The sequence below is a fragment of the Gordonia sp. DT101 genome (assembly GCF_049844895.1).
GTDB lineage: Bacteria > Actinomycetota > Actinomycetes > Mycobacteriales > Mycobacteriaceae > Gordonia.
In genome coordinates this window covers 1-56,803 of sequence record NZ_JBNCLX010000008.1, presented here as the reverse complement: position 1 = coordinate 56,803, position 56,803 = coordinate 1, and the positions used below count along the sequence as shown (strand labels likewise).

Sequence of the window (56,803 nt, the reverse complement as noted above, 5' to 3'; positions counted from 1 at the left end):
CTCGCCGCGTGTGCCGGGGTGCTGCCGCTCGAGGCCGTGCTCGAGGTCGTGTTCCAGCGCGGCGAGGCCATGCACCACCTGGTTCCGCGAGATGACCTGGGCCGCAGTGACTACCGGATGGCGGCGATCCGCCCGAGCCAGTTCGGTCTGGCCGATGCCGACGTCACCGAGTTCGTGGCGGAGGTCGGACGCTCGTGCACTGAGTTCTTGGAGGTGGTCAACCTCAACCTGCTCGGCTCGCAGTACGCGATCGCCGGCACGGTCCGTGGCCTCGAACACCTCGAGGACGAGATCGAGCGACGTCGTATCGACTTCGGCGGCAAGAAGTCCTTCATCCTGGTGCCCGGCATCGACGTGCCGTTCCACTCAACGGTGTTGCGTGAAGGGGTGCCGGAGTTCCGGTCCAAGCTCGAGGGGCTGCTGCCCGAGCACATCGATCCGGAGATCCTGGTCGGTCACTACATCCCGAATCTCGTGCCCCGGCTGTTCACCCTCGATCGCTCCTTCATCGAGGAGATCGCCGCGCTGGTACCGTCCGATCCGCTCGATGCCGTTCTGGCGGAGTGGGATTCCTGGGCGGACAAGCCGGGACAGCTGGTCCGTGTCGTCCTCATCGAGCTGCTGGCCTGGCAGTTCGCCAGCCCGGTCCGCTGGATCGAGACCCAGGAACTGTTGTTCGCCGGACCGTCGCGCGACGGCCTCGGGGTGCAGCGCTTCGTCGAGATCGGCCTGAAGGGCGCCCCGACGCTCGCCGGCCTCGCCACCAACACCCTCAAGCTGGACGACTACGCCGCGGCGACCACCGAGGTGGCCAACGTCGAGCGTGACTCCGATGTGATCCTGGCCAACGACTCGGGTCCCGAACCCGAGGACGACGCCGACGAGAGCTCTGACGCACCGGCCGCCGATGCCTCGGCAGCCGCGGCCGCACCGACGGCTGCGCCGGCCGCCGCACCGGCACCGGCGCCGGCCGCATCAGGGCCCCGACCGGACGACGTCTCGTTCGGGCCGGCCGACGCGGTCAAGTCCGTGATCGCGCTGTGGACCAAGATGCGCACCGATCAGATCGGCTCCGCCGACACCATCGAGGCGCTGTGCGACGGTGTCTCGTCACGTCGTAACCAGCTCCTGCTCGACATCGGTGGCGAGCTCGGACTCGGTGCCATCGACGGCGCGGCCGAGGCCGACATGAACGCATTGTCGTCCACGGTGGAGACGTTGGCACGCGGCTACCGCCCGCTGGGCCCGGTGCTCACCGACGCCGTCGGCGACCAGGTCCGTAAGGTACTCGGACCCCTGGGCAAGCGGCAGTCCTACATCACGGATCGCGTGTCCAATGTGTGGCAGCTCGGACCCGGCTGGGGCCTGCACGCCACGGTGGCGGTCGCCCTCGGTACCCGCGACGGAGCCAGTGTGCGTGGCGAGGACCTCGGCAACCTGCTCGACGGTGCGCTCGCCAACGCCGACGCGCTCGACGCCCTGATCGATCGTGCGGTCACGTCGGTCGGGGCGGCACGTGGTGTCGCGGTGGCCAAGCCGGCCGCCGAGAGTGGTGCCGGTGCAACGGTCGACGCGGCCGCGCTGGGCGAGTTCACCGAGCAGATCACCGGTCGCTCGGGCGCGCTGGCCTCGGCCGCCTACACCGTGCTGGAGAAGCTGGGCCTGGCCGAGATCAACGAGGCGGGCGAGCTGGTCGAGGACCCGAACGTCGCCATCGTCGAGCGTGTCAGCGCCGAACTCGGCTCGGACTGGGCTCGGACCGTCGCGCCGGCCTTCGACACCGCCAAGGTGGTGTTGGTCGACGACCGCTGGGCCACCAGCCGCGAGGACCTCGTACGGATCTGGCTGACCGACGAGCACGACCTCGACACCGACTTCGAGGGTGTGGTCGGTCGGTTCAACGGTGCGGGCCACACGGTCGCGACGCACGCCACGTGGTGGCAGGGCAAGGCGCTGGCATCCGGAAACGCCGTGCACGCACGCACGTTCGCCGCCATCGCCAGCGCCGCGGAGCAGCCGGGTGTCGGGCAGTGGTCGAAGGAGATCGCCGTCGTCACCGGTGCCGGCAAGGGCTCGATCGCCTCCGGCGTGATCGCCGGGCTGCTGGCCGGCGGCGCGACGGTGATCGCCACGACGTCGCGCCTGGATTCCGGCAAGCTCGCGTTCTACAAGAAGCTCTACCGTGAGAACGCCCGTTACGACGCGGCACTGTGGGTGGCGCCCGCCAACATGGCGTCCTACACCGACGTCGACGATCTGGTCGAGTGGATCGGCGCCGAGCAGACCGAGAACCTCGGTGGCACGACGTCGGTGATCAAGCCGGCGATGAAGCCGACGCTGCTCTTCCCGTTCGCCGCGCCCCGGGTGGCCGGTGATCTCACCGATGCAGGCGGTCGCGCGGAACTGGAGATGAAGGTTCTGCTCTGGTCGGTGGAGCGGATGATCGGCGGACTGGGAGAACTGCACGCCGATCACGACATCGCCGCTCGCGTCCACGTGGTGCTGCCCGGTTCGCCGAACCGCGGAATGTTCGGCGGCGACGGCGCTTACGGCGAGGCCAAGGCGTCGCTGGACGCGCTGGTCACCCGCTGGGCGGCCGAGGACTCGTGGAATCAGAAGACCACCATCGCGCACGCCCTCATCGGATGGGTGCGCGGAACCGGTCTGATGGGTCACAACGACGGAATGGTCGACGCCGTCGAGGCGGCCGGGGTGCGCACCTGGAGCACGGTGGAGATGGCCGCGAACCTGCTCGGCCTGTGCACCACGGAGCACCGGGAGCATGCCCGGGCCGAAGCGATCGTCGCCGACTTCACCGGCGGCCTCGATCCCTCGATCGATCTCAAGGCACTGGCCGGTGCAGCGGCCGACGCGGCGACCGACGAAGCCGAGGAGTCCGACGACGAGGTGACCACCGTGGCGGCGCTGCCCGCCCCGGCCCGTGCACCCAAGGCGATGACCCCGCAGTGGCCGTCGATCGACGCCCGTCCGGAGGACCTCGTCGTCATCGTCGGCGCGGGCGAACTCGGCCCGTACGGCTCCTCGCGCACCCGGCTCGAGATGGAGGTCGACGAGAAGCTCTCCGCCGCAGGCGTTGCTGAACTCGCCTGGAACACCGGACTGATCCAGTGGGATACCGCACCCAAGCCGGGCTGGTACGACACCGAATCCGGTGACCCGGTACCGGAGAGCGAGATCGCCGAGCGCTACCACGACGAGGTCGTGTCGCGCTGCGGTATCCGTCGCTACGCCGACGAGGGAGCGATGGTGGACAACACATCGCCGTTGCTCACCTCGGTCTTCCTCGACGACGACCTCACCTTCACGGTGAGTTCCGAGGCGGAGGCACGCGCATTCGCCTCGGCGGCCCCGGAGAAGACGCGGATCGCGGAGAACGCGGAGACCGGCGACTGGCAGGTGACCAGACTCTCGGGCACCGAGATCCGGGTGCCGCGGCAGTTCACACTGTCGCGCACCGTCGGCGGTCAGATCCCGACCGGTTTCGACCCGACCCGCTGGGGTGTCACCCCGGACATGGCCGAGTCCATCGACCGTGTCGCACTGTGGAACCTGGTGGCGACCGTCGATGCGTTCCTGTCGTCGGGCTTCACCCCGTCGGAGCTGATGCGGTGGGTGCACCCCGGCCTGGTGGCCAACACCCAGGGCACCGGCATGGGCGGCATGACGTCGATGCGCGAGCTCTACATCAACACCCTGCTCGGCGAATCCAAGGCCAACGACATCCTGCAGGAAGCTCTGCCGAACATCGTTGCCGCACACGTCGTCCAGTCCTATGTGGGTAGCTACGGCGCGATGATCCATCCGGTGGCCGCATGTGCCACGGCGGCCGTCTCGGTCGAGGAGGGCGTCGACAAGATCCGCCTCGGCAAGGCGATGTTCGCGGTGGCCGGCGGGTTCGACGATCTCGGTATCGAGGGCATAGTGGGCTTCGGCGACATGTCTGCAACCGCAGAGTCGGCCGCGATGTCGGCACGCGGGATCGACGAGCGCCGGTTCTCCCGGGCCAACGATCGTCGTCGCGGCGGGTTCGTCGAGTCCGCAGGCGGCGGAACGATTCTGCTGGCCCGCGGTGACGTAGCGGCACAGATGGGTCTGCCGGTGCTGGGCGTGGTCGCCTGGGCGCAGAGCTTCGGTGACGGTGTGCACACCTCGATCCCGGCCCCCGGCCTGGGTGCGCTGGGCGCCGCACGTGGCAACGACGCCTCGCCGCTGGCCTGCGCGCTCAGTGCGCTCGGCGTCAGCGCCGACGACGTCGCGGTGATCTCCAAGCACGACACCTCCACGCGGGCAAACGATCCCAACGAGTCCGAGCTGCATGAGCGGCTCGCCTCCGCGATCGGTCGCGGTGACGGTGCTCCACTGTTCGTCGTGTCGCAGAAGTCGCTGACCGGCCATGCCAAGGGCGGTGCCGCGGCCTTCCAGCTGATCGGGCTGTGCCAGCTGCTGCGCGACGGGGTGATCCCGCCGAACCGCAGTCTGGACTGTGTCGACGAACAGATGCGCGAGTATCCGCATCTGGTGTGGCCGCGCGAGACCCTGAACCTCGGCGAGCGGTTCCCGCTCAAGGCCGGTCTGCTGACCAGCCTCGGGTTCGGTCACGTCTCCGGTCTGATCGCCGTGGTCCACCCGGAAGCCTTTGTGGCGACACTGGATTCGGAGCAGGCCGAGGTCTACCGACAGCAGGCCGCGGAGCGCGCCCGCAAGGGCAATCACCGTCTGCTGGAGGCGATGTGTGGCGTTGAGCCGGCCTACCAGCGCCCGCCGAACCGCCGGTTCGACAGCGCGGCGGATGAGCACGATGCCGAGGCCGAGCTCCTGCTCGACCCGTCGTTGCGGCTCGCGGCAGGTGGCAGCTATGGCCGCGCCGGCGGGGCGGAGTGAAACCCGAGTCGGATGCGGCGATGAGCGTTCTCGGAGTGGGCATCGACATAGTGTCGATCCCGGAGTTCGGTGAGCAGTTGAAGCAGCCCGGCACGACGTTCGCGGACCGATTCACGGTTCGCGAACGCCGTGACGCGGCCGCGGGCACCGGCGACGAGGCACGCCATCTCGCCGCACGGTGGGCGGCCAAGGAGGCCGTGGTGAAAGCATGGTCGGTGAGCCGGTTCTCGCGGTCGCCGCTGCTGCCGCTCATCCGCCACAGCGACATCGAAGTGGTCACCGACAACTGGGGCCGCCCGGCGATCCGCCTGGGCGGAGAGATCGGCGATCTGCTCAAGGACACCCGCCTGCACATCTCGCTCACCCACGACGGCGACACCGCCGCCGCGGTCGCGATCCTGGAAGGCGTCTGACGGCTTTCGCCGATAGGGGTCGGCTCCGGTGACCTCGATACGCGAGCTCGCTGCGCTCGCCGGCTACTCGATCGGCGGTGGGGATGGTCGCGCCGATCCGCGGTAGGACGGCTACTCGATCGGCGGTGGGGACGGTTGCGTCGATCGGCGGTTGGGGTGACGTATGCGTCGATCGTGCGCGGCTCAGTCCTCCGCGGTGGTCTCCTCGAGCAGTAGGTAACCGGCGAGCATCCGCTTGAGCTCGGCGACCGTCTCGTCGTGGTCGTGACCGTCCTGGACGGAGAAACTCAGCACCGAGTACGCGGTGTGCACCAGCACCTGCGACATCATTTCGCGCCGACCGCGTTGGGTCGGTGTGAGCGGCGCGAGGATGTGTGCGACCTGGTCGGCGAGTACGCGTTCATTCCGTGAGGCGGTGGCCCTGGTGGCGGGGGTGGACTGCACGGCCAGCCAGACCGCACGGCGTGACGGGTCGTCGCGCCAGAGCGCGGCGAGGTGATCGAGGAACCTCTCGAGCAGGTGGGGCCATTCCAGCGAAGGGATCTCCGACGAGAAGGCCGCCAGCTCCTCCCGGACGTCGACGGTGTCCTGTCGGTCGAGTTCACAGACGATGACGTACTTGTTGGCGAAGTACTGGTAGAGGGTGCCGATCGGGACCTCGGCGCGTGACGCGATCTCTTCGCAGGTCAACGACTCGAAACCGACCTCGATGAGCAGGTCGCGGGCGGCGCCGAGCATTGCGGAGAACTTCTTCTTGCTACGTTCCTGCGTCGGCCGCTTGCGAGGGACCAGCGGCTCGGCGAGTGATGCGGACATCGTCGTCGCTCCTCGAGGCCGGTCTCACACGGCAATATCGCGCCGGAGCTTGGCGACGTGCCCCGTGGCGCGGACGTTGTACTGCGCCACTTCGATCTTTCCGTCCTCGTCGACGAGAAAGGTCGAGCGGATCACTCCGGTCACGGTCTTGCCGTACATCTTCTTCTCGCCGAACGCACCCCAGGCGGTGAGGACCTCCTTGTCCGGGTCGGACAACAGCGGGAAGGTCAGGCCCTGCGCCTCGGTGAACTTCGCCAGCTTGGCCGGCTTGTCGGGCGAGATCCCGAGCACCGCGATCCCCGCGTCATCGAGATCCTTCAGGTTGTCGCGGAAATCACATGCCTGCTTGGTGCAGCCAGGGGTGGACGCCGCCGGGTAGAAGTAGACGATCACCTTGTGCCCGGCGTAGTCGGACAGGGACACCGGCGTGTCCTGCGAGTCGTGAAGGGTGAAAGCGGGGGCTGGGTCTCCGACGGACAACCTCGGTGTCGCTGGCATACCGCCAGGTTAGTCGATGCGCACATCGGCCGGATGCCGCGTGGGGGAGCGGAATGTCGGTATCGCTCGATTTCGTGTGGGTGCTCCGGCGCCGCGCAGGGCGGCGCGCATGCCTGGTGGGGCCGCCGATGCCGTAGTCTCGAAAGGTCGCAACCCAGGCGTCGGGCGGGCGGCCGGAACGCTGTCGCACACCGATCCGATGACGCCGTCAATCACGTATGGGAGGAACCACGTGGCCGGGGATACCGAACGTATCGAGCAGGAGATCGCGCAGGCGCGCGAGGACCTGGCCAAGACCCTCGATTCGCTGGCCGATCGCGCGAATCCGCAGCGGCTCGCAGAGGACGTCAAGAAGAAGGTGATGGCCACCCTCTCCACGCCTGCGGTGAAGTACGCGCTGGCGGGGGTCGGGACAGTGGTCGTCGTCGTGATCGTACGAAAGATCGTGAAGTGACCGATGTTCGTCTGCCCGGCACCCGCCGGGCTCGTCGCCGTGGCGCCGGAGTGGCCCTGGTGGCCGCACTCTCCGTCGCCGCGCTCGCGGGTTGCTCCGAGTCGTCGAGCTATCCCGACGTCATCACCGACGCCCAGAGTCTCGATTCCGTGGCGCAGCCGACCATCTCGGTGACCGGCTGGCATGACCAGCCGATGAACGACAAGGCCGTCGGTGTGATGCCCGGCGCGCCGATCACCGTCACCTCCCACGACGGCAATCTGTCGTCGGTGGTGGTGTCGGGGCCCGACGGTCCGGTTCCGGGGAAGACATCGTCGGACGGGTCTCACTGGGTCTCCACGGGTGCCCTCGACTTCGGTGCCGACTACTCCCTGACGGCGGCCGCCCGCGGCGTCGACGGCGCCGGGGCACGCAAGATCGGCTTCACCACCGCCTCGGCCGACTCGCTGGCCGACGCGTCCACCGTGACCGGCGACGGCGAGACCGTCGGCGTGGGCCAGCCCGTGGTGATCAACTTCGACACCCCGGTCGCCGACAAGCACAACGCGGAGAACGCCATCAAGGTCACCACCGACCCGCCGGTCGAGGGCGCCTTCTACTGGCTGAACGACAGCATGGTGCGCTGGCGTCCGGAACATTTCTGGAAGCCCGGCACCAAGGTGCACGTCGCGGCGAACATCAAGGGAATCGACCTCGGCGACGGCGTGTTCGGCGAGAACAATCTGGATTCCGGCTTCAAGGTCGGCCGAAGTTTCGTCGCCGTCGCCGACGACAAGACCAAACAGCTGACGGTCTCGGTGAACGGCAAGGTGGTCAAGACCATGCCGACCTCGCTGGGCAAGGACTCCACGCCCACCAACAACGGGACCTACATCGTGGCCGAGCGAGAGCCGAGCGTGGTGATGGACTCATCGACCTACGGTGTCCCGGTGAACTCGCCCGAGGGTTACAAGGAGACGGTCTACGACGCGACCCGAATCTCGTTCAGCGGCATCTACGTCCACTCCGCGCCGTGGTCACTCGGCGACCAGGGCGTCGACGACGTCAGCAACGGATGCCTGAACGTGAGCCCGGAGAACGCGGAATGGTTCCTCAACCATGCGTTGCGTGGCGACATCGTGATCGCGAAAAACACTGTCGGTCCAACGCTTCCCGGCGACGACGGGCTCGGGGACTGGAACGTCCCCTGGTCGGTCTGGAAGAAGGGCAATGCCTGATCGGCACGGTGCGTAGGAGCCGTCGCGGGGGCGATTTCACTTCTGTCGCCACGACATGTAAGGTTCCTTTTCGCACCGGCAAGCGCCATTAGCTCAATTGGCAGAGCAGCTGACTCTTAATCAGCGGGTTCGGGGTTCGAGTCCCTGATGGCGCACCACACACACAGATGAACGCAACGCCCCGCCCAGCGCGGGGCGTTTTTCTGTCAGGTGGAACACGCTGTGCGGGCCCCGATTCATCCGGAGGACCGACTCGGACAAACCGGTCGCACGTTGTCTCGTACACTTGTCTCCAACCGTGGGTCAGGGGCGCGTCGTCGTCGACGTGAGCGGTGAGATCGTCGTGGTGGTTACAAGGTTGGAGGATCATGGGGATCAGTCGTACCCGGATGGGGCGTCGCTCACCGCTCACGCTCATCGGCGTTCTCATCGCGGTCGTCGCAGGGGTCTCGTCGTGCACTGAGGACCCGAAGTATTCGTCGGATGTCGGTAGTTCCAAGCTGATCGACGACATGCTGAAGCCAGGGGTGGAGATCTCCGAATGGGGCAATCGCCCGCTGGCAGACCAGGCGGTCGGAATCCAGCCGGGTGCGCCGATCACCGTTGCCGCTCGCGAAGGCGCCATCACGGGGGTCGTGATCGCCAAAGCCGACGGCTCACCGGTCAAGGGTGAGCTCTCCGAGGACGGCACCACGTGGACCAGTGCCGAGCCGCTCGGCTACAACCGCACTTACACACTGCAGGCCGACGCTGTCGGGATCGGCGGCAAGAGCACCAAGCGCGTCTCGTTCACCACCCGTGCGCCGAACAACCTCACGCAGGCATACCTGACACCGTCGCCGCGTGAGACGGTCGGCGTCGGTCAGCCGGTCGCGATCAAGTTCGACGAGCCGATCCCGGACCGGAAGGCCGCCCAGGACGCCATCAAGGTCACCACCGATCCGCCGACCGCCGGCGCGTTCTACTGGATCAGTGACTCCGAGGTCCGGTGGCGTCCACAACACTGGTGGAAGACCGGCACCACGGTGAACGTGGCGGTCAACACCTACGGCATCGACCTCGGCGACGGATTGTTCGGCCAGGAGAACGTGCGCACCGACTTCCAGGTGGGGCGGTCGATGATCATCACCGCGGACGACAACAGCAAGCAGGTCAGCTTCGCCCGGGACGGCAAGGTGCTCCGCAGTATGCCCACCTCGATGGGAAAGCCGGGTGCGGAGACCGACAACGGGGTGTATCTGGTGTCGGACAAGCACGACCACATCATCATGGACTCGTCGACCTACGGCGTGCCGGTGACGTCCGCCGACGGTTACCGCACGCCCGTGGACTATGCGACGCGGATGTCCTACAGCGGCATATTCTTCCATTCCGCACCGTGGTCGGTCTGGGCCCAGGGCAACACCAACACCAGCCACGGCTGCCTGAACCTCAGCCCGGACGATGCGCTCTGGGTCATGCGCAACACCCTTCGTGGAGATCCGGTGGTGGTGAAGAACACCGGGGGAGCTGTCCTGTCGGGTACCGACGGACTGGGGGACTGGAACATCCCGTGGGCCGTCTGGTCGAAGGGCAACGCCTGACCGACGGTCGGTGGTCTGTCGACAGTCGCCATGCTCGATGATCCGCTTCGGGTGTCTTCGATCCGACGTTACCAACGCGCACTGTTACGATCACCGATGACAGTAACGTCCGACGACAAAGGGTGTGCCCGACATGGCCGAACGCTCCTCCTGGGAAACCGACGATCTCACCGCACTGCGCGACCTCGCTCGCAGCTTCTGCGAGAAAGAGATCAAGCCGAACATCGAGAAGTTCATCGAGCAGCATCATGTCGACCGTGACCTGTGGAACAAGGCCGGTGAGCTGGGGCTCCTCTGCATGTCGATCCCGGAGGAGTACGGCGGCGGTGGTGGCACCTTCGCCCATGAGGCGGTGCTCATCGAAGAGCAGGCTCGCATTGCCGATTCGTCCTGGGGGGCGAGCCTGCACAACGGGATCGTCGCGCACTACCTGCTCGCCTACGGTTCCGAGGAGCAGAAGAAGACCTGGCTGCCCAAGATGGCCGCCGGGGAAGTGGTGGGCGCCATCGCCATGACCGAACCGGGGACGGGTTCGGATCTGCAGAACGTGAAGACGAAGGCGATTCAGCTGGGCGACGAGTACGTGATCGACGGGTCCAAGACCTTCATCACCAACGGTAGCCAGGCTGATCTGATCATCGTGGTGGCCAAGACCGACACCGGCGAGGGCGCCAAGGGGATCTCGCTGGTCCTCGTCGAAGCCGATCGTGAGGGGTTCCGCCGTGGCCGGGTACTGGACAAGGTCGGTCAGCGTGGCCAGGACACATCGGAGCTCTTCTTCGACGGCGTCCGCGTGCCGACGTCGAATCTGCTGGGGCAGGATGAAGGTCAGGGCTTCATCCAGCTGATGCAGCAGCTACCGCAGGAGCGGCTCATCATTGCGGTCGCGTCCGTGGCAGGCATGGAGAGCGCGGTCGCACAGACCATCGAATACACCAAGGACCGCACCGCCTTCGGCCGGCCGATCTTCGGGTTCCAGAACACCAAGTTCAAGCTCGCCGAGGCCGCGACGGAGACGCGGATCGCGCGAGTCTTCGTGGACGACTGCATCACCAAGCATCTCGACGGCAAGCTGGACATCCCGACCGTGGCGATGGCGAAGTGGTGGACCAGTGATCGTGCCATGGTCGTGGCCGACGAATGCCTGCAACTCTTCGGTGGGTACGGCTACATGAACGAGTACCCGATAGCGCGGATGTGGGCCGACAACCGCGTCCAGAAGATCTACGCCGGGACCAACGAGATCATGAAGGAGATCATCGCGCGATCCCTCTGAGCCGCCGAGAGATCGTCGATCAGGTGACCGTGAATTCCGTCGAGGTGCCGCTGAACGACCGCGTGGACCCGTTGTCGGCGCGGCTGTCCCCGTGATACCGAATGCGGAACCGGCCGGACGTGCTCGACGGGATCGTCCACACGATCCGGACAACCGAGGCCTGGGTCTCACCGGCCGGACGCCGCCAGTGGAACTCGGTCTCCCAGTCGTTGTCGGTGGCAACGGTGGTCCAGGACATCCCGTCTCGTCGTTGTACCTCGAGGTACGTCCCGCCGGTGCGCAGCCGATTGTTCGGGTGCGCACCGACGAACTCGACCACCGCCGTCCGACCAGGGCGGTACCGACCCGCGGGGCGGGTCAGCAGGTCTCCGTATGCGCGACCCGCCACCGGACGGTCGGGCGGGACCGGTGGCAGCAGGTCGGGCTGGAATCCCGACTTGTTCAGCGGGGCGGGGCCCCGGCCGAGCGGGCTGCCCGAGGCCATCGCGGCGGCCAGCGCATGGAACTCCTGCATGTACGCCGACAGCGTCCATCGCCCGAACTGGGTCTCGCCGCCCTCGTACTGCTGGGCGTCGTACTCTTCGGGGGTGGTGACGTACTGCGTGTAGGAATTCGAATAGCCTTGCACCAGAACGTTGTCGGGGTCGGTCCGCAGCGCATCGGCGACGACGGTCCGTAGTCGGAGGCCCGCGATGATGGTCACCTCGGCGGGCACCGCGACCAGGACGAGCTCTCCGATGCGGAGGATCTGCAGCGGGACGACCTGAGGTATCCACGGTGCCGGTGGCATGATCCCGAGCGGGAACAGGATCAGCTTGGGGGCCTGCATGTCGCGAATCCACGGGGAGACAGGCGGTCGCCGGTCGCCGCCGAACGCGGAGACCAGCGGGTTGGTCGTGCCCTCCTTCAGGAACGGGAGCTGGGATTTCCAGTTGTCCTCGGTACTGGTCGCCGCCGCCGCGGCGCCCATCATCGCCGGCGTCGTGGCGGCCGGTTTGCCTTCGGGCGTGTAGGCACCATCGATCTTCACCGCGGACATGTCGACGTAGCGCACGATGGAATCGACACCGCCGCGGGTCATCGGGCGCGCGTTGTCGAATGCGGTTCGGCCGGCGAGATATTGGCGTTCACCGATCATCTCACAGTTCGTCTTGTTGTCGGAGGTCGGACCGCCCGGATGCATCTTCACCAGGTTGAGATTCGGTGTCATGTCACCGCTGTTGGTCTGCGGGAAGGCCGCGACGAAGCCGGGATGCGTGCGCTCCCAACGGTAGCTGGCGTAGCCCTTGTTGTCGCCGGCGATGAGTCGATTGCGGTCGGTCAGCGACGTGCCGTGGGTGGAGAACCAGGTGATGGCGCCGACGTCGGTCCCGCCCTGCCGGAATCGTAGGACGGTGACCTTGGGGTCGATCGCCCCGGGGAAGTGCTTGCGCTCGGAGCCGGGGTTGAGGTCGAACGCGACCTTCGACCGGTTGCGGCTTGCGTTGTGCAGTTCGCCGTGGCCGATGGAGAGCGTTCCGGGTGCGAGATCCTCGTGCGCGCGCACGATGGCTGTGTAGATCCCGTTCAGCTCGGCCTCGTAGGAGTTCTTCTTGAAGCCGTACGCCGCAAGAGAATACGCGAAGTCCCAGGCTGTACCCCCGCACGACGCGTGGGAGTGCGTGGCATTGAGATTGACGTTGCGCTCGGTGTAGAGGGAGCCGAACTTCTGGCGGAGCCGGGGCATCAGCCCCATGTGGTGTGACTCGAAGAGGCAGGCGATGTCCGAGGTCACGAACACCACTCGCTCACCGGTGGCGCGGTCGACGATGATGTAGGCGCGCGCCCAGCACCGCTGGAGGAGGCCGGCTGCGACCTGGTCGGCATCGGAGTAACCCATCATGCCCTGACCGGCGATGGCGCCGGTGATGTCGGCGATACCGCAACCGACGAGAAGATCGGTGCTGCCTGTGCGAGCCGCCGAACCGTTCGCGTTCGGTGCCGCCTCGGCCACCGGCAGGCCCGCGGCGAGTGCGGCACCACCCCCGACGGCGGTCGCCGCGACCCCGGTGAGAAGTTGTCTGCGTGTCACGTCCATGATCTGTCCCCCTGTCGATGTCGCGTCATCGTCGACGCGGAAGTGTTGATCAACTCGAGCGTGTGTCGGTCACGTGGCCGAGCAACAACGTCACGGTTGCCTCGGCGATGCGTTCGCAGACGGCGCGGTCGCGCGTGTTGAGATAGGCCAGGGTGATCCCGTCCGTGGCCGCGACCACGAGCGGGGCCATTTCGTCGGCGGGACGGTTCCATTCGACTCCGGCCTGCTCGGCTCCGATGCGGAGGCCGTATGCGATGGCCTCGTAATAGCGGCGGTACATGTCGGCGCCGAGCCGGTCGAGCCCGGCGGTCTGTCGCGCGTACTGGTTGAGGGAGATCATCGCCTGCTCACGGTCCGGATCCTCGATCAGGCCGTCGAGGTAGCCGAACAAGCTCGCCCGCAGAATGATTCGGATGCCATCGACACCACCGACGTCATCTGCCGACGCCGCGAGGAGTGCCTCGGCGATCACCGCCAGCTCCATGTCGGTACCGCGCTGCACCAGCGCGGCCAGCAGGTCGTCGCGCGAGGAGAACACATAGTGGAATGTCGAGAGCGTCATCCCCGCCTCGGCACAGATGGCCCGCGTGGTGGCGCCGTCGACGCCGGCGCGGGCGATCACCCGGAACGCCGCGTCGAGCAGCAGCTCGCGACGCTTCTCGACGGGCATCCTGGCCATGATGTGTCCCGGATCAGCGGAGGTCGTCGAGGACTTCGCGTGCAGCGCGTCGGCCCGATCGGACCGCGCCGTCCATGTACCCGGTCCAGTAGTCGGCGGTCTCGGTGCCTGCCCAGTGGATGGGGCCGACCGGATCACGCAGTGCCGGCCCGTATCTGGTCAGGGTCCCCGGTGAGCTGACCGCAACCGGACCACCCCGTGACCACTCCTCGAGATCCCACTTGAAGACGCCGTAGTCGATGAGATCGCGCGCCTCCGGACCGAAGTAGTCGACGAAGTTGCCGACACATTCACGGACGATCTGGCTCTCCGGCGCATGATCGAGCCTGCGCATGGCGTCGGCGGAGATGAACCCGATGAGAATGTGACGATCTTCGGCATGACTCTCGAAGGTCACATCGATCGGGCGTCCGTTGCCGATCACCTGACCGGAGAAACCCTTGTCTCGCCAGAACGGTCGTCGGTAGAGGGCAGAGAACTTGCTGACCGCCCCCATGTGGAAACCGCGACTGAGCGCGACGCGTGCGGCAGGCAGTCCGGGTCGGAACCTGATTTGACCGCTGATCGCGGGCGACATCGCGACGATGACCTTGCGCGCGCGAAATGTCCCGGCATCGCTGCTGACCGAGGCGATTCCGCCCGTGTGGTCGATGGAGCGGACCGGAGCGTTGTACACGACACGTGGCCCGAGAGCGTTCGCCATGCGCAACGGGATCAGTGCGGCGCCGCCCTCGAAGAGACTCTCCTGCGCGCCGCCGTCGGTGCTCAGCAGGCGGATGAGCGTTCCGGGATTGTTCTCGTCGCCGGACGCCGCGATGTAGTTGATGTAGTAGAGGGCGGAGACCTCGTCGGGGCGCACCGAGAGCGCGGCCGACATCGCGATACTGGTCAGCATCCGTGCGGTCGGGTCGGTGGTGACTGAGTCGGTGTACTGCTGCCAGGTGATCGAATCCAGATAGCGGGCGTTCGGATGCTTCCAGGCTTCGCCGACGGGGAAGGGGAGCAGGGCCTCTGCCTGGGCGCGGGCCAGTGCCGGCAGCGCCTCGAGTGTCGAGAACTCCGCCGGCAGTGGTAGCGCTGCGGGCATCCGGGTGCCGTTGTCCGTGTTCCAGAAGACGCTGTCGCCCTGGTTGTAGGTGCGGATCGAACGCACGTCGTATTCACGGGCGAGGCCGGCGATGTGATTCTGCGTCGGTCCGATGAACTTGGCTCCGGCATCGAGGATGGCGCCTCTCCGTGGCGTGGTGATGTTGTGGACCCGTCCACCCGCCCGGTTGCGTGCCTCCAGCACGACGACCGACGCTCCGGACTCGCTCAGGGTCTTGGCCGCCGACAACCCGGACAGTCCGCCACCGACCACGATCGCGTCGACCGTGTCGCCGGGAGCGGCGGCCGCACGACCGGGACCCAACGTGGCCGCGCCGGCGACCGTGCCCGCGCCCGCGAGTGCCCCGCCGAGAAAGAGGCGACGTGAGATGTGTTGGCTCATGAAGGTTTCCGATCCGGCCAGGGACTGCTGGAGTCCGCCACGGGGTACGACGAAACGTTAGGGTCCAGATGTTTAGGTCATTTGACCTGAAGTAACGGCAGAGTAACAGGTGCCTGTGTCATATGTCTCGAAGGTCCGGTGTTTCGTGTCGGGTCACCGCCGGCGGGCACCACGAAAACACCCCGCCGCCGACGATTCACCTCGCGGTGACAGGGGATCGTCGGAGACGGGGTGGAGTGGCCGGCGAACCACGACGGCGTGATCCGCTGCGTCGCGCTACTTGTACTTCTTGATGATCTTGGCCGCCTCGTCGGCGTCGACGTTCTTCGCCACGAGCTTGGCGTTCTTGGTCTTCCGGATGGAGTACTTGCCATCCTTCTTCGCTGCGGCAACGTGCAGACCGACCTTCTTGGCCGCCTTGTTCAGATCCTCGAGCATGCGCGGGATGCTACGGGATGGAGATGAACAATCGGCGTTGCGGAGGCCGGTGGCTCGCGATGGCGGTCGGCTACGGGGCGTCGACCGCTTGCCGGATCGCCGTCACGAGCGCATCGACCGCGTCGGGTGTGGTCGCATGCGATGTGACCAGACGGGCGACACCGGGTTCAGGGTGACCGTGGTGAAAAACGAAGCCGTCGTGGACGAGTGCCTCGACGACGGCATCGGGTAGCCGGCAGAACACGATGTTCGCCCCGCCGGTTCCCTGGAGGTGTACCTGCGGCGTCGCGCGGAGGCCGTCGACGAGGCGTTCGGCCATCGCGTTGGCGTGGCGAGCGTTGCGCAACCAGAGGTCGTCGGTCAGGTACGCGGCGAGCTGAGCAGACTGAAATCGCATCTTCGAGGTGAGCTGGCCCGCCCGCTTGACCCGATAGGCGAGTTCGGTCCCGAGTGTCGTGTCGAAGCCGACCACGGCATCGGTGGTGAGTCCGCCGTTCTTCGTCACGCCGAAGGAGAGGATGTCGACGCCCGCGCGCCACGTCATCTCGGCCGCAGTGATGTCCAGTGCGACAAGAGCGTTCGTGAACCGTGCCCCGTCCATGTGTACCCGCAGGCCCGCGTCGTGGGCGATCGTCGACAATACGCGGATCTCGTCGAGGGTGTAGACCGATCCGCCCTCGGTGGCCTGCGTGATGCTGACGACCTGGGGCTGGGCGCTGTGGATGCTGCCGACGCCTGCGCGCACGGCGCGGCCGAGTTCGTCGGGATCGATCTTGCCGTCCGGCCCGTCGAGGGGGAGCAGTTTGCCGCCGGAGGTGAAGAACTCCGGCGCGCCGCACTCGTCGTAGAAGATGTGACTCCCGCGATGGCAGAGGACCGAACCCCAGGGATCGAGAAGGGTCGCCAGGGCAAGCCCGTTGGCCGCGGATCCCGTCGACACGCAGTGCACGATCGCCTCGTGGTCGAAGATCTCGGCGACCTTGCGCCGGGCTTCTGCGGTGACGGTGTCCTCGCCGTAAGCGAGGTGCCCACCGGCCGACGCCCGCGCGACCGCCTCGACGATCTCTGTCGAAGCACCGACCCCGTTGTCGCTGGCGAACATCCGATCGGCCGGGTGGCCGGCGAGCGCGGCGTCCGATTCAGGCATGAGTACAAGTGTAGGTGGACCGAACAGCCGTCCCCAGGGCCGTCGAACAACAATGCCCCACCTGCGAAGCCGCAGGTGGGGCATTGTTTCTCTCGGGGTGGATGACGGGACTCGAACCCGCGACAGCCAGGATCACAACCTGGTGCTCTACCAACTGAACTACATCCACCATCGGCGTCCGTCACCCAGGATCGCTCACCGGGTCCCAGAGCCAAGGTCATACTCTAGCGGGTCGGGCCACCCGAACTCCAATCGGCCGACGCTCCGCGTGTTCACGCAGGCCCGAGGTCCTTGACGATGGCGGCGAGGTGATCGACGTCGGGGCCGGGTGCCGCGACGAAGGCGGCCGTCCGGTAGTACTTCAGCTCGCGAATGGACTCCCGGATGTCGGCGAGTGCGCGGTGGGCGAGTCCCTTCTCGGGCTGCCCGTAGTAGATCTTCGGGTACCAGCGGCGGCACAGCTCCTTGATCGAGCTCACGTCAACCATCCGATAGTGCAGGTAGGCGTCGAGTTCGGGCATGTCCCGGGCGATGAAGCCGCGGTCGGTGGCGATCGAATTGCCCGCGAGCGGCACGGCGCCTGCCGTGGTGACCTGAGTACGGATGTAGTCGAGGACCTGCCTCTCGGCTTCGGCGACGGTCACCGTCGAGGCGCGCACCTCGTCGGTCAGGCCGGATGCGGCGTGCATCTTGGTGACCACGTCGGGCATTGTCGCGAGGTCGTCGTCGGAAGCGTGGATCACGATGTCCACGCCGTCACCGAGGACGTTGAGTTCGCTGTCGGTGACGAGCGCGGCGATCTCGATCAACTTGTCCGATTCGAGACGCAGACCGGTCATCTCGCAATCGATCCACACCAGTTTGTCCTGCATCCGGTCAACCTTAGTCGTCGGTGCGGTTCGCGACGGGCAGTGACCGGACTTGTTTGCTGTGGTGCACTCGCAGTCGGGCCGATTCCATGGTCGATGATCCGCGGAATGCGCGTGTCGGGACTACGGGTTGGCGGGGCCGTCGCCGCCGAGTCTGCGGTAGAAGCTGCCGACGATCGGGGCGACCACCGCGCGCGGGCTGTAACCACCTGCCACCGACATCGCCTTGGACAGGGTGCCAGGAACCACGCGCATCTTGTTGTTCTCCAACGCATCCAGGCTCAACTCGGCGACCTTGACACTCGAGTGCCAGAGGAAATCGGGGACCACGCGATCGACGATCGAGGCATCTTCGGGAGCGGGTGTCGAGGTGCGTACCGGGCCGGGCGCGAGCAGCGTCACGTGGACGCCCCGGGGGCCGACCTCACCACGCAGCGACTCGCTGAAGGAGTTCACGAAGGCCTTGGTGGCCGCATAGGTGGCGTTGTTGGGGATGGGCATGTTCCCGGCGGCCGAACCCACCATGAGGATGCCACCGGAACCCCGGCGCACCATCTGTGGCAGGACCGCCAGGGTCAGGTCATGGACGGCGTTCACATTCAGGCGGACCTGTGCGCGCTCGTAGTCGGGGTCGAGCTCGCTGAGGGCGCCGAACGTCGAGATGCCAGCGTTGTTGCAGAGGACGGAGACCTCGCGGTCGGCGAGCTCGGCGCAGAACACCTCGACGGCGGACGGATCCGACAGATCCACCGCTCGGACCTCGGCCTGGACATCGTGCTGTGCGCGGATCCGGGCGGAGAGATCTTCGAGGATGTCGCCGCGCCGGGCGACCAGGACGAGCGAGTGCCCGCGCGCGGCCAAGTCCCAGGCGAGGGCCATCCCGATGCCCGATGAGGCGCCGGTCACCACGGCGCGGGCGGACTCGTTCGGCGCAGGTATACCCATGACAGAAATCCTAGTCGGGCGCCGACCATCGGCCGGCGCCCGAGGGATCGTGCATCGGTCGCACCGTCAGGCGATGCCGGCGGCCACCTCGGTGCCCTGGCGGATGGCCCGCTTGGCGTCGAGTTCGGCAGCCAGGTCGGCACCGCCGATGACGTGGGTGGTCACGCCTGCCACGGTCAGCGGATCGACGAGCTCGCGCACCGATTCCTGACCCGCGCACACGACGACGTTGTCGACCTCGAGCACACGCGTCTCGGTCACCGAGCCGTCCTCACCACGGAAGCTCAGGTGCAGGCCCTGATCGTCGATCTTGTCGTAGGTCGCTCCGCTGATCTGCTCGACGCCCTTCATCTTGACCGTGGCGCGGTGCACCCAGCCGGTGGTCTTGCCGAGCGACTTGCCCTGTCGGCCGGATTTGCGCTGCACCAGGAACACCTCGCGCACCGCGGGGAGCGGGCGGGGCTTGGTGACGAAGCCGGGCTTGGAGAGGTCTTCGCTCACACCCCATTCCTGCTCCCACTCCTTGAGATTCAGGGTCGGCGACTCGTCGACGGTCAGGAACTCGGTGATGTCGAATCCGATTCCACCCGCCCCCATCACGGCGACCCGCTTGCCGATCTCCCGATGACCGAGCACGGCATCGGCATAAGACATCACCATCGGATGATCGATGCCGGGGATCTCCGGCATCCGTGGGGTGACGCCGGTCGCCACGATCACCTCGTCGAACTTCGCCTCGATGATCTCGTCGGCCGTGATCCGGGTGTCGAGGTGCACCGTGACATTGTTGATCTCGAGTTGGCGGGTGTAGTAGCGGATGGTCTCGTTGAACTCTTCCTTGCCGGGAATCCTTGCGGCGATGGAGAACTGGCCACCGATGTGTTCGCCTGCCTCGTACAGGTGCACCTTGTGACCGCGCTGGGCGGCCGACACCGCCGCCGACAGGCCGGCCGGTCCGGCACCGATCACTGCGACCCGCTTCGCGCTGCGGGTGGCGCCGAGGGTGAGGGTGGTCTCGCGTCCCGCGCGCGGGTTGAGCAGACACGACACCTTCTTGCCGACGAACGCGTGATCGAGGCAGGCCTGGTTGCACCCGATGCAGGTGTTGATCTCGTCCGCGCGACCGGTCTCGGCTTTCGCGGCGAAGTCGGGGTCGGAGAGCAGCGGACGCGCCATCGAGATCGCGTCGACCTTGCCGCGCTCGAGGATCTCCTCGGCGATCTCGGGGGTGTTGATGCGGTTGCTGGCGATCAGTGGGATGGACACCTCGTCGCGGAGCCGTTCGGTGAACTTCACGAAGGCGGCCCGCGGCACCGACGTCACGATGGTCGGCACACCGGCCTCATGCCAACCGATGTCGCTGTTGATCGCGTCCACACCGTATTCCTCGGCCTTGCGGGCCATGAGCGCGATCTCGTCCCAGGTCTGACCTTTGCGGACGAAATCGGCGATCGACTGACGAAGGATGACCGGGAAGTCGCGCGGCACCTGACGGCGGATCTCCTTGATGATTTCGACCAGGAAGCGTTGCCGGTTCTCGGTGGAGCCGCCCCACTTGTCGGTGCGGTCGTTGGTGTGCGGGCAGAGGAATTGGTTGATCAGATAACCCTCGCCGCCCATGATCTCGATGGCGTCGTATCCCGCCTTACGGGCGAGTTTCGCGGAGCGTCCGAAGGAGCGGATGACATGCCAGATGATCTGTTCGGTCATCTTCAGATGCTTGAACGGATGAATGGGGGAGGGCTCCGAGCCCGCGGCGACCTTCAGCGGTGTGTAACCGTACCGGCCCGCATGGATGAGCTGCATCGCGATCTTGCCGTCCTCGCGGTGAACGGCGCGTGTGATCCGTTGGTGCCGCTTCACATCCGCGACATTGGTCATCTTCCCGGCAAAGGGCAGCAGGAGCCCGGTACGTGACGAGCTGAAGCCGCCGGTGATGATCAAACCGACCCCTCCGCGAGCGCGCTCGGCGTAGTAGGCGGCGAGCTTGTCGGTGTCCCAGACGCGATCCTCGAGGCCGGTGTGCATCGAACCCATGATCAGACGATTCTTCAGGGTCGTCCCGCCGAGCTGCATGGGCTCGAAGAGTCTCGGGTAGTGCGGATTCGGTGCGGTCGTGTGGGCTGACATGGCGACCTTTCGGATCGAAGGGATGACCGGATGAGGCCGGTCAGGCGGACAGCTCTCGTTCGAGTGCGGCGATGACCTCGTCGCACCATTCGATGAAGCCTGCTTCTTGGCGGATACCGCCGCGCAGCACCAGATACTGATGCAGTTTGCGGCCGTTCAGCGTGTCCGGATCGGGGTAGTAGCTCTCCTCGAATCCGGTGAAGATCTTGAGCTGGGCGACGTGCTCATCGCGGTGCACCTTCAGTTCGCCGATGATGGCGGCGAGGTCACCGAACTCGGCCGCCCGCAGCTTGACCCCCAGGTCACTCCGCAGAGGCTGCATCGGCGTGGGACTCGTCGCCCACGCCGACAGGACCTCGCGTCCGCCGTCGGAGATGGTGTAGACCTTCTTGTCCGGCCGGCCGTCCTGGGTGATCGACTCGAAACTGACCAGCCCATCGGAGTGGAGCTTCTTGAGTGTGCGATAGATCTGCTGATGCGTCGCCGACCAGAAGTAACCGATCGACCTGTCGAACTGCCGACCGATCTCGTAACCCGTGCCGGGTCGTTCGGCCAGCGACACGAGAATCGCATGCTCGAGTGCCATGGGATCACGCTAACAGTGCACCCATGCACTATGCAACTAGGTTCATATGCCAGTCGATGTGAACGCGGTCGTCAGTCCTGTCCGTCCGTGCCGGAATCGGCCGGCTGCCCGCCCATCATCGACAGCATCGGCGAGCCTCCCTGCCGTAGGAATCGGACGACAAGTGACGTGGCCAGGGCCAGGGCTGCGATGTTGAGCCAGGTCGTGTAGTTCCAGGAGATCCCTCCCTCGGGTAGGTGTGCCGAGGACGGATCCGGTATGAGGTTCAGGAGGTGGAACACGATCTCGATGATGTAGCCGGTGGTCACCATCGCCACGTAGAAGACCAGTGTGATCCGCACGGTCATCGCCATCCCGTAGTACTTCCGATAGATGTTGAGGATCGGCAGGATGAGCAGATCGGCGAAGATGAATGCCATCACACCGCCGAAGCTGATCCCGCCGGTCCACAGCACGACGGCCAGAGGCACGTTGCCAACAGAGCAGACGAAGCTGAAAGCCGCGACAATGGGGCCGATCAGCGGTCCCCAGATGGCGGCGACCACGTCATTGTCCTGGAGGAACAGTCCCTGCCAGAATGCGTCGGGCACCCAGGCGCCGATGGCGCCGGCGATCACCAGCCCGGCGGCGAGGTCTCTCCAGATGGCCGCCCATTCCATGACGAAGACATTCGATACCGCCGTGAGACCTTTGCCGGAGAACAATCGCGTCAAGAAGCCTCCGTCACCGTCGACGGACATGTTCATCGCCGCGTGACCTTCCATCGATCCGGCAAACCCCTTGTCTGCCTGTTCGTGTGCCGCGTCGAGAATCTTGGTGCGCAGTACCACCCGGAACAGCATTGCGACGATGACGACGATGAGCGGTCCCGCGATGAACTCGGCCAGGGTGAACTGCCAGCCCATCAGGATCGCAAGGATGACACCGAGTTCGATGACGAGGTTGGTCGAGGCGATTTCGAAAGCCATCGCAGCGGTGAAGTCGGCACCGCGACGAAACAGCGAACGGGCCAGGGCGACCGACGCGTACGAACACGATGACGAGGCCATTCCGAATCCTGTTGCCACCGCCAGCGTCCGTGGCCGGTGGTCGCCGAGCGCACGCACGATCGTCGATCGACGAACGACCGCCTGGATCATCGCCGAAAGGGCGAACCCGAATACCAGTGCCCACAGGATGTTCCACGCCATCGTGCCGGCGAGGCCGAGAGCGTGAACGATCGCATGCAACGACGTCCTCCGATCTGTCTCCGATCAGCCCATCGTCGGCCTGTTGGGCACCAGTGTGCCCGATCGGCCGTTCACAGAGGCCGATGTCACACGGATGCGAACGTGTGCCGGAGTGTGTACAGACATCCGTTGCGGAGCTCGAGGACGTCGTCGGCGATCTCCGTCACCCGGGCATCGTGCGTGATGAGCAGGGTGGACCGTCCATGCGCGAGGCGGCGCAGCGGTTCGAGGATGCGTTGTGCGGTGGCGTCGTCGAGGCCTGAGGTGGGTTCGTCCAGAATCAGGACCGGGCTGTCGCGGAGAAATGCACGGGCCATGGCGATCCGTTGCCGCTGACCGCCGGACAGCGTCAGTCCGTCCTCGCCGAGGGGCGCGTCATAACCGAGCGGGAGATCCGAGATGAATCCATCGGCATCCGCCGCGATGGCGGCGCTGATGATCTCGGCACGGGATGCCTCGGGGCGACCGTAGGCGATGTTGTCGGCGACTGTGGCCGCCTTGATGATCGGCTGCTGGGGGAGGAGAGTGACGTGATCGCGGATGGAACGGCCGGTCAAGGTGGTGAAGTCGTTGCCGCCGAGCATGATCCGACCGTCATCGGGATTCTCGAAGCGGCACAGCAGTGACGCCAGGGTCGACTTCCCGGCACCGCTGCCCCCGACGAGGGCGGTGATCTCGCCGGGACGCAGGTCCAGCGAGACGTCGTCGAGGATGGTGGCCCCGCCGCGGCGGAGCGTCACGCCGCGGACCGCGACGTCGTGACCGGGCCCGGTGTGTACCACCGCATCCTCGCGATCCGAGTCGGTGGGGACGAGGTCGAGGAGTTCGGAGATCCGTTCCGCGCTCACCGCGGCGGAGGCAAGCGACAAGCGGAGCTCCGCGAGCTCCTGCATCTTCGGATACAGCATGCCGAGGTAGCCGGTGAGCGCGAGCAGCTGTCCGACGCTCAGGGCGCCGTGGCGCACCTGCCAGACGCCCGCGACGGCGATGGCGAGGGTGACCACCACCTGTCCGAAACCCATGACGGCACCGAATCCGGCCTCGATCCGGGTCTGTGACATCCGTGCGCCCAGCCAGGTGACACCGTGACGGTGCAGTCGCGCGTGTTCGCGGTCCTGCTGGTTGTAGGCGACTGCGGTCTCGTGCCCGCTGAGGGCGGTCTGGACCGCGATGGCGATGTCGGCGTTGGCGGTTCGTTCGTCGCGGGTGACGACCGTCTGGCGGCGACCGTAGTAGGCCGAGATCGCCCACAGGATCGGCACCGCCGCGATGGCGACCAGCGCGACCTGCCAACTCATGATGAACGCCGCGACGACGAGACCGACGGTGTTGGCCACCGCGATGACGAACTGCATGACACCGGACCCGACGAGGTACTCGACGGCCTCGAGGTCGCCGGAGTGCCGGGTCACGAGGTCGCCGAGGCCGAACCGCCGATGGATGACCGGATTGAGCCGCTGCACATGGGCGAACAGCGAATCGCGCAGGCGGAGGACCACCCGTTCGGAGATGCCGATGGCGGTGACCTGGCCGTAGTAGTCCGCGGCGGTGGAAACCGCGGTGATGAGCAGCCACAGGACCGCCAATCTGGCGAAGCCGACGGCGTTGTCGGCGGTGAGGGCTCCGTCGATCACATCGGAGAGCACGAAGATCGCGACGATCTCGCAACCGGTGGCGACGAGCAGAAGCGTTGCGGCCAGCGCGAACCGGGCACCTTCGCCCTTGAGGGTCGGGAAGAAGCGGCGGAATGCGTCGCGTGCGGTCATCCTGTGATCCGATCGATGACGTGCGACGTTCCGGGACCATACGTGCGGCCATATGGCCCCGGAACGCTGCGTGGGGTGGTCAGAACCGTGGAGTGCTCAGAACCACACCCAGTCCCACCGGTGCAGACGCCGGTTCCAGACGCGGCGACGGCGACGCTTGCGCGGCGGTGCGGGGTGGTGCTGCTGCGGGCGAGGGCCGTTTCCGGGCTTGGGTCCTGGCTGAGGCATGAGTGCTTCTCCTTGTGTTCGGGCCGGCAACTCTGCCGACGTGGAGAAAGCTATGGGTGTCACCTTCGGATGGCCTTGGTCGTAGCTGCGAGAATGCTGTCAGCCCAGGACTACGCCGGCGCCGACAACAGGGCGACGCCGAGCCAGACGAGCGCGACCACCTTGATGATCTCGAGCACCACGTAGACGAGATGTGCATGACTGCGTGGGCCCTCGTGGCCGGCGAGGACCGCATCAGAGCGGCGCGTGAGCCGCGGGCGGACCGCTATCAGTTGGATGGCCAGCATCGCCATGGCCACGCCGGCAGTGACCGTGATCGTGCTGCCCGAGAAAGTGCCTGCGATGAGGGCCACGACGATGACGACCGACCACAGGGTCTCAGCGGTATTGAGCGCGCGGAACACCAGCCGTCCGATACCCAGGCCGATGGGCAGAGTCACCCCGGGAGCCCGGAACTTGAGCGGCGCCTCGAGGAACGAGATCGCCAGCACCATACCGAGCCAGATGAACGTGACCGCGACGACGACCGCTGAAGCCGTGTTCATCGGGCACCGGACCGCAACAACTCTGGTCCGAAGGCCTCGTAGTGAATGCGGCTCTCGGCGACATCATGAAGGAGGAAGGCTTCGCGCATCGACGAAAGGAATCCGGTCGGTCCGCAGAGCAGTACCAGAGAATGCTCGCTGATGTCGATGTCCTGCAACGACATCAGACCGACCCGGATGGTGTCCGACAGGATGTGCGGTGAGGCATTCTCGTACCACTGGAACAACCGGCCGTCGGGCAGCGACTCCACCAGGGCGGCGAGTTGCCCGCGATGGGGCTGCCGGTCTCGGGAGCGATCCGCATGTAACACCGTCACGCGACGACGGTCGCCCTGCTCGGCCATCGCGGTGAGTAGGCCGATGACAGGTGTGCAGCCGATGCCGGCTGATGCCAGCATGATCGGCGCGTCGTCCTCTGGCAGTACCAGATCGCCGAAGGGACTGCTGACCCGCAACAGATCGCCCTCGAAGACATGCTCGTGCAGGTGCGCCGAGACCTCGCCCGCGAGTTTCACGCTGAATCGCCACTCCGGGATGCCGGGTGCGCCGGTGAGGCTGTACTGCCGGATCTGCTGGGCACCGTCGGTGAGCGGAACCTGGACCGAGATGTACTGTCCTGGACGGAAACACGGTAATCGACCGGTGTCGGCGCGGGCTGTGAGGGTCAGCGAGATGGTGTCCGGGGAGATCTGCGCGCGCTCGGTCACCATGGCGTCGCGCCACACGTCGCCCGGTGTGACTTCGGCGTGGGCATACAGGTCTGCTTCGGTTTCGATCAGCAGATCCGCCATGTCCCAGTACAACTGATCCCACGCATCGGCGACCGGTGCTGTCACGGCGTCGCCGAGCACGTCGACGATGGCGGCGAACAGGTGTTCGTGCACCACCGCGTACTGATCGCGGGTCACGCCGAGCGATGCGTGCTTGTGTGCGATCCGGTCGAGGATGAAACGCTGACGTCGAGCATCCGGCTCGAGCTGCAGCCGCGCGAATGCAGCGATCGATCCGGCAAGGGCCTGCGGTTGTTCTCCGCTCTTCTGATGGGTTCGGTTGAACAGGTCGTCGTGCAGTTCGGGATGTGCGGCGAACATTCCGCGGTAGAACCGCTGGGTGATCTCGGCCAGCCCGCCCTCGACGGCGGGCAGGGTGGCAGCGATGGTGGCGCGTTGGGCGTCGGACAGCATGTTGACTCCGATCCTTCGGTGGCGTTTCCCGTCAGGGGTTCTGGGTCAGGTTTGGGGCGTCCGGTAGATCGTGGGACCCGGCGGGGGCAGGGCGGGACGCGAGAGACAGCAGGACGGCGGCGGTGGGTTCATGGATGAGATCCGCGACCGAGTGGTCGTCGAGACTCTCGAAGAACGCCACGCGGGCACGTGCGAGTGCGCCGCGGAGGCGGCATGCGTTCCGCAGCGGACAGGGTTGCGGGCCGTCGCAATCGACCACCTCACCGTCGCCCTCGAGGGTGGACGCCAACCAGCCGATTCGCGCGTCGCGGCCGAGAGCGGTGATGGCGAGACCTCCGGCGCGTCCTCGGCGCGCATGGACCACGCCCATCTCGGACAGGCGTCCCACCACCTTGGCGATATGGGTGTACGGCACGGCAAGCTCGTTCGCCAATTGCCTGGTCGTCATCGGCGTTGTGGTCGTGGAGTTCTCGATGGGGACCGCCAGACGCATCACCACCCGCAGGCCGATGTCGGTGAACCGGGTCAGCTGCATGATCCGAGTGAACCAGAATTGGACTATCAGATGCATATTTAAATGGAGTGATCCCTGTCACCTCCGCCGGGGTGACGCAGTGGGCGCCAAGGTAGGTGCGGATGTCGCACACTGATTCCCATGGCGACTCCGGACGCGCGAACGGGTGGATTCTTGTCCTGGCGAAAGGTCGACGGCGGGGGAGTCATCGAACCCGACGAACGCCTCAGTTGGCCGCGAACGGTGGGTATCGGGCTACAGCACGTCGTGGCGATGTTCGGCGCGACTTTCCTCGTCCCGGTGCTCACCGGCTTCCCACCGTCGACGACGTTGCTGTTCTCGGGGATCGGCACGGTGCTGTTCCTGCTGATCACCCGCAATCGGCTACCCAGCTATCTCGGTTCGAGTTTCGCGATCATCGCGCCGGTGCTGGCGGCGACCGCCTCGAACGGTCAATCGGCCGCACTGGGCGGGATCGTGGTGGTTGGTGCGCTGTTGATCGTGATCGGCGCGATCGCGCATTTCGCCGGTATCGGCTGGATCGAGATCCTCATGCCGCCGGTCGTGACCGGCACGATCGTGGCACTCATCGGACTGAATCTCGCGCCGACCGCGAAGACGAATTTCGAGAAGGATCCGGTCATCGCGACGGTGGTGCTGGTGCTCCTCGTCGCGTCCGTGGTGCTGTTTCGAGGGTTGCTGGGGCGCCTTGCGATCTTCCTCAGCGTGGTCCTGGGGTACGTGATCTCACTGATCTTCGACAAGGTGGACACCAGTGGGATCCGCGATGCCGCGTGGGTCGGCTTCCCCGAGTTCCACACCCCGACATTCCATCTCTCGGTGATCCCGATGTTCCTGCCCGTCGTGCTCGTCTTGTTGGTGGAGAACATCGGCCATGTGAAGTCGGTGGCGACGATGACCGGGAACAACTACGACCGCCGGATCGGCCGCGCGCTGTTCGCCGACGGATTGGCCACGGTGCTCGCCGGCAGTGGCGGTGGTTCGGCCACCACGACCTACGCCGAGAACATCGGTGTGATGGCGGCGACGAAGGTCTATTCGACTGCCGCGTACTGGATCGCGGGTGTGGTGGCGGTGGTGTTGGGATTGTCTCCGAAGGTCGGGGCGGTGATCGCGGCGGTACCTGCCGGCGTGCTCGGAGGCGTGACGACGGCACTGTACGGGCTGGTCGGCATCCTCGGTGTGCACATCTGGGTGACCAATCGGGTGGACTTCTCCCGACCGGTCAACCAGTTCACCGCAGCGATCCCGCTGGTGATCGGAATCGCCGACTTCACCTGGGTCGTGGGGGATCTCGACTTCGGGGGGATCGCCCTCGGAGCCGCGGCGGCACTGGTCATCTATCACTCGATGTCGTTGATCGGACGGTGGCGGGGGACGGTTCCGCCGGAACGCGGCAGCGACGCGAGGGAGGTCGATCCGACACCCGGTGCGTAGGGTCGTCGGGATGACTGAGGAGTCCGCGATCGACGAGTACGAGGTCGAGGTCAGCGCGCTGGCGATCAACGTCACCATCCCCGGGGGCCTGCGCTGGACGGATATCCGGCGCGACGAGGAGTTCACGCTGACGACGGTGAACGTGCGCCTGTTGCCGGACGGACGGCTCGCGGCCAAGGCTTATGGGCGGCCGACGCACGGCGGACGTGGGACCTACACATCGTTCCAGGTGCCCGACGATCCCGAGATCTCCACGCTGATCGATCGGGCCGCGGCCCGCGCCGGAACCTTGTGGTCGGGTCATCGCGGACTCGGCTGACATAGCCGAGATCACACCCAGGCCAGTGCGCCTGCGTCGATCTCTTTCGAGCGCCCTGGGCGCATCGCCGCCGGTGGCGGCCGCGCTGTGGTGGTGCCCCCGGCAGGACTCGAACCTGCGACCTAGGGATTAGAAGGCCCTTGCTCTATCCACCTGAGCTACGGAGGCAGCGCCGCTCGGGGCGGCAGCGTGGGCGAGTATATCCCGTCCTAGAGTGATGCCATGACCAGCGCAACGCCGACAGTTCCGGCCGAGCCCGGCCGGGACACGATGCGCGAGCAACGGGGCGCGGTGGCGGGCCTGTCGTGGGCGCTCGGCTGGCTGGCCGGGATCGTCGCGATCCTGGTGACGGCGATGTCGGCGGCAAGTGCGGTGCAACTCGCCGGTGTGCCCGACCCGGGCCGGCTGACGACCTATGGGCTGCCGGCGGTCACCGCGGTCGGTGAGGTGAGTGCCGCGATCGCGCTGGGGTCGGCCGTCTTCGCCGCATTCTTCGTGCCCCCGCAGTCCGACGGTGTGCTCGACGTCGGTGGCTATCGAGCGATCCGGATCGCGGCGACCGCCGCCCTCACCTGGAGTGTGTGTGCCGTCCTGCTGATCCCGCTGTCGATCTCCAACGTGAGCGGCCAACCACTGTCGGCGTCCCTGAAACCGGCGAACCTCATCAACTCGTACTCGCAGGTCGCCGATGCCCGCACCTGGCTGTGGACGGCGATCTTCGCGGTGGCCGCCGCGGCCCTGGCACGCGTGATCCTGAAGTGGGGGTGGACGTTCGGCGCCATCGCGCTCATGGTGCTGAGCCTGATGCCGGCAGCGCTCGCCGGCCACTCGTCGACGGGAGGCAACCATGACGTGGCCACCAACAGCCTGATCCTGCACATCGTGGGTGCGACGCTGTGGATGGGTGGGCTGTTCGCAGTGCTCGTCTACGCTCTGGCCAATGGGCGCTGGCGGGTGCTGGCCGTTCGACGGTTCTCCCGGGTCGCGTTCTGGACCATCCTCGTGGTCGGTGTCAGCGGGGTCATCAACGCACTGGTACGGATGCCGCTCGCCGACCTCTTCAGCGACACCTACGGGCGACTGGTGCTGGCCAAGACCTGTGCCCTGGTGGTTCTGGGTGCGCTGGGGGCCTGGCATCGGCGGGTGACCATCACGCGCCTGGAGGACGAGCCGGGGCAGCGGTCGACATTCGTCCGATTCGGCATCGTCGAGACGCTGGTGTTCGCCATCACCTTCGGACTGGCCGTCGGCTTGTCCCGGACCCCGCCGCCGGCCGGTGAGAGCGCCGACATCTCCGCCGTCGAGGCACAGATCGGATACCGGATCGACGCCCCGCCGTCGCTGTGGCGGATTCTGGTCGACTGGCGGTTCGATCTCCTGTTCGGGACGCTCGCGATCGTCCTGGCGATCGTCTATCTGCGCGCGGTGGTTCGGCTCCGGCGCCGTGGGGACGAGTGGCCGGTCGGGCGGACGGTGGCATGGATCCTCGGCTGCGCGTTGCTCCTGTTCACGACGTCCTCGGGCCTCGGCCGATATGCGCCGGCGATGTTCAGCATGCACATGATCGCGCACATGCTGATGTCGATGATGATCCCGGTCCTGCTGGTGCTTGGCGGGCCAATCACGCTCGCACTCCGTGCGTTGCGGCCGGCCGGGAGGGGTAATCCTCCCGGACCTCGGGAGTGGATCCAGTCGGCCATCCACAGCGCGCCGTCGCGGTTGCTCACCCACCCCGCGGTCGCGGCGGTCCTGTTCGTCGGTAGCTTCTACGTCCTCTATCTGGGCGGTGTGTTCGAGGCGGTGGTGCCGTATCACGCGGCGCACATCCTCATGAACGTGCATTTCCTGCTCAGCGGATACCTCTTCTACTGGATCGTGATCGGCATCGACCCCGCGCCACGCCAGGTCCGGCCGGTCGCCAAACTCGGCATCGTCATGGGTTCGTTGCCGTTCCATGCGTTCTTCGGCGTGGCCCTGATGATGACCAGTGCGGTCATCGCCGAGGGGTACTACCGCAGCCTGAACCTGCCGTTTGCCTACGACCTGTTCGACGATCAGCGCGCCGGCGGTGGAATCGCTTGGGCGGCAGGAGAGATACCGCTGGTGGTGATCATGCTCGCGCTGCTCGTGCAATGGCGACGCCAGGACGAGAAGCAGGCCCGCCGCTACGATCGCCGCGCCGTACGTGATCACGACGCGGACCTCGACAGCTACAACGAGATGCTCAAGGATCTCCACAACCGCAAGTGATCGCCGACGATCTCGCGGACTTGTCCACAGATGGCGCTGCGGATCGTTTCGGGACCGCGGCGTGATCGATGCTGGCTCCAGCCACGACAACGCGTGGCGCGGGAGAACCCGAGGAGTCGAGCATGTACGAGACCTACACCACCATCATCGGCACCGTTGTTTCCGAACCGCGGCGCAGGCAGACGACCACCGGGGAGGAGGTGATCTCCTTCCGCGTGGCGTGCAACTCGCGAAGGATCGACAAGCGCAGTCAGGAATGGATCGACGGCCCGACCCTGTATCTGACCGTGAGCTGCTGGCGTCGGCTGCTGGCGGGGGTAGGTCTCGCGGTCGCGAAGGGGCGCCCGGTCATCGCGCACGGGCAGATCAAGACCAACGAGTACGTCACCGCCGATGGGGAGAAACGCTCCGACCTCGAGATGACCGCCAACGCGGTGGGACTGGACCTGAGCCGGTGTGTCGTCACCTACCAGGGCACGCCCGGCGCGGACCGGACGCAGGTCGTGGAGGCGGTCGACCGATCGGCGGAGGCCGACGCCACCCCGACGGCGGCCTGATCCTTTGCCGGTACGCCACGACCCGTGGCCGTTGTCCCCGGATGGGAACAACGGCCACGGGATCGCCGGTTGAGGCTGGTGAGTCACCGGACGACACCGCGCCCCGACGCGCCCACTAGGCTGGTGTGGGTGAGTGCGCGCCATCGCGTGCATCAGATGTCAACGGCTGACGCCAGCCGACAATGAGCGCAGGTCTGAAGGAGTTTTTCTGTGGCTGAGTTCATCTACACGATGAAGCTCACCGAGATCCTGCATGCGTGACGCAACAAAGTCAAGGTGAGACGCTTTTTCCCTGCATTTGCCGCGTGTCGGGATGCATCGAGTCAATAGGAGTTTGCGGATCTTCGGGTGGGTTCGTGAGGGTTGGGTGGTGAGGAATCTGTGAGCCTCACAACGCCGACGAGGTCTAGACTCCCTGCATGGCCATCGTGAAACGCCAGTGGGGCGAGAACTCCAAACCCCGCTATGAGGCACGCGTGCGGGTGGGCGGCAAGTCCCGGTCCAAGTCGTTCGGCACGCGGAAAGAGGCGCAAGACTGGGAACGGGACCAACTCGGGAAGAAACCAACGGGGCGACGCACCGACAACAAGCTGATGGGTGTCGCGGTCAAGGCGTGGGCCGGACAGGCGACCGGCTCAACGGGCGTGGGGCGGATGCATCTGGTCGGGAACCTTGGCGACCTGGCCGACAAGAAAGTCGGGGACGTGGACTCCGATGACATTCGAGATTGGCGCGCGGAGCTTGCGGAAGGTCGCCCTTGGGCGGGCGGTAGGGCCTTCAAGTCGTCCACCATTTCAACCCTGACCAAGCACTTGAGCGCGTTCTTCAATGATGCCGTCACCCGCGACCAGATACCGCGAAACCCGGTCCTAGGCGTCCGTAGGGGCACGGGAACGGTGAATGAGGGCGGTGTTATCGATCCGGCTGGATTGATCACCGTTGCGGAGGTGCGCAAGCTGCTGGACAAGGCCGACGAGCCGGTAGGGACAATGCTTGAGCTGATGGCGACGAGCGGTCTTCGGCCGAATGAGGTAGCCGGGCTCCGAGTGTCTTCGGTCGATTTCGGCGCGGGGGCTGTCCATGTCATGGAGCAGGCTTCGGGCGTATATGGCGCATGGGATTGGAAGGTCTTGAAGTCTGCGAAGTCGCGGCGGTCGATTCCCCTGCCGGACTCGACGGTCACGCGGTTGCGTATGTACCTGGCGGACCATCAGGACTACTTGCCAAAGTCGCCCTTGTTCCGGACGGAGCGCGGCTACCAGTGGTCAAGTGCTCACTTCTATCGGGAGTGGGTGGCTGTTGCTGAGCCTGCGGGAGTGGCGGGTCATTCGCCAAAGTCGCTGCGGCACTTTTATGCGTCCAAGCTGATTCGGGCGGGTGAGTCGGTCGCGGTGGTTCAGGCTCGCTTGGGTCACGCGTCGCCCATGGTGACGTTGGGGACGTACGTGCATCTGTGGGAGGACTCTGCGGACACGACGCGGGCGGCGGTCGAGGGGTTGTTCTCCAGCGAGGTCGAGTGAGGCCACCCGGCCATGCGACGACGCGCAATGGAGGAACTCGATGTCACCTACCACGATTTCGGCGCAGGGTTTTCGGGGCGATCAGGTGTAGCCAAGAGGTAGGAGACCTTGCGTAAGTTCCTGCCGGTGGACGACAGCATCAGGGGGCATCGAGGCCAGGCGGATGGGGCGTGAACTGCCGATGCCGTGGCTGATGGCGACACGCCCGACTTGACGCCCGAACACGGTTGCTGACCGGCTGGATTCGAGAATCTTGTTCCCAACATGTTGTGACGCCCTCAACTGTCGGACACCAGGTGTAGCGTCATTTCCGGCGTTGAATGGAGCGTGTGCGCGTCGTGAACCACCCCGTTTAGGGAGAGTGGTCGATCCCCGTCCGAGATGCCGAACCCGTCCGTCGTGAATCTTCCGATGTGACCGGGGCGTCAAACCCGCATCAACCTTCCGGGCATCCCTATGTCCGATTACCGAAAGGCTCTCCCTTGGAGACGACCACACAGTTCATGACGACCGATCAGCTTGCGGCCCGCTGGCAGGTGTCCACACGTACGGTTCGCGAGATGGCGATGGCTGGTGAGATTCCGGCGATCAAGCTCGGGGCGAAACTCTGGCGGTTCCCTGTTGAGCGCATCACCAAGTTCGAACGGGCGGCGGCGATGTCCCGATGACGGCGCCGACGATTGATCCTGGCGACCAGGAGCAGGCCGAGCAGAAACCGGCACGGTTGACGACGGGTGTGCTCGTGGACTGCCCGTGTGGTGCTTCGGGGGTGCCGATGGCGTGGAGTGCTGCGGGGAAGAACGACACTGTGCGGCTCTACCGGCACCTGGTGGGTCGGGCGTATGACCGGCATGAGGTTGCAGGCGGCGGGGTGATCCGCGGGCGTCGGAAGTGTGGAGGCCCTGACGATCTATTCCTACACATGTTGCGAAATGGTGGTCTTGCGCGAACTGATCTGGGGCGGCGGCTGATGACCGATGCCGAGATGATCGAGCGGGACGTTGTCGAGCAGTTGTGGCACGACAGCGACCACGAGGATGACGACCTGGCGGCGGCACACGCGGAGGGGATGTTGTTTTGAGCGATCATGTCTACGTGCTCAATGAGCCGACGAAGAGCTACGTCAAGGTGTTCAACGATCTGGCCCGGTCGCCCATCGACGCCACGCACTTCAAGGTGCTCGTGTACTTGATGACGCACGATCCGAAGTTCTCCGTCAGCAAAGGCGGGATGTCGCGGGCGTTGGATCTCGACAAGAAGACGATCAGTTCAGCGATCATGGGCCTAGAGACGGGCATGGGGCGGCGTAAGAAGTTTTACGGGCGGTTCCTGGTGCGGCAGTCCGTCATCCGCGATGGCGTCCGTGTTGGAACCAACTACTTCGTGTCGAGCATCCCGTTGACCGATGAGCAGGTGGCCACCTATGGGCGTGACAAGCTGATCGGCAAAGGGGAGTCGTCGGCAAGTGTGGTCGGTGCCGTGGGCGGGGAATTGTTCCGCGTGAGTGTCCCGGATCTGCCGGTGGAGGCGGGGAATCGTTCCACGGGGCAGGGGAATAGTTCCCCGTGGGGAGGGGAATGGTTCCCACCCATAGAAGACCAAGAGAAAACCAATCCTAAAGAAGACCAACCGTCGTCTACATCTATTGGTGCTCTCCTGGTGCTGCTCTCCGACAGCGACCGTGATCGTCTCCACCGCACACATGAGTTCCTCACCCTTCAGGGTGTGCATGCTCAGGTTGAGCAGATGATGCAGGATGCCGGGATCACCTACGCCGATGCTCGACACGAGTTCTGGGAGACTGTGGACCTCATGGACAAGCAGAAGACCGGTCGGGAGTGGGCGGAGTTCATCGAGCAGGAGATTGGGAAACGGACTCTCGTCGCGGTGTGAGCCTGTTGGTCAGGCATGAAGGGGTCGAGTGGTGTGATGCTGCTCGACCCCTTCGTCATGCTCGGGATCTCTTCCCATGCCGGATGTCGGTGTTGTGCTACTTGGTGTCGATGATCGTCGTGATGATCACCAAGACGTTCGCGTCGTCGACCTCACGGGTTCGGTCTCCTAGCTCACTACGCCACCTGCGGAAATGGTTGAACAGGATCTCGTGCAACATGATTCACGCCAGACCTGCCCGTATAGCCGTCTGAACGGCTCGTAGACGAAGTTTCCGAGCATTCGGGTACATCGGGGTCAGTCTTCGATATACCCGGTGTTTGGGTCGATCATCGACAAGAAGCTCCGTATCGAGTCGATGTGCTGCTTCAGCGTCAGCCGGGACTCTGGCAGATCGTCGGGCAATGGAACGTCAGGATCAAGGGATGCGTGGTGGACTGACTCGCTGTAGCCGTATCCCTCGTTTGGTCCGGTGAGCCACGTGTACGCGTATTGGCTGCCTTCGCCGTCTTTGAGTTCGAAGACTTCGCCGTCGACGGTGAGGGTGATCGGCAGTTCGGGTATGTCGTCGTCATCCATTCTTGGACTGTGACAGTTGCCTACGATGTGGGGCAACAGGATTTCGATGTGATCGAGTGCTGTTGCTCGAATCAAGATCCGGGACAACAGGAGTCGTCCAGAACTTGCCCATAGAGGTGGCTCAGAACGACGTAGGCGAAGTTTCCGGGCATTCGGGTACTCGGGTGAGGGTGACCCGTAAGTGAGACGCACCAGGCCATGGCTACTAGCCTGGTGCGTCTCGATGGGAGACCGGCAAGATCCCACCGAGCCGGTATCCCTGGCTGATCGTAGCTGGCGATGGTTGGTGCCGAGTTGCGGAAGCACCTAGCGGTAGAAGCGAAGAAACGGCAAGAAGCAGGAGTGAATCAGTACACGCCAGATGATGAGAGGGTTCAGCCGATTTCAGCCGAAGCCTCGGAGCGGGAATCCGCCACACAGGCAGCGAAACTCGTGAACGTCGGCAAGCGCAGCGTTTGGGGAAACCTCCAGGCCGGCAAAAATCGTGACCTGCGATGATCATGCTCGGTGGCGGGTGATCGTTGTCGGGATCTGACAACCGGGTGATGGGCGGCGGGCGTATGCGCGGGAGTTGAATCGTGCCCGTAGGCAGATGACTTCCGAGCAGAAACGTCGAGTGTGGACGAAGGTTCTCGGCGGAGGCGGCACAGTCGCGGATGCGGCGAAAGCCACCGGAGACACGCCCAATGCCGTCTACAAGCAGTTTCAGCGCGACAGCGAGTCCCCCAAAGAATCCGACCACCTGTATCGGGATGACTATGCGACTTTTGAGGACTACTGCCGCGAACGCTGGGACATGCCCCGACAGCACGCGTACCGGCTCATTGAGTCCACGGCAGTTTGTCACCAATTGGTGACACTTGGTGCCCCTGTCCCGTCCACCGAGTCTCAGGCTCGTGAGCTTGTCGGACTGGAGCCCTGCGAAGCGCAGGAGGTCATGGAAGCAGCGCACAAATCCACCGCTTAAAGCTGCACGGCGTAAATAGTGACTGAAATCTTCGTGGCATACACTTCGATACAATAGAAGTATATGAGTACAAAACAGGAAACTATCATTGACGGGCTTAAAGGGGGTGACGAATGACGACAGGATATGAACCCATCGCTGCCCTTATTGAACTTACCGGGCTCTCTCAGCGTACCGCAATCAACTTATTGCAGCGCGGAGACTTGGCAGGTCGAAAACTAGGCGGACGTTGGTATGTGACGCGCGAGCAACTGCGGAAGCTCGAAGACGAATCCACCAACAACTAAACATCTGCTCGATCACCGGGACTGACCTCACGAGGTTGGTCCCTTCGTCATATCGGGGGGTGACGTGACGCGACGGAACTACACCTACATTCGGTTTCCCGGATACGGCAGAAGGACACGTGAACCCATCGACCCCGACAACCTGCCGGATGGTCCGCTGGGGGTGTCGTGTACTGCTCCACAGTGCGGTGCCGGTCCCGGACAGCCGTGCGATACGCCGCACGCGCAAATGCATTGGGCACGTGCCTATCGGTGGGCGGGAATGCGACGAAACCCGACACGCTACAGATTCCTTTAACGGAATAGCCGATTGCTGGCCCTGTATTCAATTCTGGCGGACTTAACCTATTCATTGGTCTATCCACCCTACTCAACACGCGTTATCGCGTTAGTGGGCAAATGAGAGCTATAAAATGAGAAACCTACTCGTGACAGACGAACGCGGCAATCAAATATGCGCCGCGAGTCTTGCCACACACCAACGAACACAACGCCGCTACATCATGCTGCGGCATCGGGAATCGGAAATCCGCGTGCCAGTCGAGCAGGCATACATGCTTGCCGATGTGCTCGTCGGAATCGCCGAAGCAACAGAACACCGCTAAATGAAAGACCACCAACAAATGCACCTCAGCGCACCCGACCTGATCTCAACCGAGACGACCCCGCCCATCCGACTACGACGCCAACAATTCGGTGACCGTCAACGCATCACCATGCGGCAAGCCGGACAGTTCATCAGCATCCCCCTTGAGGACGTGCAGCGACTCACCGATGCGCTACTGCTCACTGCGACGGAGGTGTGACCATGGCCCTGATCCGAAAGCGAACTGGCCTTGAAGTCGCCACCGAACGCGACAACATGCGGTTCGTCATCCAAATCAACGACACGACGAGCGCGCTCACATTCGGACTTGAACCTGGCGAAGCCCTACATCTGGCCGGTCAACTCATCGAGCACGCGTCAGAGTTCAACCACGAGGGCGCTATTCAAACCGTGGTGGCGGCAACCGAATACCTGATGCGGCCGGGGGGAACCCGATGAGCGAACTACTTGCACCGGTTCAGCGTTTGGCCGTGCGTCTCGGAGTCGAGATCATCCCCGACAGCAACGAGCATGCGCGAGCAACTGATGCGCTCTGGTCGGTGTCCACTCGGGCACGCTCGATCACCGAACAGGCGTGGGCCGACCCCGACGAGACCCCCGATGCCGTGGTGGATGTTGTGCTGTCGGCCGCGATGCGCATCTACCGCAACCCCGATCGGTTCCTCTCCAATCAGGCCGGATCGTTTACCGGCACGTTGGCTGCCTCGGACTTCGCCGACGGCGACCTGTTCTTACCGGGGGAGCGCGTGGTGCTCGAACGGCACAAGGCAACCGGTCCGCTGACCACCATGACCACCACCCGCAACGACCCCAATGCGCCGAATGGGCCATGGGATCCACGCTCCTATGTCCCCGACACCATCAGCGGCGGACTCGGAGACCCATTCCACATCGGCACCGAAGTCTGACAACCCAATTCAACGAAACGAGAACCATGTTCACAACAGATGCATTTCCCGGCCGCGACAAACGCGCCATCACCACCATGACACCCGTTCTGCATCACCTCGGACTGCTCACCGACGACGAGCTTGACCAGGTGAACGCCCACCTTGAGCGCGCCGACCTGGCCAGCCACACCGCCTACAAAGCGCACACCGTCACCACCGCTTCCGCCGAAACCGTGGCGGCGAAGCTGGCCGCCGACCCGAAAGTTGATGCGGCCCGCATCCTGAAGGCCACCGCCGACATCCCGGCACAGAGCGAGATTGACGCCGTGTGCAAAGCGCTCTACGAATCGTCGGTGAATGCTGCCCGTAAGTTGGCGTTCGCCAACGCGGTGATGCTGCCGCACAAGCTGACCGAACAGTTCCAACGAGTCTGCGACGAGCACGCCGCACTGCTGCCTGAGCTTGTCGGTGTGCGCTCGGACCGCGACGCCATTGATACCGGCCGTATCGAACCGTGGAAGCGTCTGCGTGACCTTCAGGACGTGTACGAGAACCTGCGGGGAATCCAACAGCTTGCCAGTGACAACAGCCTGATCCCGACACCGCACATGCCCGGTGAGCACGGCGAGCACTTCAAGTTCCGGTTGGCCCATGACCGGATGCAAACGTTGGGCAGCGACGAGTTCGGGGAGTTCGCCGAGATCATCCGCCGACAGCCCTACGTGCCGAGCAGCCGTGACGAAGCCCTCGCCGTTGCTGAGAGTTGGAGGTGACCGCATGAGCTATCTCGACCCTGATGCACGCGCCATCATCGACGCCCACCGCGACCAGGACCACGACGACGACCACGACACCGACCGGGCCGTGGTCGACCGGGTACTTGTCGGCGAATACGGGATACACGGGCAGCGGTGACTGACCGGATACCCCGATACGGGGACCGCTGGCCCGACACCACCGACACCGACGATCTCGTGGACCGCGTTTTCAACGAGGAACCCACGGTGCAGCACTGGACGCCTGACGAAGATCCGCAAGCGAAACGGCTGTATCCGTGAAACGAACCTGCCGACGCTGTAAACGAAAGTTCCATTCGACCAACTATCAACGGTTCTGCCCCGACTGCTGTTACTACGTCACAGTGAACACATGAACGAGCACAGAAAAACCTGCCCGCTGTGCGGCGAACACAAGCCATTAGAGGGTTTCTATCGTGACCGGCATCGAGCAGACGGGCACACCGTTTACTGCCGAGCATGCAACCTGGCGAAGTCGAAGCAACGCTACATCGAGCATCGGGACGAACGGCTCGAATACCAGCGTCAACGCCGAGAAGCCAACCAGAAACTCATTCGAACGATGGCGCGCGAAAGCTACTGGCGCGCGAAAGCACTTCAAGCACGAGCAGCATTGGCTGAACAGCAACCCGTAACCATCGGGAAAGAATGCACCACATGTCACGAAGTGCAACCGCTCAACAACTTCGGCCGCAACGGAACACGTAACGGAAGACCACGGCTATTTGCCCGATGCCGACCGTGTCGGAACGAAGAAATGCGCGACAGGTACCGTCGCCGAAACACGCCAGAATAGGCGCTGAAATCAACGCTAAGCAAACCCCCTCACTCGACCATGGGTGAGGGGGTTTGCTTCGTTACAGGGGTATCTCAGAGCATCGGAAACGGCCCGATGGGGGCAGTTGCTCCGGCTGGATTTTCCTCCGTGAGAAATGGTAGCTGGGGAGGCATAGAGACCGGCTGCCGCTGAGCAGGGGGATGCCCCCACCCTTGGCGGGTTTGTCGTCTGTTCGGGTGATCGTTCGGATGACGTGGCGTGCCTGGTGTCCGGGTGAGCTTGTGGCGGCGTCGGAGTGGAAGCGTGCCGCCATCGTCTGGGCATTCACTGAAGATCGGAGGCCGGGCCGAGTTCGTCCACTTCTGAACGAATGAGTGCCAGCGAGCTTGCTGAGATCGGACTGGCTGGCCCTTGCCTCCAAGACCACGGTCATCAAGTACCGCAAGGCGTGGAAACTCGCCATCGACGGTTTGTATCAACCATTGTATTGCCCCTTGTGTCTCTCGACGCCTGCGTGCTCGACGTGAAAGTAGTTGCCAGTGTGGATGACCAGTCAGATAGAAGCTGTCCTAGGATGCTTCGCCGGATACTCGTTTGCCGACTCGATCGGTGGCCGGATCGTTGAAGACGAGATGACGTTCATGCGTCGGTTCAAGTCTGCGATCAACTGCGTTGCAAACGATGTCAAAGGTTGCGACGATCTCGATGTGGTCGAGCTTGTGCATAACTTTGTGGATAAGTCGACATCGACTCAATCGTTGGAACAATGGATTCAAGACCTGCGTGCTGTCGGCTACTCCGACGTGTGGGGCCGAGATGTTGTCGATGGTGTTGCCCCTGACTACTCGATGCTGCTGTTCCGACTGGCCAGGGATTGGCGGTCAGGACTGTCCTGGTCTGCTGATGCCCGCTACTGCCACACCGGCACCGGTGTCCTGCGAACAGGATTGAAACTGTGGTGTGCTGTCGTGCCTGTCGATGCGCTCCTGGCGCGTGTCTGGCATGGGCCGGGTATCTCGTGGGGTGGGTGTCCGATGCTGCGGACGATCGAGCACGCGGGCATGGGCAGGGTGACAGTCGGGTGCGATGACTTCGCAGAGGTGCTGGTTGATCCTGGCGCGCTGGCGGATGGGGAGGTGTTGACGGTGGGTCGGGTAGTCGACCTTTACGACTTCGGCTGATCGTTTGGTTGGGCATCGTTTGGAGGTTCCTCCAGGCCGGCAAAATCGGTGACCTGCGGTTTCCTGGCTGGTCGAGTCCATTCACTGTCGAGATCTCACAACATGATTCGGGCCAGGATGCGGAACTCCCGCCAAGAGGCAAAGTCCGAACCAGCGGTGCGGACTTCATCTTCCCGCTGCTAGTCGGCCACCATGTCGACCAAGCGATTGAAGGCGAGCTTGGCTGATCTGATGGTTGACAGGTCGCCATCGCGGATGCCCGTGACTCGTTCCGTCGCGGCGATGACAGCCCATGCCGCGAACATGGCGTCATTCCACACAACCTGATGGTTGCGCGGGTGCCCCCGGTCGGCGCTGACCATCGTCGTCACCAGTGTTATGGCGTCGGGATGGACGTAACGCGATGTTGCTTTGACCTGCTCGTCATACGCGGTGCCGAGCATCGTTTTGATGAGCGTCTCGGGATCGGGCTTGCCGGTTTTTGGCAGTCTCGTACGACTGCTCCACGCGTTGAAGCGATGTCGGAACTCGTTGAGTCCGGGCTCGGAAGTATGTTCGTTGAGCGCGGTTTGGCTTATCCGGCGCGACTTCGATGCGCGCTGTTCCGGACTGTCGGTTGGGTCGGACAGCCACCATGCGAAGGCCGCGTATTCGGCGGTGCACCGGGCGAGCACGCTGGGGCTGATAGCGGGTGGGTGTTCCTTCGCCAGACGGGCCAGGGAGTGCAGCAAGTCGCCTGCGCCTTGTAGGTAGCCGGTCGTCGCTTCGTGGGCGAACCGCAGGATGTTGACCGATGCGCCTTGATCAAGGGCGGCGTCGATCTGGTTCAGGTCGCCCGTTGGCTCGCGTGGCGCAAGCTTCGAGGCATCTAGCGCCATGAATGCGATTGCGGCGCAGGTCTCGGCAAGTTCGTCGACCGGTGGCACCCACTGAGGATCTGTATCCGCGCTGGTAGTCATGAGTTGAGTATCGCGTGAAATAGCGACACCCCCGGTGTTCCCTGTTGGGATGCCGGGGGTGTTTCGTCGTACGTCGAGGGTGTCTCATTCGTGTCACTAGCCGAATCCGGATTTACAGGGCGATCATGTTGCCCGCATACCCGGCGGCGATGCCGACCACGAGCAGGACGACACCGATCCAGCGTCGCGGTTTACTGACTTCGTACTGGGCGCGGACGAACGCTGTCAACGCCTTGCGTTCTTCCATGGCGGATGGCCCCAATTGATCTGCCAGTTGGCCGCGTGCACTCTGCGCAATCTGAGGAAGCCGAATCGAGCCACCAAATGGGCTGGCGATGGACCCTGGCGGCCGATCTAGGTCAGCGATGTGGTTGCGGCGTGTCTCGTCGGCATGGTCAAGCGCTTCTTTGAAATGAGTCGTGTTGTCCTGGGACTGTTTGACATCGAGCGCCACGAGTGCGGCGCCGACGAGTTGTAGAACGAGGGCTGCGGTGTTGAGGATGGATGCCCAGGTGGTCGCTGTCATGTGGCGAATCCTAAAGCTGGGGACTGACGAGGGTTTACCAATCGACAAGCAGTGTTCAGGTGTTCAAGGGCACGGAGCGGGTTAGATGGCCACTTGCTACAGTTGAACACATGAACACGGATGTGCCAGCGGGGAAGGTGCGCGGCAAAGACGGCAAGCTCCACCCGTGCGACAAGAGCACGATCGACTACACGCAGATCGTCGGCCTGTACAAGTCGGGCATGTCGATGCGGGCCGTAGCCCATCAAGTCGGGTGTGCCCTAGGAACCGTGGCGAACGCTGTGCGATGGGCCGAAGATGAGGTGGCAGTGGAGAACAAGGCGCTGAACGAAGTCGAGACCATCAACCTGCTCACCGCGACATTCCTAGACCCGGACCGTTTGCGGGCGTGGGATCCCAGGTCGCGACGCCTGATGCTGAAAACTCTGCGAAGCGCTGTCCTCATCATTGAGGAGATGGACAAGCCGGGAGCCGATGGGCAGACGCCGAACAACTGACACCCTACGGGTGGCCGCGCGTTGAACCCCATCCCGGAATCGACCCACGAACCACGCCCGTAATCGCGTCAGGCCACGACGGCTAGCCCTACCGGGAACCGGCAGAGCGAAGTCATGGCACCGGGTGAGGGCTGATCAAACCGTCATCGGTGGCCTACGGGCCAGACGTAGGACTGAGCTACTGGCGCGGCGGTCGGGTTACGTCGGACTCACCTATAGCGACGAGTGCCCTTGTCGGAATCGAACCGACTTGTGACCATCAGGGCTGGCCCGGTAAAGGGTCTGAGAACGTCTGTAACGCAACAGAATCGTTCAAACGGACAGATAGATGACAGGCAGATCTAGGCCGTCTCAGACGATCCCCACGAGGCGGACACCAACAGGGCGAACTCGATGGTTGCGGCGATGGATTCGATGGTCGCCTTGTCGGGGAAGTGGCGGCGGGTGCCGTAGCTGTCGGAGCAGACGACGATGGGGTGGTCGAGGAATGGCCAGACTCCGACGATCAGGTCGTTGGTGACGTGACCCCATGCGGTGCCCCGGCCGGTTTTTCCATCTCTTCGAGGGCGAGGCCGGTTGCTGCCGACAGTTGCCCGATCATCCGAGACACCACCCGACGACGGCGAGGGCCAACAGGACCGACTCAGCGAACGGCTGCGGGTTCGGGTGTGCCACGTCTAGCGCGTCTTCGAGTTGCCACAGTGCGTCACGGAGCAGGCCGGTGATGGGGTCGGGTACGGCTTTGTTGCGGGCGGCGTCGTGGACGTTCCATGCGGACGGGATTAGCTGGTCGATTTGTGTGGGTGTCATGCGTGCCATCCGAGGTGAGCGCAGACGGCGAACACGGCCAACGGGGCCAGATAGACCGATGCGGCGAAGGCGAGCGCGGCCACGTACGGGCGAAGCGGCCCGCGTCGATACAGTGGTGGACGATGAAACATTGCGGTAGCTCCTGCCGAAGGTGGTGAGGATTCCTCACTTGGGTGAGGAACTGGTGAGCTACCAGTGCAAATGACCAAGAACACGCAGGTAAGGACGTTACGTGGCTGGCGAGTTTATCTACACGATGAAGAAGGTGCGCAAGGCGCACGGCGACAAGGTCATCCTCGACGATGTCACCATGTCGTTCTATCCCGGTGCCAAGATCGGCGTCGTCGGGCCCAACGGCGCCGGCAAGTCGTCGATCCTGAAGATCATGGCCGGGCTCGACCAGCCGTCGAACGGCGAGGCCTTCCTCGACCCCGACGCCACCGTCGGCATCCTGCTGCAGGAGCCTCCCCTCAACGAGGAGAAGACGGTCAAGCAGAACGTCGAGGAGGGAATGGGCGAGATCAAGGTGAAGCTCGACCGCTTCAACGAGATCGCCGAGCTGCTCGCCACCGACTACTCCGACGAGCTGATGGAGGAGATGGGCAAACTCCAGGAAGACCTGGACAACAACGACGCCTGGGACCTCGACTCGCAGCTGGAGCAGGCGATGGACGCACTGCGCTGTCCGCCCGCCGACTCGCCGGTCACCCACCTCTCCGGTGGTGAGCGCCGACGTGTCGCGCTCTGCAAGCTCCTGTTGCAGAAGCCCGACCTACTGCTCCTCGACGAGCCGACCAACCACCTCGACGCCGAGAGCGTGCTGTGGCTCGAGCAGTTCCTGGCGAACTACCCGGGCGCCGTGCTCGCGGTGACGCACGACCGCTATTTCCTCGATCACGTCGCCGGCTGGATCTGTGAGGTCGATCGCGGCCAGCTGCATCCGTACGAGGGCAACTACTCCACCTACTTGGAGAAGAAGGCCGAGCGACTCGAGGTGCAGGGCAAGAAGGACCAGAAACTGCAGCGTCGGCTGAAGGAAGAGCTCGCCTGGGTCCGGTCGGGGTCCAAGGCGCGCCAGACAAAGAACAAGGCCCGTCTCACCCGCTACGAGGAGATGGCGACCGAGGCCGAGAAGACCCGCAAGCTCGACTTCGAGGAGATCCAGATCCCGACGCCGCCTCGTCTGGGCGACGTGGTGGTCGAGGTCGACCACCTCGACAAGGGCTTCGACGGCCGAGTGCTGATCAAGGACCTGTCGTTCACGCTGCCGCGTAACGGCATCGTCGGTGTGATCGGACCCAACGGCGTCGGCAAGACGACGCTGTTCAAGACGATCGTCGGGCTCGAGGAGCCGGATTCGGGCGGCGTGAAGGTCGGCGAGACGGTCAAGCTGAGCTACGTCGACCAGAACCGCGCGAACATCGACCCCAAGAAGAACGTCTGGGAGGTCGTGTCCGGCGGGATGGACTTCATCGAGGTCGGCCAGAACGAGATGCCGTCGCGCGCCTACGTCAGCGCCTTCGGCTTCAAAGGTCCCGATCAGCAGAAGCGTGCCGAGGTCCTCTCCGGCGGTGAGCGCAACCGCCTGAACCTGGCACTGACCCTCAAAGAGGGCGGCAACCTGATCCTGCTCGACGAGCCGACCAACGACCTCGACGTCGAGACCCTGGGTTCACTCGAGAACGCCCTGGACAACTTTCCCGGGTGCGCCGTGGTCATCTCTCACGACCGCTGGTTCCTCGACCGCACCTGTACCCACATCCTGGCGTGGGAGGGCAACGTCGCCGAAGGTCAGTGGTTCTGGTTCGAGGGCAACTTCGAGGCCTATGAGGCCAACAAGGTGGAACGTCTCGGCGCCGACGCCGCGCGGCCGCATCGGGTCACGCACCGCAAGCTCACCCGCGACTAGTTCGTGCATCGGCGGCCGGACACGCGCCGGATCGCCTGACCGCGACGACGCCGGTCATTACCATCGCAGAGGAGGGGGCATACTCCGGAGATTCCGGGTCCCTGCCCCTCCCGCGATGGGGTGAGTGCCGTTGTCGAACGTGACATCGCTTCTGCCGCAAGCGATTGCGCGGTATTTCAGCTCGTCGTCGGCGGCGCGTCCGGCAGCGTCGCCGGATCTGGATCGCTTCTCGTCCGAGCAGGTCGACCGGGTACGTCGTCACCTCGACGTGGCTTATCGGCGCGATCCCGGCGAACGTCTGGTCGACATCGTCGCGAGTCGGTCCGGCGGTGTCGAGGTGGTGGTCGTCAACGACGACATGCCTCTGCTGGTCGAGGCCGTGCTGGCGACCGTCGAGGCCCACGAGCTGGTGGTGACCCGCATCGACCACCCGATGCTGCCGGTGATCCGCGACGACGACGGGACGTTGTCGGCGTTCGGTGACGACGAGGAGCCGACCGCCGTCGAATCGTGGATCTTCGTCGTCGCCTTGTCGCAGCAACCCGACTTCGATCTGGCGGCGCTGCGGTCCGACGTCCTCGAGGTCATCGGCCGGGTCGCCGACGTGGACCGCGACGTCGACCGGATGCGGACCGGGTTGACCGAGTTGGCCGTCGAATGCGCGGCGGTCCAGGAGTCCGGTGCCACCGGCCTGCCCGCAGGTGAGCGTCAGGAGTACGCGCGCCTGCTGGAGTGGTTCGCCGGCAACCACTTCCTGCCGCTCGGATATGCGCGCGCCCCTGCCGACGGCGCAGCCCTCACCGACCGTCTCGGCGTGTGGCGCACGGACACGGTCGTGTCGGCCTTCCCGGTCGCCGCCGAGGCGCCGTTGCCGCGGGTCTCGCGCATCTACCTCGAGACCGGAATCCAGCGTTCCGACTTTCCCACCCTGTTGCAGATACCAGCGTTCACCTCTGATGGCGAACACGCCGGCGAACATCGGTTCGTCGGCACCTTCACCTCGTCGGGCCTGCATCAGACAGTGCTCGACGTCCCGGTGCTGCGCGTCAAGGTTCGGGGGGTCCTCGACCGGGCCGGTGTCGACGAGGACTCGTTCGCCGGACAGGCGATGCTCGAGCTGCTCCAGAACTACCCGCTCGTCGAGATGTTCGCCGCCACCGATGCCGAACTCGGCCGCCAGGTCGACGAGATGCTGGACGCGGTCGCGACCCGGTCGCTACGGCTGTTCGTCCGCATGAACCCCGATGGCCGGATGGCGGCGGCCCTTGTCTACCTACCGCGTGACCGCTACAACACCCAGTCGCGCCTCACGCTGCAGGCCGAACTCCTCGATGCGCTCGGCGGGACCGCGATCGAGTACACGGCGCGAGTGAGCGAGATGCCGCTGGCACTTCTCCAGGTACTGGTACGTGTCGACAGCGATCGCGCCAGGTTGCTCGGTTCACTCGACACCGGCGGTCGCCGGCATCAGGAGATGCAGGCGAAACTCGCCGGATCGATACGCAGCTGGGACGAACGCGTCCGCGCGCTCGGTCGCGCCACCGCGGCCGGGCATCCGCCGTCGGCATGGCCGGCCGGTGGTGTCGACACCTTGCTCCGTGCCCTGCCCTCACTCCCGGAGGACTACAAGGAGCAGCGAAATCCACGGGCGGCCCTCGCAGATCTGATCCACGTCACCCAGCTGGAGCCCGGCGGCGTCACCGTCACGCTGAGCCGATTCGTCGCCGGCGAACCGGAGGGGCGGGAACGGGGTGAGGCGATCGCCGACGACGTCGACAACCACGAACTCGCCGATGACCGATGGATCTTCACGCTGTACCTGTGCGGGGCGGCCGCCACCCTCACCGATGTGCTTCCGGTGCTCCACAGCCTCGGTCTCGACGTACTCGACGAACATCCGTATCACCTCATCCGTCCGGACGGAACATCTTGCTGGGCTTACGAATTCGGTGTGACCCTGACAGGGGGGATGTCGGTGGACGCCGAGGGCCTCGATGATCTCGAGCACCGGTTCACCGACGCGTTCCGCCAGATCTGGCGCCAGAACGCGGAGGTGGACGCGTTCAACGAATTGGTGATCCGATGCGGGTTGGACTGGCGGTCGGCGGCGATGCTCCGTGCCTACGCCCGGTATCTGCGCCAGTGTGGATTCTCCTATACCACAACGCATGTCGCGGCTGTTCTTGGCGAGCACAGATCGGTCATCCGCGGGCTGGTCGACCTGTTCGCGGCGTCGTTCGACCCGGTAGGCGCCGACGAGAGCCGGCGTGACGGTGTCCTCACACGCCTGCAGCGCGACGTCGGAACAGTGATCAGCCTGGATGCCGACCGCATCCTGTCGGCGTTCGTCGCGGTGGTGACCGCGACCTCTCGCACCAACTATTACGTGACCGGCGATGCCGGCCGACGGCCGGTCATGTCGTTCAAGCTCCGCCCCCGTGACATCCCGCAGGCGCCGGAGCCCCGTCCGATTCACGAGATCTTCGTCTACTCACCGCGCACCGAAGGTGTGCACCTGCGCTTCGGGATGGTCGCCCGCGGTGGTCTGCGCTGGTCTGATCGGCGCGAGGATTTCCGCACCGAGATCCTCGGGCTGGTGAAGGCGCAGGCCGTGAAGAACGCGGTGATCGTCCCCGTCGGGGCCAAGGGTGGGTTCGTCGTCAAGCGCCCGCCCGCGCCGACGGGTGACCCCGCCGCGGACCGCGATGCCCAGCGCACCGAGGGCATCGAGTGCTATCGGGCCTTCATCTCCGGTCTGCTCGACGTCACCGACAACATCGACCAGCAGACCGGAACGGTGATCCCGGCGCGGTCGGTGGTGAGTCGGGACGGCGACGATCCGTATCTCGTCGTCGCGGCGGACAAAGGCACCGCGTCGTTCTCCGACATCGCCAACGACGTTGCCGCGCAGTATGGTTTCTGGCTCGGTGACGGGTTCGCCTCGGGCGGGTCGGCCGGTTACGACCACAAGTCGATGGGGATCACCGCCCGGGGCGCATGGGAGTCGGTGAAGCGTCACTTCCGCGAGATGGGCCGCGACACCCAATCCGAGGACTTCACGGTGGTCGGGATCGGCGACATGAGCGGTGATGTCTTCGGCAACGGGATGTTGTTGTCCGAGCACATCAGACTGGTCGCGGCGTTCGACCACCGACATGTCTTCGTCGATCCGGAGCCCGATGCGGCCGGCGGACGGTGCGAGCGCGAGCGGTTGTTCGCCCTTGCCCGCTCGTCGTGGGCCGATTACGACACGTCGTTGATCAGTCCGGGCGGCGGGGTCTGGTCGCGGGAGCAGAAGGCGATCCCGGTCAGCGGCGAGATGCGCGGTGCGCTCGGCCTCGGCGACGAGGTCACCGAACTGTCACCACCGGAACTGATCCGGACCATTCTGCTGGCACCTGTCGACCTGCTGTGGAACGGCGGCATCGGCACTTACGTCAAGGCATCGACCGAGTCCGACGCTGAGGTCGGCGACAAGGCGAACGATGCGATCCGGGTCGACGGCAACGAGTTGCGCGCCAAGGTCATCGGCGAGGGTGGGAACCTCGGCGCCACCGAACGCGGCCGGATCGAATTCGACCTGGTAGGTGGGCACGTCAACACCGACGCGATGGACAATTCGGCAGGCGTCGACTGTTCCGACCACGAGGTGAACATCAAGATCCTGCTCGATTCCGCGGTGTCCTCGGGTGACCTGAACGTCACGGAACGCAACCCGCTGCTGGAGTCGATGACCGGCGAGGTCGGCGATCTCGTGCTGGCCGACAACATCTCGCAGAACTCCGAACTCGGCTTCAGCCGAACCTTCTCCACCGTCCGGGTGGACGTCCACATGCGGCAGCTGGCCGATCTCGCGCGCAATCGCGGTGTGGACCTCCGACTGGAGGCGTTACCGCAACCGGCCGAACTGCGAAAACGATTCGGCGGCGACCTGAGCCGTGGCCTCACCTCACCGGAACTCGCCACCCTGATGGCGCACGTCAAACTGGCGGCGAAATCGGATCTCCTCGCGACCGATCTGCCCGACAACGAGGTGTTCGACGCTCGGCTGTCCGGCTATTTCCCGATGCCCCTGCGGGATCGGTTTGCCGACGGTATCCGCTCGCACCGGCTGCGGCGGGAGATCGTGACCACCACGCTGGTCAACGATGTGGTCGACAAGGCGGGGATGACTCACCTCTTCCGTCTGGGGGAGGGCACGGGCTCCTCGACCGAGGAGGGCGTGCGTGCGTATGTGGTGGCGGGCGCAGTCTTCGGCATGGACGGTCTGTTCGAACGGATCACCCACGCGCCGGCGCCGGCCACGGCGATCGACGAGATGTCGATGTACGCCCGCCGCCTGCTGTTCCGGGCATCGCGGTGGTTGCTGGCCTTCCGGCCACAGCCGCTGGCGATGGCCGCGGAGATCACCCGGTACGGGGAGCGGGTCACGGAGCTGTCGGCCCTGCTCGACAGTTGGTTCGGCGCGAGTTCGGCTTTCGATGTCGACGCGCGACTGGACCGCTACGAGGCGGCCGGAGTGCCACAGGATCTCGCGCACGATGTGGCCGTGAGCCTGCACCGGTTCTGCCTCCTCGACATCATCGATGCCTCGGAGATCGCGGACCGTGAGCCCGTCGAGGTCGGGGAACTCTATTTCGCGGTGATGGAGCACTTCGGACTCGAGGAACTGCTCACCGCGGTGTCCGACCTCGCCTACGGTGATCGATGGCATGCGCTGGCGCGCTTGGCACTTCGCGATGACATGCACGGCGCGCTGCGCGCCCTCACGCTGAAGATCCTCGAGGTGGGCGAGCCCGACGAGTCGGCGGCCGAGAAGATCCACGAATGGGAGTTCTCCCATACGTCCCGGTTGTCCAGGGTTCGCACGATGCTCACCGACATCACCGAGTCGGACACCCTGGACCTGGCCGTGCTCTCGGTGGCCGCCCGTCAACTGCGCAGCGTGATCCGTTGAGCGATACTGTCCGCTGTGTGAGGCGACCTGCGGACTGACCCTGACCGTCGACGATGGGAAGCGCCGGGACCTGACCGCACGACGGATTGACCCCCGGCACCCTCAAAGACGCCCCGCACGGCATCGACCTCGGCCCCTGCACGTGCACTCGATGATGCGGACCGTCTCGGGCTCGCGGACGCCACGGTCCCGGCGGCGAGCTCTGCGCCCCCGTCGTGCTCAACGGGCTGCCGGTGGAGATCGTGCCGGGCTGATCGCGCGACGGTGCTTGCGTAGGGTTGGACCCGCGGCGGTGAGTCGCCGGTCGACGACGTCTGGGAAGGGAAGCGCGTGCTCTACGAGGACGAGGGAACGAAGACCGACGCCGGATACCTGGTCAAGGTACCCGTCCGGTGGTCTGACATGGATGTCTTCGCCCACATCAACCATGCACGGATGGTCACCCTCCTCGAGGAGGCCCGGATTCCGTGGCTTTTCTACGACGGGCGGCCCACGGCCTCGTTGCGAGAAGGGTGCGTGGTGGCCGACCTGCACGTGAAGTACCGGGAACAGGTGCGCCACGACGAGGGGCCGATCGAGGTCACCATGTTCGTCGAGCAGCTGCGCGCGGTGGACTTCACGGTCGGGTACGAGGTCCGTCCGAAGGGCGCCGACCCGGCGAGCAAACCGGCGGTCACCGCCACCACCCAGCTCGTCGCGTTCGATGTCGATGCGCAGCGTCTGCGACGACTCACCGCGGACGAGAAGGAATTCCTCGGGTCGTTCCGCCGCGCAGATCCGGTGGCCCGGTGACCGCGCCCGAACGTCACATCACCGTGACCGGTCCCGGGGACCGGTCTGACGCAACCGCATTCCTGGGACGCGCTGTCCGTCTCGACGACACGGCCGCCGTGCGGGTGGCCGCCCGCCCCGACGGCTTGCTCGGATTCTGGGTCAACACCGGATTCGATGTCCTCGCGAGCAGATCCGTGTTCGGGACGATGCGCCCCGCCGACATCGTCGCGGACGCCGGGATGCTGCGCGCGGCACTGTCGGCGGCGGAGCCGGGCAACGCGGTCGATCCCGGGTTCGGTCTGGACAGCGCCTGGCGCGGCGCGCTGCCGGCGAACTCCGGTTTCACCCAGCTCGACGACGTCCCGGCGCGTACCGTCGTCGAATTGTCCCGTGGCGGTGCACATCTCGCGCGGACCGAGGGCAGTGCGCATGGTCCCGCGACCGGACTGCTCGACCAGGATGTGCTCGACGTGACGTCGCGAGACGGTGAACGGCGCGCCGCGGTCTCGATGAGATCGCTCTTCGCCGTCACCGCGATGGGATTCATCCGCGACGCCGACGGCCACGAGGTCACCGAGACGTCACCGATCGACCGCATCGCCGCCGACGAACCGGTTCGAATCCGCGTGTCCGGTGCCTGGATTCGGATCGACGCCCGATACGGATCGGTGTTCCAGCGCCGCGAGAAGATCGCGATGATGACTGTGTGACCGCACGCCGGTCTCCCGGTGCCCCGATCGGCGCTCAGACGAGCCAGGCGGCCGAGTTCGGGGCAAGCTGCCCGTCGATGAGTGGATAACTGGTCAGCAGGATCTCGCCGGGCGGGAGCGGGACCGGGACATCGCCGGTGTTGAGCGCGCAGGTCAGGTGCCCGACCGACCGGCGGAAGGCCAGGCAGCCATCCGGGGCGCCGTACCACTCCACCGTGTCACCGTCGAACTCCGTTCGCTCGTATCGCATCTCGATTGCCTGCCGGTAGAGCGAGAGCGTCGAACCGATGTCTTCGAGTTGTGCCTCGACGGTGAACCGCGACCATGATGAGGGCATCGGCAGCCACGTGTCCGGGTTGCCACTGAATCCGAACGGCGGCTCGAAGCCTTCCCAGGGCAACGGGACCCGACACGCGTCGCGGCCGCGTTCGGTGTGTCCGGAGCGCTCCCACACCGGATCCTGCAGGGCGTCGTCGGGCAGATCGGCATTCGGCAGTCCGAGTTCGGCGCCGTTGTAGATGAACACCGTTCCCGGGAGTGCGAGTTCGACGAGCAGCATGGCGCGCGCCCGCAGGATGCCGAGATCGATGTCGGTGTCGGGCGCCTCGATCTCGGGGTCGGCGGGGACGGCCCCGGAGGGAGTGCCCTCGATACGGCCGTATCGGCTGACCTCACGGTCCACATCGTGGTTGGACAGCGTCCAGGTGGGCACCCCGGACACCGACAGCACTGCCGCCAGCGAGTTCTCGATCGCGTCCCGGATGGACTCCGTGTCGAACGTCGCCTTGGCGAGGCGGAAGTTGAAGCCCAGATGCAGTTCATCGGGCCTCAGATACTCGGCGAATCGTTCGTTGTCGTCGACCCAGATCTCACCGACGTTCGCCGAGCCGGGATATTCGTCGAGCACCTTGCGGATCTTGCGGTGGATGTCGTGCACGGCATAGTTGTTGAACCGTGGATCGTCGTCGTCGTTCTGCAGGAGGCCAGTCGACTCGAGATCCATGTCGGGCAGGTCCGCCGGCTTGGCCATGCCGTGCGCGACGTCGATGCGGAAGCCGTCCACTCCGCGGTCGAGCCAGAAGCGCAGGGTCTGCTCCAGATCGTCGAAGACCTCGGGATTCTCCCAGTTCAGATCCGGCTGTTCGGCAGCGAAGATGTGCAGGTACCACTGGCCCGGTGTGCCATCGGGATCCGGGATCCGCGTCCAGGCCGGACCGCCGAAGATGCTCCGCCAGTTGTTCGGCGGCTCGTCGCCGTCATCGCCGCGTCCGTCGCGGAAGATGTACCGGGCCCGCTCATTGCTGCCGGGCTCGGCCGCCAGCGCGTCGACGAACCACTGATGCTGATCGCTGGTGTGGTTGGGGACGAGGTCCATGGTGACGCGGATGGACCGCTCATGTGCCTCGGCGATCAGCTCGTCGAACCGCGCGAGATCGCCGAAGATCGGATCGATGTCGCGCGGATCGGAGACGTCGTACCCGTGATCCGCCATGGGGGAGCGCATGATCGGACTCAGCCACAGCGCGTCCACCCCGAGGAGCTCGAGGTAGCCGAGCTTGTCGATCACACCGGCGAGGTCGCCGACGCCATCGCCGTCCAGATCGGAGAACGAGCGCGGATAGATCTGGTAGAAGACCGCGGACTTCCACCAGGTGTCGTCGTCGGGATCGAGTTGCGTCGCAGTGCTTGCGGGGACCACGGCATCGTCTGCGTCGACGGCCTGTTGAACTTCGTCGACGTCATCGGCCGACTCATCGTCGTTGTCGTCGCCGGCCCCCGCGGCGGTGGCATCGGTGTCGTCGTCCGCGCGGTCGGGTTCGTCAGCGTCAACGGCCTCAACGGCGTCAACGGCGTCAACGGCCTCAACGGTTTCGGCGGTCTGCTCGTCGTCGCCGGTGGCTTCGGAGCTCTCTGCGACAGCGTCGATCTTCGAGTCGTCGATGTCCTCGTCACCGCGTGCGGCGACATCCGGGCCCGGAGCTCCGGTCTCGTCGGTCTCGACCACGTCATCGGTCTCGGAAGAACCGGGATCGGCAGGCGCAGAGTCGACTGCGTCGTCCGACTGTTCGTCGCCCACTACGTCGGCAGCGTCCTCGTCTGTGCTGTCCGTTGCCGTGGCCTCCTCGGAGGTCACGGCGTTCTCGTCGGCACCGGTGATTGCGGCGTCGGGCGCGCCATCGGGATCCGGTTCGGCGGGGACAGCGTTCGATGTCTCGTCGCTCACCGTCGTCATTGTGCCTTACCTGTGTTTTCGGTGAGAACTACAGGTCATCTCGGCGCGTCGGAACGCACGTGACGGCGTGTCAGACGGGCGAATTCATCATCGATTGCGCTGCCATCTCCATGTAGTCCACGAGTGCCCGCCGGTGCGGGTCGTCGAGGGTCTGTGCGTCGATCGAACCGATTGCGGTGTGCATGCAGCGCAGCCATGCATCGCGTTCGATGGGACCGATGCGGAACGGATGGTGGCGCATGCGCAACCGCGGATGGCCACGTTCCTCGGAATACGTGCGTGGCCCGCCCCAGTACTGCTCGAGGAACATCCGCAGACGCCGCTCCGCGGGCTCGAGGTCCTCCTCGGGGTAGAGCGGACGCAACACCTCGTCGGCGGCGACCTCCTCGTAGAACCGCGCGGTGAGCTTGCGAAACGTCTCCGCGCCGCCCACCTCGTCGTAAAACGTGCGCTGCGTGGAAGGGTTGCTGGGCTGTATGCCGCCGGGGACCTCGGTACTCACGGCCTCCATTGTCCTGACCGCGGGCGTGGGCCTCAACCACCCGTACTCCGCAGGCGGTCGGTTCGCCGGGTGTTCACCGAGGCGACCTGCGGTGACACGCACAATTGTCGTGCAATAGTCGGTGTTCCATGGTCAACTTGACCTCGTCGTGTTGAGGTGGGAGACACATATGACGAGCAGGAGCGCAGCAAAGACGGTATCGGCCGACGGCGGCCGGGCGCGCATCACTGCGCTCACCACCCTTCCCGGCGGCCGCGCGCACGAGTTCGTGGGCGCCTCTCCGTCGCGTTCGGCACTGCTCTGGGGTCGCCGCCGGGTTCTCCTGCTCAACGCCACATACGAGCCGCTGACCGCCATCTCCCTGCGTCGGGCCATCGTCCTGGTCCTGCGTGAGCGGGCCGACGTCGTGCATGCCGACGACGGCGGACTCGCCGTGCACTCGGCCGACATGTCGGTCCCGGTGCCCTCGGTCATCCGACTACGGTCGTTCGTCAAGGTGCCGTATCGCGCCGTGGTTCCGCTGACGCGGGCGGCACTGATGCAGCGCGACCGGTTCCGGTGCGGGTACTGCTCTGCCAAGGCGACCACCATCGATCACGTGCTGCCTCGCAGTCGGGGCGGATCCCACACGTGGGAGAACTGCATCGCCTGTTGCGCGAGCTGCAACCACCGCAAGGCCGATCGGCTTCTGAGCGAGCTGGGCTGGTCGCTGCGCGTCCAGCCGGGCGTCCCGAAGGGGCGTCATTGGCGTCTGCTGGCCACCGTCAAGGAGATCGATCCGGCATGGGCGCAGTACATCGACGCCGGTGCCGCCTGATCCGGCCGGGTTTCGGATGGTCGATCGGCGGAATTGCGTCTACGACGCACTGTAGGGGTCACCGCCCGAGGGTCGCGTGCGTCGGCTAGATTGATCACAATGACCTGTACATGGATGTTCCGCAGGTCACCGCAATGCAACCGATCGAAAGGGTGACATGGACAACCTGATCGTCGCCATCGGAATGCCTGTCACGATCATCTGTGCGGTCCTTGTCGTGGCATGTGTCATCGCGATGGCGTTCACGTTCAACACGAAGTATCCGAAGGTGTCGCTGTACACCCTCGATCAGCAGTGGGAGCACGCTCCACTGCTCTTCAGCGCCACCGGTATCGAGCCGATGGCACTGGCACATCATGCGGAATCGACCGACGTGGACGGAGGCTCGGCCAGTGGCAAGTGGTGAGGTAGCAACAGGTCGTCACGCCGAGGTCGAGGCGACATCGGCGGCCGGGAGTGCACTGCCGGTCGGTACGGTCATCACCAACAGCGGTCGCATCTCGGCGACGCGGTTCCCGGGTCAGGCGCCCACCACGCCGCCGTTCACCCGTGAGGAGCTGATCGGCCTCGACGACGCGCTCAAGAGTGCCAGCGAGAAGGCACTCGTGCGGTTCTCGGTCTATGTCGGTGAGCTCGGCGCGGACGCCGTCGCGGATGCTCGCGCGGTGCTGCTCCGGTCTCCGGAGCCGGCCCATGGCGCGCTGATCGCAGTGTCCCCGAATGCCCACGAGGTTGTCGTGGTGTCGGGTGTCGCGGTCGCCGACCGGGTCAACGATCGCGTCGCCCAGCTCGGTGTGACCGCGGCTGTCACGAGTTTCCGTCAGGGCGATCTGATCGATGGACTGATCGCGGCGCTGCGGGTCATGTCGACCGCTGCCGCCGTCTCCTGACGGGCAGTACGGCCGTCTCCTGACGGGCGGTACGCGAGTCTCCTTACGGCAGTACCGAACAATTCCACAATCCAGCGGGCGGGGGGGGGGGGGGGGGGGGGGGGGGGGGGGGGGGGGGGGGGGGGGGGGGGGGGGGGGGGGGGGGGGGGGG

General features: G+C 65.2%; 56 protein-coding genes and 3 tRNA genes (1 of these 59 cut by a window edge). 33 read left to right on the top strand and 26 right to left on the bottom strand.

Annotated elements, in window-relative coordinates; all coding sequences use genetic code 11:
* Positions 1–4,902 carry the 3' portion of a fatty acid synthase subunit beta domain-containing protein gene (locus ACLQ3I_RS21945; protein WP_425804787.1) on the top strand. It extends 4,377 nt beyond the left edge of the window, so the window shows 4,902 of its 9,279 coding nt (coding positions 4,378–9,279); its start codon lies off the left edge, out of view; its stop codon occupies positions 4,900–4,902.
* Positions 4,903–4,922: 20 nt separating this feature from the next.
* Positions 4,923–5,315: a holo-ACP synthase gene (locus ACLQ3I_RS21940; protein ID WP_425793546.1), complete on the top strand. Its 393-nt coding sequence runs from the start codon at positions 4,923–4,925 to the stop codon at positions 5,313–5,315.
* A 183-nt stretch (positions 5,316–5,498) separates the two neighbouring features.
* Here ACLQ3I_RS21940 and ACLQ3I_RS21935 read toward each other — a convergent pair whose 3' ends face one another.
* Positions 5,499–6,131: a TetR family transcriptional regulator gene (locus tag ACLQ3I_RS21935; RefSeq protein ID WP_425793547.1), complete on the bottom strand. Its 633-nt coding sequence runs from the start codon at positions 6,129–6,131 to the stop codon at positions 5,499–5,501.
* Positions 6,132–6,155: 24 nt separating this feature from the next.
* Positions 6,156–6,629, bottom strand: a complete 474-nt coding sequence (bcp, locus tag ACLQ3I_RS21930; RefSeq protein WP_425793548.1) for a thioredoxin-dependent thiol peroxidase — start codon at positions 6,627–6,629, stop codon at positions 6,156–6,158.
* A gap of 232 nt (positions 6,630–6,861) precedes the next feature.
* Here bcp and ACLQ3I_RS21925 point away from each other — a divergent pair, with 232 nt between their 5' ends.
* The 5 genes from ACLQ3I_RS21925 (at position 6,862) to ACLQ3I_RS21905 (ending at position 11,159) form a co-directional block, all read left to right on the top strand.
* The gene (locus ACLQ3I_RS21925; protein WP_425793549.1) at positions 6,862–7,083 is read left to right on the top strand and encodes a DUF3618 domain-containing protein; all 222 of its coding nucleotides are present in this window, start codon (positions 6,862–6,864) and stop codon (positions 7,081–7,083) included.
* The gene (locus tag ACLQ3I_RS21920; protein WP_425804785.1) at positions 7,080–8,300 is read left to right on the top strand and encodes a L,D-transpeptidase; all 1,221 of its coding nucleotides are present in this window, start codon (positions 7,080–7,082) and stop codon (positions 8,298–8,300) included. Before ACLQ3I_RS21925 ends, ACLQ3I_RS21920 begins: the two co-directional genes overlap by 4 nt.
* An 82-nt stretch (positions 8,301–8,382) precedes the next feature.
* Positions 8,383–8,458: transfer RNA gene (locus tag ACLQ3I_RS21915), tRNA-Lys, on the top strand.
* 210 nt (positions 8,459–8,668) lie between these two features.
* Positions 8,669–9,883, top strand: coding sequence for a L,D-transpeptidase (locus ACLQ3I_RS21910; protein ID WP_425804783.1), 1,215 nt, complete (start codon positions 8,669–8,671; stop codon positions 9,881–9,883).
* Between the two features lie 133 nt (positions 9,884–10,016).
* Positions 10,017–11,159 carry an acyl-CoA dehydrogenase family protein gene (locus ACLQ3I_RS21905; RefSeq protein ID WP_425804780.1) on the top strand — a complete coding sequence of 381 codons (1,143 nt, stop codon included), beginning with the start codon at positions 10,017–10,019 and terminating at the stop codon, positions 11,157–11,159.
* Between the two features lie 19 nt (positions 11,160–11,178).
* Here the strand turns inward: ACLQ3I_RS21905 and ACLQ3I_RS21900 are convergent, their stop codons facing one another.
* The 16 genes from ACLQ3I_RS21900 to ACLQ3I_RS21825 form a co-directional block, all read right to left on the bottom strand.
* Complete coding sequence (locus ACLQ3I_RS21900; RefSeq protein ID WP_425804777.1) at positions 11,179–13,236, bottom strand: neutral/alkaline ceramidase; 2,058 nt, start codon at positions 13,234–13,236, stop codon at positions 11,179–11,181.
* 49 nt (positions 13,237–13,285) lie between these two features.
* Complete coding sequence (locus tag ACLQ3I_RS21895) at positions 13,286–13,906, bottom strand: TetR/AcrR family transcriptional regulator (RefSeq protein ID WP_425793554.1); 621 nt, start codon at positions 13,904–13,906, stop codon at positions 13,286–13,288.
* 22 nt (positions 13,907–13,928) lie between these two features.
* The gene (locus tag ACLQ3I_RS21890; protein WP_425804774.1) at positions 13,929–15,404 is read right to left on the bottom strand and encodes a flavin monoamine oxidase family protein; all 1,476 of its coding nucleotides are present in this window, start codon (positions 15,402–15,404) and stop codon (positions 13,929–13,931) included.
* 276 nt (positions 15,405–15,680) lie between these two features.
* Entirely contained in the window at positions 15,681–15,842 is a 162-nt protein-coding gene (locus ACLQ3I_RS21885; protein WP_190268129.1) for a hypothetical protein, read from the bottom strand.
* Between the two features lie 70 nt (positions 15,843–15,912).
* Entirely contained in the window at positions 15,913–16,989 is a 1,077-nt protein-coding gene (locus tag ACLQ3I_RS21880; RefSeq protein WP_425793556.1) for a threonine aldolase family protein, read from the bottom strand.
* A 96-nt stretch (positions 16,990–17,085) separates the two neighbouring features.
* Positions 17,086–17,158: transfer RNA gene (locus ACLQ3I_RS21875), tRNA-His, on the bottom strand.
* Positions 17,159–17,261: 103 nt separating this feature from the next.
* The gene (gene orn / locus ACLQ3I_RS21870) at positions 17,262–17,861 is read right to left on the bottom strand and encodes an oligoribonuclease (protein WP_425804771.1); all 600 of its coding nucleotides are present in this window, start codon (positions 17,859–17,861) and stop codon (positions 17,262–17,264) included.
* A 120-nt stretch (positions 17,862–17,981) separates the two neighbouring features.
* The gene (gene cmrA / locus ACLQ3I_RS21865) at positions 17,982–18,803 is read right to left on the bottom strand and encodes a mycolate reductase (protein WP_425804768.1); all 822 of its coding nucleotides are present in this window, start codon (positions 18,801–18,803) and stop codon (positions 17,982–17,984) included.
* 66 nt (positions 18,804–18,869) lie between these two features.
* A complete protein-coding gene (locus ACLQ3I_RS21860) occupies positions 18,870–20,933 on the bottom strand; it encodes an FAD-dependent oxidoreductase (RefSeq protein WP_425793559.1) in 2,064 nt (687 codons plus the stop codon).
* 40 nt (positions 20,934–20,973) lie between these two features.
* Positions 20,974–21,519 (bottom strand): PadR family transcriptional regulator, encoded by a 546-nt coding sequence (locus ACLQ3I_RS21855; protein ID WP_425793560.1) that lies wholly within the window; start codon positions 21,517–21,519, stop codon positions 20,974–20,976.
* Positions 21,520–21,590: 71 nt separating this feature from the next.
* Positions 21,591–22,748, bottom strand: coding sequence for a permease (locus ACLQ3I_RS21850; RefSeq protein WP_425804765.1), 1,158 nt, complete (start codon positions 22,746–22,748; stop codon positions 21,591–21,593).
* An 86-nt stretch (positions 22,749–22,834) separates the two neighbouring features.
* The gene (locus ACLQ3I_RS21845; RefSeq protein WP_425804762.1) at positions 22,835–24,514 is read right to left on the bottom strand and encodes an ABC transporter ATP-binding protein; all 1,680 of its coding nucleotides are present in this window, start codon (positions 24,512–24,514) and stop codon (positions 22,835–22,837) included.
* A gap of 96 nt (positions 24,515–24,610) precedes the next feature.
* Complete coding sequence (locus ACLQ3I_RS21840; RefSeq protein ID WP_425804759.1) at positions 24,611–24,742, bottom strand: hypothetical protein; 132 nt, start codon at positions 24,740–24,742, stop codon at positions 24,611–24,613.
* Positions 24,743–24,852: 110 nt separating this feature from the next.
* A complete protein-coding gene (locus ACLQ3I_RS21835) occupies positions 24,853–25,287 on the bottom strand; it encodes a hypothetical protein (protein WP_425793563.1) in 435 nt (144 codons plus the stop codon).
* Positions 25,284–26,471: an FAD-binding oxidoreductase gene (locus ACLQ3I_RS21830; protein WP_425804756.1), complete on the bottom strand. Its 1,188-nt coding sequence runs from the start codon at positions 26,469–26,471 to the stop codon at positions 25,284–25,286. The genes ACLQ3I_RS21835 and ACLQ3I_RS21830 overlap by 4 nt, the downstream gene beginning before the upstream one ends.
* Positions 26,472–26,502: 31 nt before the next feature.
* Positions 26,503–27,006 carry an RrF2 family transcriptional regulator gene (locus tag ACLQ3I_RS21825; RefSeq protein WP_425793565.1) on the bottom strand — a complete coding sequence of 168 codons (504 nt, stop codon included), beginning with the start codon at positions 27,004–27,006 and terminating at the stop codon, positions 26,503–26,505.
* Positions 27,007–27,126: 120 nt separating this feature from the next.
* On the opposite strand from ACLQ3I_RS21825, the gene ACLQ3I_RS21820 reads away from it, so the two are divergent.
* On the top strand, positions 27,127–28,443 hold the full coding sequence (locus ACLQ3I_RS21820; RefSeq protein ID WP_425793566.1) for a uracil-xanthine permease family protein: 1,317 nt from the start codon (positions 27,127–27,129) through the stop codon (positions 28,441–28,443).
* 10 nt (positions 28,444–28,453) lie between these two features.
* On the top strand, positions 28,454–28,762 hold the full coding sequence (locus ACLQ3I_RS21815; RefSeq protein ID WP_425793567.1) for a hypothetical protein: 309 nt from the start codon (positions 28,454–28,456) through the stop codon (positions 28,760–28,762).
* 91 nt (positions 28,763–28,853) lie between these two features.
* Here ACLQ3I_RS21815 and ACLQ3I_RS21810 read toward each other — a convergent pair.
* Positions 28,854–28,930: transfer RNA gene (locus ACLQ3I_RS21810), tRNA-Arg, on the bottom strand.
* 54 nt (positions 28,931–28,984) lie between these two features.
* Between ACLQ3I_RS21810 and ACLQ3I_RS21805 the strand changes: the two genes are divergently transcribed.
* The 6 genes from ACLQ3I_RS21805 (at position 28,985) to ACLQ3I_RS21780 (ending at position 34,982) form a co-directional block, all read left to right on the top strand.
* Positions 28,985–31,012, top strand: a complete 2,028-nt coding sequence (locus ACLQ3I_RS21805) for a cytochrome c oxidase assembly protein (RefSeq protein WP_425804753.1) — start codon at positions 28,985–28,987, stop codon at positions 31,010–31,012.
* A gap of 122 nt (positions 31,013–31,134) precedes the next feature.
* Positions 31,135–31,569, top strand: a complete 435-nt coding sequence (locus ACLQ3I_RS21800; protein ID WP_425793569.1) for a single-stranded DNA-binding protein — start codon at positions 31,135–31,137, stop codon at positions 31,567–31,569.
* Between the two features lie 419 nt (positions 31,570–31,988).
* Positions 31,989–33,089: a tyrosine-type recombinase/integrase gene (locus ACLQ3I_RS21795; RefSeq protein ID WP_425804750.1), complete on the top strand. Its 1,101-nt coding sequence runs from the start codon at positions 31,989–31,991 to the stop codon at positions 33,087–33,089.
* 503 nt (positions 33,090–33,592) lie between these two features.
* Positions 33,593–33,757, top strand: a complete 165-nt coding sequence (locus ACLQ3I_RS21790) for a helix-turn-helix domain-containing protein (RefSeq protein ID WP_425804747.1) — start codon at positions 33,593–33,595, stop codon at positions 33,755–33,757.
* Positions 33,754–34,170 carry a hypothetical protein gene (locus ACLQ3I_RS21785; protein ID WP_425804744.1) on the top strand — a complete coding sequence of 139 codons (417 nt, stop codon included), beginning with the start codon at positions 33,754–33,756 and terminating at the stop codon, positions 34,168–34,170. Before ACLQ3I_RS21790 ends, ACLQ3I_RS21785 begins: the two co-directional genes overlap by 4 nt.
* Positions 34,167–34,982, top strand: coding sequence for a hypothetical protein (locus ACLQ3I_RS21780; protein WP_425804741.1), 816 nt, complete (start codon positions 34,167–34,169; stop codon positions 34,980–34,982). Before ACLQ3I_RS21785 ends, ACLQ3I_RS21780 begins: the two co-directional genes overlap by 4 nt.
* Before the next feature lie 97 nt (positions 34,983–35,079).
* Here ACLQ3I_RS21780 and ACLQ3I_RS21775 read toward each other — a convergent pair whose 3' ends face one another.
* Positions 35,080–35,202 carry a hypothetical protein gene (locus tag ACLQ3I_RS21775; RefSeq protein WP_425804738.1) on the bottom strand — a complete coding sequence of 41 codons (123 nt, stop codon included), beginning with the start codon at positions 35,200–35,202 and terminating at the stop codon, positions 35,080–35,082.
* Between the two features lie 77 nt (positions 35,203–35,279).
* Entirely contained in the window at positions 35,280–35,561 is a 282-nt protein-coding gene (locus tag ACLQ3I_RS21770; protein WP_425804736.1) for a hypothetical protein, read from the bottom strand.
* Positions 35,562–36,153: 592 nt separating this feature from the next.
* Here ACLQ3I_RS21770 and ACLQ3I_RS21765 point away from each other — a divergent pair.
* The 10 genes from ACLQ3I_RS21765 (at position 36,154) to ACLQ3I_RS21720 (ending at position 41,068) form a co-directional block, all read left to right on the top strand.
* Positions 36,154–36,528, top strand: a complete 375-nt coding sequence (locus ACLQ3I_RS21765) for a hypothetical protein (protein WP_425804733.1) — start codon at positions 36,154–36,156, stop codon at positions 36,526–36,528.
* Positions 36,529–36,641: 113 nt separating this feature from the next.
* The gene (locus ACLQ3I_RS21760) at positions 36,642–36,815 is read left to right on the top strand and encodes a helix-turn-helix domain-containing protein (RefSeq protein ID WP_425804730.1); all 174 of its coding nucleotides are present in this window, start codon (positions 36,642–36,644) and stop codon (positions 36,813–36,815) included.
* 64 nt (positions 36,816–36,879) lie between these two features.
* Positions 36,880–37,113, top strand: coding sequence for a zinc finger domain-containing protein (locus tag ACLQ3I_RS21755; RefSeq protein ID WP_425804727.1), 234 nt, complete (start codon positions 36,880–36,882; stop codon positions 37,111–37,113).
* Between the two features lie 325 nt (positions 37,114–37,438).
* Entirely contained in the window at positions 37,439–37,621 is a 183-nt protein-coding gene (locus ACLQ3I_RS21750) for a hypothetical protein (protein WP_425804724.1), read from the top strand.
* A gap of 2 nt (positions 37,622–37,623) precedes the next feature.
* Positions 37,624–37,860, top strand: a complete 237-nt coding sequence (locus tag ACLQ3I_RS21745; protein WP_425804721.1) for a hypothetical protein — start codon at positions 37,624–37,626, stop codon at positions 37,858–37,860.
* Between the two features lie 32 nt (positions 37,861–37,892).
* Positions 37,893–38,330, top strand: coding sequence for a hypothetical protein (locus tag ACLQ3I_RS21740; protein WP_425804718.1), 438 nt, complete (start codon positions 37,893–37,895; stop codon positions 38,328–38,330).
* A 77-nt stretch (positions 38,331–38,407) separates the two neighbouring features.
* On the top strand, positions 38,408–39,085 hold the full coding sequence (locus tag ACLQ3I_RS21735) for a hypothetical protein (RefSeq protein ID WP_425804715.1): 678 nt from the start codon (positions 38,408–38,410) through the stop codon (positions 39,083–39,085).
* Positions 39,086–39,089: 4 nt separating this feature from the next.
* A complete protein-coding gene (locus ACLQ3I_RS21730; RefSeq protein WP_425804712.1) occupies positions 39,090–39,227 on the top strand; it encodes a hypothetical protein in 138 nt (45 codons plus the stop codon).
* A complete protein-coding gene (locus ACLQ3I_RS21725) occupies positions 39,224–39,370 on the top strand; it encodes a hypothetical protein (RefSeq protein WP_425804709.1) in 147 nt (48 codons plus the stop codon). The genes ACLQ3I_RS21730 and ACLQ3I_RS21725 overlap by 4 nt, the downstream gene beginning before the upstream one ends.
* 1,062 nt (positions 39,371–40,432) lie before the next feature.
* A complete protein-coding gene (locus tag ACLQ3I_RS21720; RefSeq protein ID WP_425804707.1) occupies positions 40,433–41,068 on the top strand; it encodes a hypothetical protein in 636 nt (211 codons plus the stop codon).
* Between the two features lie 179 nt (positions 41,069–41,247).
* Here the strand turns inward: ACLQ3I_RS21720 and ACLQ3I_RS21715 are convergent, their stop codons facing one another.
* Entirely contained in the window at positions 41,248–42,027 is a 780-nt protein-coding gene (locus ACLQ3I_RS21715) for a hypothetical protein (RefSeq protein ID WP_425804704.1), read from the bottom strand.
* A gap of 112 nt (positions 42,028–42,139) precedes the next feature.
* The gene (locus ACLQ3I_RS21710) at positions 42,140–42,553 is read right to left on the bottom strand and encodes a hypothetical protein (RefSeq protein WP_425804702.1); all 414 of its coding nucleotides are present in this window, start codon (positions 42,551–42,553) and stop codon (positions 42,140–42,142) included.
* Between the two features lie 110 nt (positions 42,554–42,663).
* Here ACLQ3I_RS21710 and ACLQ3I_RS21705 point away from each other — a divergent pair, with 110 nt between their 5' ends.
* Positions 42,664–43,050, top strand: coding sequence for a hypothetical protein (locus ACLQ3I_RS21705; RefSeq protein WP_425804699.1), 387 nt, complete (start codon positions 42,664–42,666; stop codon positions 43,048–43,050).
* A gap of 597 nt (positions 43,051–43,647) precedes the next feature.
* Here ACLQ3I_RS21705 and ACLQ3I_RS21700 read toward each other — a convergent pair.
* Complete coding sequence (locus ACLQ3I_RS21700; protein WP_425804696.1) at positions 43,648–43,860, bottom strand: hypothetical protein; 213 nt, start codon at positions 43,858–43,860, stop codon at positions 43,648–43,650.
* A gap of 232 nt (positions 43,861–44,092) precedes the next feature.
* Here ACLQ3I_RS21700 and ettA point away from each other — a divergent pair, with 232 nt between their 5' ends.
* The 4 genes from ettA to ACLQ3I_RS21680 all read left to right on the top strand — a co-directional run bounded on the left by ettA (position 44,093) and on the right by ACLQ3I_RS21680 (position 52,210).
* Entirely contained in the window at positions 44,093–45,769 is a 1,677-nt protein-coding gene (ettA, locus tag ACLQ3I_RS21695) for an energy-dependent translational throttle protein EttA (protein ID WP_425804694.1), read from the top strand.
* Positions 45,770–45,899: 130 nt separating this feature from the next.
* A complete protein-coding gene (locus tag ACLQ3I_RS21690) occupies positions 45,900–50,726 on the top strand; it encodes an NAD-glutamate dehydrogenase (protein ID WP_425804691.1) in 4,827 nt (1,608 codons plus the stop codon).
* A gap of 330 nt (positions 50,727–51,056) precedes the next feature.
* Positions 51,057–51,518, top strand: a complete 462-nt coding sequence (locus ACLQ3I_RS21685) for an acyl-CoA thioesterase (RefSeq protein ID WP_425804688.1) — start codon at positions 51,057–51,059, stop codon at positions 51,516–51,518.
* The gene (locus ACLQ3I_RS21680) at positions 51,515–52,210 is read left to right on the top strand and encodes a hypothetical protein (RefSeq protein ID WP_425793574.1); all 696 of its coding nucleotides are present in this window, start codon (positions 51,515–51,517) and stop codon (positions 52,208–52,210) included. The genes ACLQ3I_RS21685 and ACLQ3I_RS21680 overlap by 4 nt, the downstream gene beginning before the upstream one ends.
* Before the next feature lie 34 nt (positions 52,211–52,244).
* Here ACLQ3I_RS21680 and ACLQ3I_RS21675 read toward each other — a convergent pair whose 3' ends face one another.
* Positions 52,245–54,434: an alpha-amylase family glycosyl hydrolase gene (locus ACLQ3I_RS21675; protein WP_425804685.1), complete on the bottom strand. Its 2,190-nt coding sequence runs from the start codon at positions 54,432–54,434 to the stop codon at positions 52,245–52,247.
* A 79-nt stretch (positions 54,435–54,513) separates the two neighbouring features.
* Positions 54,514–54,954 carry a globin gene (locus tag ACLQ3I_RS21670; protein ID WP_425793578.1) on the bottom strand — a complete coding sequence of 147 codons (441 nt, stop codon included), beginning with the start codon at positions 54,952–54,954 and terminating at the stop codon, positions 54,514–54,516.
* A 160-nt stretch (positions 54,955–55,114) separates the two neighbouring features.
* Between ACLQ3I_RS21670 and ACLQ3I_RS21665 the strand changes: the two genes are divergently transcribed.
* From ACLQ3I_RS21665 to ACLQ3I_RS21655, 3 genes are all read left to right on the top strand, one after another.
* Positions 55,115–55,762 carry an HNH endonuclease gene (locus tag ACLQ3I_RS21665; protein WP_425793580.1) on the top strand — a complete coding sequence of 216 codons (648 nt, stop codon included), beginning with the start codon at positions 55,115–55,117 and terminating at the stop codon, positions 55,760–55,762.
* Between the two features lie 157 nt (positions 55,763–55,919).
* Positions 55,920–56,168, top strand: coding sequence for a hypothetical protein (locus ACLQ3I_RS21660; protein ID WP_425793581.1), 249 nt, complete (start codon positions 55,920–55,922; stop codon positions 56,166–56,168).
* On the top strand, positions 56,155–56,652 hold the full coding sequence (locus ACLQ3I_RS21655; protein WP_425804682.1) for a DUF5130 family protein: 498 nt from the start codon (positions 56,155–56,157) through the stop codon (positions 56,650–56,652). Before ACLQ3I_RS21660 ends, ACLQ3I_RS21655 begins: the two co-directional genes overlap by 14 nt.
* Positions 56,653–56,803: the final 151 nt, after the last annotated feature.

Coding starts and splice junctions, on each gene's coding strand:
- ACLQ3I_RS21940 (WP_425793546.1), top strand. CDS start 4,923: ATGAGCGTTCTCGGAGTGGGCATCGACATAGTGTCGATCCCGGAGTTC.
- ACLQ3I_RS21935 (WP_425793547.1), bottom strand. CDS start 6,131: ATGTCCGCATCACTCGCCGAGCCGCTGGTCCCTCGCAAGCGGCCGACG.
- bcp (WP_425793548.1), bottom strand. CDS start 6,629: ATGCCAGCGACACCGAGGTTGTCCGTCGGAGACCCAGCCCCCGCTTTC.
- ACLQ3I_RS21910 (WP_425804783.1), top strand. CDS start 8,669: ATGGGGATCAGTCGTACCCGGATGGGGCGTCGCTCACCGCTCACGCTC.
- ACLQ3I_RS21905 (WP_425804780.1), top strand. CDS start 10,017: ATGGCCGAACGCTCCTCCTGGGAAACCGACGATCTCACCGCACTGCGC.
- ACLQ3I_RS21900 (WP_425804777.1), bottom strand. CDS start 13,236: ATGGACGTGACACGCAGACAACTTCTCACCGGGGTCGCGGCGACCGCC.
- ACLQ3I_RS21895 (WP_425793554.1), bottom strand. CDS start 13,906: ATGCCCGTCGAGAAGCGTCGCGAGCTGCTGCTCGACGCGGCGTTCCGG.
- ACLQ3I_RS21890 (WP_425804774.1), bottom strand. CDS start 15,404: ATGAGCCAACACATCTCACGTCGCCTCTTTCTCGGCGGGGCACTCGCG.
- ACLQ3I_RS21885 (WP_190268129.1), bottom strand. CDS start 15,842: ATGCTCGAGGATCTGAACAAGGCGGCCAAGAAGGTCGGTCTGCACGTT.
- ACLQ3I_RS21880 (WP_425793556.1), bottom strand. CDS start 16,989: ATGCCTGAATCGGACGCCGCGCTCGCCGGCCACCCGGCCGATCGGATG.
- orn (WP_425804771.1), bottom strand. CDS start 17,861: ATGCAGGACAAACTGGTGTGGATCGATTGCGAGATGACCGGTCTGCGT.
- cmrA (WP_425804768.1), bottom strand. CDS start 18,803: ATGGGTATACCTGCGCCGAACGAGTCCGCCCGCGCCGTGGTGACCGGC.
- ACLQ3I_RS21860 (WP_425793559.1), bottom strand. CDS start 20,933: ATGTCAGCCCACACGACCGCACCGAATCCGCACTACCCGAGACTCTTC.
- ACLQ3I_RS21855 (WP_425793560.1), bottom strand. CDS start 21,519: ATGGCACTCGAGCATGCGATTCTCGTGTCGCTGGCCGAACGACCCGGC.
- ACLQ3I_RS21845 (WP_425804762.1), bottom strand. CDS start 24,514: ATGACCGCACGCGACGCATTCCGCCGCTTCTTCCCGACCCTCAAGGGC.
- ACLQ3I_RS21840 (WP_425804759.1), bottom strand. CDS start 24,742: ATGCCTCAGCCAGGACCCAAGCCCGGAAACGGCCCTCGCCCGCAGCAG.
- ACLQ3I_RS21835 (WP_425793563.1), bottom strand. CDS start 25,287: ATGAACACGGCTTCAGCGGTCGTCGTCGCGGTCACGTTCATCTGGCTC.
- ACLQ3I_RS21830 (WP_425804756.1), bottom strand. CDS start 26,471: ATGCTGTCCGACGCCCAACGCGCCACCATCGCTGCCACCCTGCCCGCC.
- ACLQ3I_RS21825 (WP_425793565.1), bottom strand. CDS start 27,006: ATGCAGCTGACCCGGTTCACCGACATCGGCCTGCGGGTGGTGATGCGT.
- ACLQ3I_RS21820 (WP_425793566.1), top strand. CDS start 27,127: ATGGCGACTCCGGACGCGCGAACGGGTGGATTCTTGTCCTGGCGAAAG.
- ACLQ3I_RS21815 (WP_425793567.1), top strand. CDS start 28,454: ATGACTGAGGAGTCCGCGATCGACGAGTACGAGGTCGAGGTCAGCGCG.
- ACLQ3I_RS21805 (WP_425804753.1), top strand. CDS start 28,985: ATGACCAGCGCAACGCCGACAGTTCCGGCCGAGCCCGGCCGGGACACG.
- ACLQ3I_RS21800 (WP_425793569.1), top strand. CDS start 31,135: ATGTACGAGACCTACACCACCATCATCGGCACCGTTGTTTCCGAACCG.
- ACLQ3I_RS21795 (WP_425804750.1), top strand. CDS start 31,989: ATGGCCATCGTGAAACGCCAGTGGGGCGAGAACTCCAAACCCCGCTAT.
- ACLQ3I_RS21790 (WP_425804747.1), top strand. CDS start 33,593: ATGACGACCGATCAGCTTGCGGCCCGCTGGCAGGTGTCCACACGTACG.
- ACLQ3I_RS21785 (WP_425804744.1), top strand. CDS start 33,754: ATGACGGCGCCGACGATTGATCCTGGCGACCAGGAGCAGGCCGAGCAG.
- ACLQ3I_RS21775 (WP_425804738.1), bottom strand. CDS start 35,202: ATGTTGCACGAGATCCTGTTCAACCATTTCCGCAGGTGGCGTAGTGAG.
- ACLQ3I_RS21770 (WP_425804736.1), bottom strand. CDS start 35,561: ATGGATGACGACGACATACCCGAACTGCCGATCACCCTCACCGTCGAC.
- ACLQ3I_RS21765 (WP_425804733.1), top strand. CDS start 36,154: ATGACTTCCGAGCAGAAACGTCGAGTGTGGACGAAGGTTCTCGGCGGA.
- ACLQ3I_RS21760 (WP_425804730.1), top strand. CDS start 36,642: ATGACGACAGGATATGAACCCATCGCTGCCCTTATTGAACTTACCGGG.
- ACLQ3I_RS21750 (WP_425804724.1), top strand. CDS start 37,439: ATGCACCTCAGCGCACCCGACCTGATCTCAACCGAGACGACCCCGCCC.
- ACLQ3I_RS21745 (WP_425804721.1), top strand. CDS start 37,624: ATGGCCCTGATCCGAAAGCGAACTGGCCTTGAAGTCGCCACCGAACGC.
- ACLQ3I_RS21735 (WP_425804715.1), top strand. CDS start 38,408: ATGACACCCGTTCTGCATCACCTCGGACTGCTCACCGACGACGAGCTT.
- ACLQ3I_RS21730 (WP_425804712.1), top strand. CDS start 39,090: ATGAGCTATCTCGACCCTGATGCACGCGCCATCATCGACGCCCACCGC.
- ACLQ3I_RS21720 (WP_425804707.1), top strand. CDS start 40,433: ATGACCAGTCAGATAGAAGCTGTCCTAGGATGCTTCGCCGGATACTCG.
- ACLQ3I_RS21715 (WP_425804704.1), bottom strand. CDS start 42,027: ATGACTACCAGCGCGGATACAGATCCTCAGTGGGTGCCACCGGTCGAC.
- ACLQ3I_RS21710 (WP_425804702.1), bottom strand. CDS start 42,553: ATGACAGCGACCACCTGGGCATCCATCCTCAACACCGCAGCCCTCGTT.
- ACLQ3I_RS21705 (WP_425804699.1), top strand. CDS start 42,664: ATGAACACGGATGTGCCAGCGGGGAAGGTGCGCGGCAAAGACGGCAAG.
- ACLQ3I_RS21700 (WP_425804696.1), bottom strand. CDS start 43,860: ATGACACCCACACAAATCGACCAGCTAATCCCGTCCGCATGGAACGTC.
- ACLQ3I_RS21670 (WP_425793578.1), bottom strand. CDS start 54,954: ATGGAGGCCGTGAGTACCGAGGTCCCCGGCGGCATACAGCCCAGCAAC.
- ACLQ3I_RS21665 (WP_425793580.1), top strand. CDS start 55,115: ATGACGAGCAGGAGCGCAGCAAAGACGGTATCGGCCGACGGCGGCCGG.
- ACLQ3I_RS21660 (WP_425793581.1), top strand. CDS start 55,920: ATGGACAACCTGATCGTCGCCATCGGAATGCCTGTCACGATCATCTGT.